Genomic DNA, 57,671 nt, shown 5'->3' with positions numbered 1-57,671 from the left:
AAAGAAGGCCAACGCGTTCAAAAAGGTCAACAACTGCTGTTAATCGATGATACACGATTCCGTTCTGATTTCCGCGAACGTGAACAACAAGTCGCGAACTTGACCGCCAACGTGTTAATGCTTTCCGCTTCCCTGACCAGTGTTGTCATCAATGAAGAATTCTCTGAAAAAGAATGGAAGAAAAGTGTCACTCTCGATTATGGCAAGCTTGCGTTCCCACCTAAATTCTATGAACTTCAACCTCAACTGGTTAATCGTCAAAAAGCAGAATACCGTCAAGATCTCAATAATCTGAGAAACCAGCTTTCCGTTTTTGATCAACAAGTTGAACAGAAACAGCAAGACCTAGTTGAGATTAAAGCGCGTGTTCGAAACCTAAAACAGAGCTACCAGTTTGCTCGCCAAGAACTGGATATCACCAAACCTCTCGCCGATGAAGGGGTGGTACCACGAATTGAATTACTTAAACTGCAAAGACAAGTGAACGACACTCGCCGAGAAATGACTTCGAGCGAGCTAAAAATTCCTCTTTTACGCTCAGCAATCAAAGAATCCATGCTCAGCCGTATTGACGCCGCACTGAACTTCCGCTCCGAACAACAAGAAAAACTCAATCAAGCCCAAGACAAGCTCTCTGCAATGACCGAATCTGCCGTTGGCCTAGAAGACAGAGTAAACCGTACCGTGGTGGTTTCTCCTGTAACAGGCACAGTTAAAACATTGGGTATTAATACTGTCGGCGGGGTTATCCAACCGGGTATGGACATCGTTGAGATTGTACCAACAGAAGACTCTCTATTGGTTGAAGCGAAAATCGCCCCGCAAGATATCGCGTTCCTACGCCCAGAATTGACTGCCATCGTTAAATTCAGTGCTTATGACTTCACTAAGTACGGTGGTCTAGAAGGCGTGTTAGAGCACATCAGTGCCGATACCACTCAAGATGAAGAAGGCAATAGCTTCTATATCGTGCGCGTGCGCACCGAAAAACACAATTTTGGACAGAACGAAGAGTTGCCAATCATTCCAGGTATGACCGCCTCTGTCGATATCATCACGGGTAAAAGAACCGTGCTTGAGTACATGTTGAAGCCACTATTAAGCGCTCAAAACAATGCACTAAAAGAGTAATGACGTTTGATGTTTGATAACGCCTTTCAATACACAGCAAATAGACAAGAGCAGAGGCTATGAAGTCTCGGATTTCGCTATTGCTGCTGGTCCTCACCTCTTTCACCTCTGTGGCGCTCAACAAGAGCGACCAACGGTGGATAGATGCAGTGACCAAAACCTACGGCGATAGAGCCGGAAAGCGAGTGGCAACATGGCGCTCAAATATGACGTCATACGACGGATTAAGTGAAAAAGAGAAGCTCAGGTCGGTGAACCAGTTCTTCAACCAGATGTACTTTGTCGATGACAACATACTGTGGGGAAAGAATGATTACTGGGCAACACCACTGGAATTTTTAGGCAGCAACGCCGGTGATTGTGAAGACTTCACAATCGCAAAATACTTCTCTTTGCTTGAACTGGGCGTCCCAGATAAGAAATTACGATTAGTGTACGTAAAAGCACTGGAACTAAACCAGTTCCACATGGTGTTAGCTTACTACTCAACACCGAGTGCAGAGCCATTAATTTTGGACAACTTAAACCCTGAAATTAAACGCGGTTCCAAACGCCCAGATCTAAGACCAATTTACAGTTTTAACGGTAAAAACCTTTGGTTGATCAAGTCGGCAGCAGGCAGCGGCAAGTTGGCAGGGAAATCTTCAAGATTGAGCTTATGGAACGACTTACGTTCACGTGAGCGCTCTCTAAAATTAAACAAACCCATTATCAATTACGATGAGTAGGTACAATGACTTTATATAAACAGCTTGTGGTCGGGATGGTTGCAGTGTTCATACTGCTGATGACGTCAGTTTTTATGATCGAATTCAATACCACCCGTGGATACTTAGAGGAGCAGCAACGCTCTGAGGTAAGTAATACCATTAATACTGTTGGACTGGCTCTCGCCCCTTACCTAGAAGAAAAGGACAAGGTGGCAGTGGAGTCTGTTATCAACGCCCTGTTTGATGGCAGTTCTTACTCAGTCGTTCGATTGATCTTTCTCGATAGCGGTGAAGACATTCTCCGCTCATACCCTGTAAAGCCAACTGGCGTACCAGAGTGGTTTACCAACCTAAACCTGTTCGAGCCTGTTCATGACCGCCGCGTGATCACCAGTGGCTGGATGCAATTGGCCGAGGTCGAGATCGTAAGTCACCCAGGCCCTGCCTACGATCAACTTTGGCAAGCATTCATCCGCTTACTGAGCATATTTGGCACGATCTTCTTGCTCGGTTTGGTGTCTATCTCTTGGATCCTTAAGCGCGCTTTACGCCCGCTCTCGTTGATCATTACCAAGATGGATCAGATCGCCAAGAATCAGTTTGGCGAACCTCTGGCTCGTCCAAAGACAAAAGATCTCACCTTGGTTGTCGATGGTATCAACCACATGTCGACTCAAGTTGAACTGGCATTTAAAAACCAAGCGAAAGAAGCTCAGAAGTTACGTGAAAGAGCATATATCGACCCTGTATCTCAGCTAGGTAACCGTGCTTACTACATGTCTCAGTTAACTCAATGGTTAGAGGAGTCGAGCTTAGGTGGTTTAGCGGTACTTAAAGCGGAGTTTATCAGTGAAGAGTACGATGAAAAGGGCTATCAAGAAGGTGATGCCTTGGTTCATCAACTGGCTGAACAGCTGCAAGCTTCAATTTCATCTCCAGATATCACCATCGCTCGTATTTCTAGTGACGAGTTCGGTTTCATCATGCCAAACATTGATGAGAGCGAACTGAAACTTGTCGCGAGCAGCATCGTAAACTGTATCCAGAGCCTAGGTTCAGACCCAACAGGCACTGCGAATCCACATATTGCTCTTGGTGTGACCTACAGCAACAAGCGTAAAACCAGTACTGAAATCATGTCGCTGGTGGATAACGCACTCTCAAGTGCCAAGGCGAATCGAGAACTTGCTTACGGCTACGTAACCGCAGACGATCACGGCGCAGTGATGGGCAAACAACAATGGCGTATGTTGGTTGAAGAAGCGATCATCAACGACCTCATTACCTTCCGTTTGCAGGCTGCAAACAATGCCTTTGGTAAAACGTATCACCAAGAGGTGTTCTCTGCGATTGAAAAAGATGGCGTGCGTTACGGTGCTAACCAGTATCTATACGCGCTAGAACAGCTTGAAATGAGCCACATTCTCGACCAATACGTTATTGAGAAGATGGTTGAAAAGCTCAATGCAAAAGAAGTAACCAGCCCAGTCGCTATTAATCTCTCGCCAAGCAGTATATCTCAACCAAGCTTCATCCGTTGGATCGGTAAGACGCTTGAACAGAATGCTTCAATCGCTCACCTGTTGCACTTTGAGATTCCAGAAAACTGCTTCATCAACGTTCCGCACTACACGGCACTATTGTGTAACACCATTCGCAACGCTGAAGCGGTGTTTGGTGTCGATAACTACGGACGTAACTTCCAATCACTGGATTACATCAACGAATACCGTCCAAGTTATGTGAAACTAGATTACCTGTTCACACATAACCTTGATGACGAAAAACAGAAGTTCACCTTAACATCGATCTCTAGAACCGCTCACAACCTAGGCGTCACCACCATCGCGTCTCGAATAGAAACTCAGACTCAGCTAGATATCCTGTCTGATAACTACGTAGAAGTGTTCCAAGGCTTCATTGTTGATAAATAGTTGTAAGGGTTATATCACATGCAAGATCCACTATTGAACTCACTGATCTACGTTAGCCGGTATTACGGGTTAGCTAACTCGCCCGAAGCGTTGATCAATGGGCTACCACTATCAGACGGAAAGCTAACCCCTTTCCTATTCCCTCGTTCTGCTGAACGAGCAGGATTGGTGGCAAAAGAAAACCGTTCCGACTTAGAAAAGATTCCTCACCTGATACTGCCTGCTGTCTTACTGCTTAAACAAGGCGAGGCGTGCGTTCTCAACAGCATTGATTTAGAGAAGCAAGAAGCGGAAATCATTACTGCAGAAAGCGGAATGGTGCCAATCATCATTCCTGTCGAAGAGCTGAAAGAACAATTCATCGGCCGCTACTTCTTGGTAAAGAAACAGTTCCGCTATGATGAACGTTCACCAGAGGTTCTAAAAACACGTAAAGGGCATTGGTTTTGGAGCACGATTTGGGAATCTAAAAACATCTACCGAGATGTGTTGATCGCCTCGATTCTGATCAACATCTTCGCAATTGCCGCGCCGATGTTCACTCGCTTGGTGTACGACAAAGTAGTCCCTAACCTCGCCTTTGAAACTTTGTGGGTGCTAGCGAGTGGTATCTTTGTCGTGTTCCTATTCGATTTGCTGCTCAAATTGATGCGAAGCTACTTCATTGATGTTGCCGGTAAGAAATCCGATATTCTCATTTCCTCCAAGCTGTTCAGTAAAGTACTGGGGATTCGTATGGAAGCGAAGCCTGCTTCCGTCGGTGCTTTCGCTAAAAACTTGCAAGAGTTCGAATCCATTCGTGAATTCTTTACCTCTGCAACCATTGGCTCGTTAATCGACTTACCGTTCGCACTGATGTTCTTAGCGCTAATTTGGCTAATGGCTGGAAACCTTGTATTCGTTCCCGTTGCTGGCGTGGTCATTTTGATCGTCTATGCATTGCTAATCCAAGGCCCACTGCGCCGCACCATTGAAGAAGGCTCTCGTCTTGCTTCGCAGAAGTACGCAAACTTGATTGAGAGTTTGGCAGGGTTAGAGACGGTTAAGCTGTTCAGCGCGCAAAGTCAATTCCAATTCCGTTGGGAAGAAGCCGTTGCTCACATGGCGAATTGGAATATCAAAAGCCGACGCATCACTGACAGCATCCAAAACACCGCCGGCTTTGTTCAGCAAAGTACTAACGTTGGTATGATCATCTTTGGCGTGTATCTAATTGCAGAAGGTGAACTTACGATGGGTGGCTTGATCGCAGCAACCATGTTGAGCGGCCGAGCGATTGGCCCGCTTGTTCAGCTGTCTTTGCTTTCGACTCGTTACAACCAAGCAAAGTCATCAATGACTCTGATTGAGCAAGTGATGTCGATGCCTGATGAACAAGAAGAAGGTAAACGCTACATTCACCGTCCGATTATTCAGGGCCATATCGCGCTAGATAAAGTGACGTTCCACTACCCAGATTCACCAGTGGCTTCAATTAGAGACTTAACCCTCAATATTAGTCCTGGTGAGAAAGTAGCAATCATTGGTCGTATTGGTTCAGGTAAAACCACACTAGAACGTCTGATTATGGGCCTGTACAAGCCCACAGAAGGCCATGTACGTATTGATGAAACGGATATGGAGCAACTGCATCATGTCGACGTACGACGCAATATAGGTTGTGTTCCGCAAGACAGTAACCTGTTCTACGGTTCAGTAAGAGACAACATTACTTTAGGTCGTCCTTTGGTGGATGACCGTGACGTGATGGATGCAGCAAACCGTGCAGGGGTAACCGCGTTTACTCAACAAGATCCTGCAGGTTTGGAACGCCAAGTGGGTGAAGGTGGTGCCTTGCTGTCTGGTGGTCAACGTCAGTCAATTGCCATTGCTAGAGCCTTCCTTGGCCGTCCGCCAGTGTTGTTGATGGATGAGCCGACCAGTGCTATGGATAACCGTTCAGAGATGCACATCAAACACCAACTTAACCAATTGCTACCAAGCGAGACGTTAATTCTGATTACACACAAAACGTCGATGTTGGACATTGTCGATCGAGTGATCGTAATGGAGAAAGGCTGCATCATTGCAGATGGTCCTAAAGCACAGGTTCTTTCAGACCTTAAACAAGGCCGAGTGAGAGCGGTTAGCTAAAACGCGCAATCCACCTAAATAAATCATTATCAGTAGAAAGCAAAAGGGGAGCATCAACTCCCCTTTTTCTATTTGTCAGTATCGACACCTAGACAATACGTCACTTTGTGTTCAGCACAAAAGTCTACAAAGCAATATCCTCTTGCTCCATCTTAAACGAACATTGGATCTCGTATTGGTTGAATGAGAAAACACTTCCGCCGTGGGTCCGCTTGGTTGTGACTGTCTCATCACCAAATTGAATCGTCACTCGGGTATACACTTTTTCGTGTACCTCTACCGTGCATTCAGCAAGATTGGTTTCAAACTCTGCTTCGAGTGTATCTAACTGCGACTTTGTGTTTTCAATTGCGAGGTTATTCTTCTCACGTTGCTGCTCAATTTCTAGGGCTTGCTCTTCGCTTCTCTCGGCTTTCGGGCGCTTCTTAAATTCTAACTCTTGGCGAATTACACCCATGGTTTGCTCTTGCGTATGTTTATAAGTTTCCTTCAGCTCGGCTATCTTTTGGCGGTAGCCATCGTAGCGCGCAAAACCATGTACCTTGGTGGCGGTATCTCCCTCAACGCCTAAGAAGACACATTCGACCTTTCCGCCGACTTTGGCTTCACCACCGCTGAGCGTGCCGTGTTTTTTCAAACTGTCCATCACGATAAGGTTGTTACCACAGCGAATGTCATTACTCATACTGTGCACACCAAGTCGAAGGTCATTGGCCGTTTGTAGCTCAGCATTCTGTGCGTAACTTGCGGTGATAGAACCTTTGCTAAGTACTTTACAACTTTTTGGCTCACTCTCTTTAGTCGTGTGGCCGATAATGCCTTTGGCGACTTTGATATCCCCCTGGGCTTGAACTTCGGCCGATTCGATAAAGCCACCAACCGTAACACTTCCGGTCGCCTTGACGATCATACCCGGCTCGATGTTGCCAGAGACAAACACATTACCTTTAAATTTAACGTGCCCAGTTGAGACATCGACGTTGCTGACACATAAGGCGTCATCCACTTCGATGGTTCGATCTTTAATGATGGGCAATCCAGGGTGTGAGGCGAGTAGTAAATTGGGATCTTCAGGGGAGATGTAGGTGCCCTTTCCAGGCTTGATTAAACTGTCTTGTCCAGGAAGCGGTGGGATAATTCGGCCTTGAACGGTAAAGCCAGCGATACCTTTGGTAGCGGGGGTACGTTTCATTAAGTGATCATTTTGACCAACGGTAATGGTTTGTCCCAAGTCTCGCATATCAATCTTGCCTTCGTCTTTGCTGCGAGGCTTCAAGACTTGGCGAGTAATGTCTTCAACCAAAGCGGCAAACTTAGCGTCTTTACCTTTTACTGGTTGTGTCCCTTTAGCTACGGGCTGAGTAAACTTTTCACCGGACTTAAGTTTGCTACTCATCATCAGAACCTTTCTGAGCGCTAACTTATTTATTCCTTTTGTTATTTGAGCTTGAGATAAACACTGAATGATGTCGCTGCCACGCAGCGGGTGTCCATTGTAGGGACCAGTGACCACGAGACTCGCCAACATCTCATCATCAGACAGTTCGACCGCAACAGTGGCATTTCGAACTTCGGCAATCAAGATTCCTTCATAAGCTTCACCCTTACCTTCTTTAGCAAGAGTAACGAAACGCAACACCTCTTCTTCGAAAAGAAAATAGTTTGATGCATTCAAAGCTTCCAAGGTTGGTGGCAGCGTCTTGTTATCAAAGCTTGCGTCAACCACAGTCCCGGTTGGCAGACATGCCATTACTTGTTGCTTGTCTTCCGACAATGTAACGATGTTATCCCACATTCGAATTGAGTATCCCTAATGACTCAGTTGTTATTCAGTCTATATAATTCATTCTGCGCTGAGTATCACATTATTAGAATAATCAGCGTCACATCACTTACTTTCGATTCTGCAAACATGACTCATAAATAAGACTTACACATTTTATGATCTGCTTCGCCTTTACAAATACATAGGAAAATTTTTTCAGAATATTTCGTGCGATTGAATGTTGATTCGATGTAGGGCTAGATAGTAAAGGCGAATAGCTTTAGAAGATTAAAGGCTGTAGTGGAGAGATGAAACAGAAGTGATGTAACAGATAATCAGGGTAAAAACGGATTTGAATATGGAGCTTCAGTTTACAGTGTAAATCCAAGATTCTAATTTACACTGTAAATCTAATTTGTAGCGGTCAGTCTATTTAAATGATGGCTAGCCTATTTACACTGTAAATTTGCTAGCAAAACATCGACATCTTTACGAAACTGAATCTCTGCTTGTTTACGACCAACAAGATTAAACTGTTCAACACAAGTCCCCCACTCTTTCTGCTGAACAACCTTTGCGATGAGTAAGTCAGAAATACCTATGTTTCGATCGTTACTGAGTAGAATCAAGTTCAGTACGCTGAAGCTGATCGCATCATAACTGTTGCCACCGTTCACGTAATTTCTAACTAACTGAGTTTCAAACTCACTAACGGTGTGAACACTCTTTGGCAGCAGAGCTCGCACCATATCGGTTTCAAGTGAAACCAAAGAACCTGAAACAAGAAAACAGTAGCTACGCTCGAAGTGATTTTGAACTTGGTTTATCCAGCCTTGAGAGTTTGAGTTAAGCGCCTTAACCATCAGAACCGAGTGACAGCCACTGGCCTGATCTCGCTGGTGGCCGATGTGCACAGCTTCAAATTCACTACCACGCCAAAAAGAAATCAATTCGCTGGTCGCGCCAAAGCTTGTCGCCAGATAATCTGCTTGGCTGGTTTGCTGTGATAACTGAGCCAACATCCAACGGCCAATACCCAAACCTTGATGACGTGCTGAAACAGCAATGCGCATAACTCGAAGGCACCGACTGGTCGCCGCCTGAGTACAGCCAAATTGGTTTGCCAGTAATACAGAGGCAAGGTGACCTTGAGGCCTGCGTTTTCCGAGTTGAACTTGAGCAATCAACTCGCTGTCCAAACCACCCTCTTCCGTCACTAACATACAACCTAAACATTTATCTTGCTGCCAAGCGGCGTATAAACGGATTGCTGGATTGTTGAGAAATTGCATTAAGTCATTTGGCGAGGTCTGATAGTGCGCATCCACGAGAAGAGAAAAACATTGTTGTAGCTGCTCAGGATTAGCCAAGCATTCTGATTTTGATAACTCGCCCAAGTTTAATTGGTTGATTGCGTCAGCAGAAAAGCCTTCGATTTCATCAACCGCCGATTCAGTGACTGATGCGTCATTACCAAGTAGGAAGCAATCAAACAACCAAGCTTCTAGCGGATCGTTGCTATTCCAACGAATCGGTTGTTCGAGCTTAAAGCCTTTCCACCCCGGACGATGCTCAGAAAGCCAAGACTCAAACTTAATACCGAACCCTCGCCCACTGCCTTCGTAACCGTGTACCGTGGTCGAAAAAACCATACGGTGATAGATGTCGACCATGGATTTAAGCATCGGAATTGGAATTGTAGCCGCTTCGTCAACAAATAGAAGGTCACAATCGGGCTTGGATTTAAGTAATTCATCTGGCGCGACGAATCTCAAACTTCCCCCTTGATGGCGAATGTGAGTAGCGTTGACCACTTCGCAAGATTCTAACCCTTGGCCAGCATGAGAAAATACCGGCTCTACCGCTTTCACTGAAGGTGCAGTAACAATAATATTAAAACCGTGACGCTCAACTAACAGCTGCGCTGCGGCAATACCCAATGTCGAGCTTTTACCACGCCCTCTATCCGCAGTGAGAATCAAAGGACGTTTACGATGTCCAGACACCACTTTTTTGACTAATTCAACAGCCGTGTTTTGCTGTTCAAATTTATCCAATCCGTTTTGGGCGCTTTGCATCTGAGGAAGAGCGTGAGTTGCTTGAACTACATCGCCGGCTTCATTGTGTTGTGAAACAGAAATCAGTTTATCGAAATGACGTTTTAACCAACGTCGGCCAAAGCTTTCACTATCTTCAGAGGCATTAACTTTTGGCGGCAACACCAACAACAACCCACCACCAACTAACGAACCCAACGCGGCACTAAAACCATTCGCATCAAACTGCTCTCTAAAGTCACAAACAAGAACTTGGCACTCACGACCAAGCAGTTGTTGGCCTTTTTTTACTGGAGCATGAATCACACCTTCAAATGGCGTACCGCCAATCTGGAAGATGCTCGGAGTGAGTGAGTCTTGAAGGAAGGTAAAAACAGCTGAGTTTTGCCAATCAAAATCGCCATCAAAGACCACGCCGTAACGGTGATCGTTATGTTGAGCGATATTAGAAAGTGTATGCAGAAAAGTGTTGGTTGGGTTTGTCATAGTTAGCGTCCAGATTCATCTAAACACAGTTTATCACAGCCAAATAAAAAGCCGCATTAAGCGGCTTTAGAGGAGTAATAAAAAGTCGTCGACTTAGTCGAGCTTCGATTGAACGAAGGCGAGGATTTCTTCCATTGTTGCATCATCAACTTTCTTAAGGTTCAACGCCAAGTTTGAACCCTTGCGGCTGTATGATGCGCGGCCCTTAATAAGCTCAACTTTTGGAGAAGCTTTCTTCGCTGGCGCTGGCGCCAATTCAAGAATCCAACCTTCCAAAGTTTCTGTCACGTCTTTGGTTAGACGAGTTACGCCTTGAGCTTCGCTACGCTGCCATACAAAACCTTCAGAAGCATCACACTTAGTCAGCAGTGTTTGCTGCTGTTCACTCGTCAATCCACCAAACTGCTTGTGTAGTTTAACAATGGTTGGACGACCAAGGTCGCTCACATTTGGGTAAGCTTGTAGCAATTCAAGTGGTAAAGCGGCTGCTTTCAATGCACCACTCACCAAAGCTTCACTGCACTGGAACATTTTCGCCAGTGCTTTCTGGTCTTCAGCTTCGCCTTTATCTAGCTTCGCTTGCATCTCTTTGCCCTTCTCATAAAGAGAAAGCGGTTTATGAGCGTTAGCTACGTCTGATAGGAATTTAGCGTGTTCGCCGTTAATGTTTTCAGCAACATAGATTAGGAACTCTTTGTCAGCCAAAATACATGACATACGACGACGGCTACCATCAAGAACTTCAATCTTACCGTCTTTGTTCTTACGACCAACTGCTGGGTATTGCTGACCACGTTCTTTCAATGTTGTAAGAACATCAGAAAGCGCATGCTCGTTTAAGAAAGATTGCTCACGAGCATTCTCTTCAAAAACAACCGTTCGAGTTGCCACTTCAGCCGCAGGAATTCGAACCAATTCAAATGAAACCAAATCTTCGCCAGCAACAGAAAGCTCAATCACTTGAGCCTGTTCTTTTGCCGCTGTTTGCGCTTCTTGTGGTGTTGCTACGCGACGTTTGTTTGCTTTACCAAATAGCTTTGCATTTAAGTCAGATGTTTTAATTGCCATTGTTGTTATCCCTGATTAAGTGAAGGCCAGTTGCTATGTAATACGCGCTCTAATTCTAGAGCACTTTTTTGTACTGCGTCTTGAGCAACAGCTAGAGTTTTCTTACCGCCCTCAAAGTCGCTTACCGTTAGATCGAAAACCGTGCTGTAAGTGTCAGCACAGGTTTCAAAAGCACGGCTTCTTGGAATGGTTGCCATCATTACTTGATCATTCAACAGGTAGTTCATTTCCGTCAGAACTGACACCTGTTTCTTGTTGTCGTCTTCAAACATGGTTGGCATTAGACGAACAAACTCGAGACCTTTCCAATCATCCGGGAACATTTCGTAAACCGTTGGTAAGTGCTGGAAGAAGTTAACCGTTGAAGCCCAATCCAAACGCTTAGCTGCACATGGAATCAGAAGTGCGTTCGACGCGTACATTGCATTCCATACTAGAGGGTCAACGTGCGGGCCGGTATCAATCATAATCACATCGAAGTCATCGGCGATTTTGTCGATAAGCTTCTCTTTTAACAGACGAACAATATCAAGTGACTGATCTTGTGAAAGGCTTTGCCACGCTTCAGCGTTAAACATCGCATCTTCTGGGAAAGCAGAAATTGTCTTCAGGTTTGGATACTGAGTTGGCAATAGTACGTTCTTACGAAGAAACTCTAGATCGACATCTTGGCCTTCAGGCACGTTGTCCAACATGATATCGACGGCAGAATAGATGCTGTCGTGCTCTGCCCCACTAATTTGTGGATTTAGGAACAGACGCAAAGAGCCCTGTGGGTCCAAGTCAATCAGACAGATACGGTAGCGCTTATCCAAATTCAGAGACAAACAAGCGGCTAAGTGAACTGCTGTCATTGATTTACCCGTACCACCCTTCTGGTTTTGTACGTTGATAATCCATGGCTTATTGTCAGCGTGCTGCTTACGTTCATGGAACTTCGGCACTTCTGCCGCGTCCATCAACATGTGAGCTTCTGTCAATGAAATCGAGTAATGATTAGCGTTGTTCTTTGTGAACTGATGGCCATCAGCTTCAAGTTTAGTGATCGCTTCATCGAGCTTACGACGCGTTAAACCAGAACGAGTCTCCATCATAGCTTTAGACATTGGAGGGAAATGTTCATCACTTCGCTCTTCCAAAATAATCTCAATTCGGTCAGCCTGAACTTGTTGAGTTTGTTCGGCTAGCTGATAGAGCTTATCAATCGTTTGTTCTCTTTTCATTGCCAGTTTCCGTAATGATTAACTAAGTACAAATTGTACAGCGATTAACAACAAACACAACAAAAACATGAACATACATTTATGAGTAAAATCACATAAAATAGACCGCGTTTTTACAATTTGATGAAACATCGCCTTAGACAAACACAAAAATGACTATTTCTATCATGTATAACCATGCTATTTCTAGTCTACATTTTAAATGTTACAGCATCACTTATTTACAATGTAAATGGAATTTCAACGAAAAACCTTCGGAACGATTGAAATACAACCGTAGATTACGGTTGGTGTGATTTGCATTCGAATTTATAGATTTTCAATCCAATAAAAATTAAAAAACACTCAATGACCAAAAAATTCAAAACAGAAGAGAAGATGGGGTGTCAAAAAACAACAGAGGATTGGAACCTAACCGGAAGAATGATCATGGAGCACATCCAGTGTAAGATAATTGATAACGCCAAATTATGAAGCATGATCAAGGCGTAAACTGAGCAATATTGATCCGAGCAACTGCACATTGAAAATGATCAACCTCCGGAAAAATGATCAAGTAAACATAGTTCCGGAAGCATGTAATTTATGAACTAAGTTACGGACAAATGCTTTTGGAATGGGGATTCAACGCCTATAAGGGCTCAATGATTGAAAATTCAATCGACACAGACCAAGAATACACAAACATGACAATTTCATGATCATGCTTCCTAGTTAAGACCCACCCGCTCTAAATACATCAAAGCAATCCATTTCCAGCGGATACAGACTAAATTTTGCACTCAATAGGGTAGGAACGATAAAAAAGTATGCTCTCTTGATCATTGTTCCGATAGATTGGCCACCACAAGTGTCCACTTAGACAAGTCAAAAGCGACTTAGAAACCGATGTTGAATTCCGATCTGTGGATAAGCTGTATAAGTATAATGATCATGCTTTCGAACCAATAATGATCATGCTTACAATGACTTAATGATCATCGTTCTGATGTTCTGTGATCATGCTTTCTTAAGTTTAATGATCATAGTTTCGGAACCTTTATGATCATGCTTTCCAAGGCGGTTTATTTTAATGCTTTAAATTCAGCTACTTATAAGCAAAGTTACGTCCAGATCATTAGATCACTTAATCATTTAAGATCATATTAATCAAAAAGATCAGTTATTTAAAAGCCAATAAATTATCTTTATTTATGATCATTCTTTCTTTATCATTCAGGAACTATAGTGAAATTACGGTTAGTGTGATACGGATCAAAAATGAAACCAGAAGAGAAATTGTTAATTAAGGCACGAAGCCACAAAGATGGTCATTTATTTGAGGTATCTGAAACAGCCGTTGAATGGATAGAACAATATCAACACTTCAAAGGTGTCACCAAAAGCATAGTTGAGCTTCTTAACCTAATTTCACTTCGTGGGTTTAGCAGTAAAGACGGGTACGTTTCCACCACTGAGATTATTGAATCAACCGATGGTCAAGTCACTCGCGCAGCCTTACAGCAAAGGCTGAGAGCTGCAGTTAATATCGGATTGTTCAAACAAATCCCCGTTCGCTTTGAAGAAGGCCTTGCTGGTAAAACCATGTTGCATCGCTTTGTGAACCCAAACCAATTGATATCGGTGCTGGGTGCCACCAGCTTAGTGACAGAAAGCGTGAAGCAAAATGAAAAGCAAAAGCGCTCTAAAGCCCTAGCTCAAACCAAAGTAAACAAGCGCTTACTGAATGAACATGGGTTGAATACCCCACCAACGATGAAAGATGAAGCGGATCAATTCATTGTTTCGCCAACCAATTGGGCGGGGATTATTGATCAAGCGTTAGCGCCACCTAGAACTCGTAAGAGCTACCAGAAATCCATGGTTTCGATCTCTGGTACTCGAGCTGTGATCGAGACAAGATCTTCTAAAAATATCATGACCGTTGACGATCTGATGACGCTATTCGCGTTATTCACTCTCACCGTTCAATATCATGATCATCACCAAGATGATTACCATCTAGACGCGAAACACACGCCAAACAAAACACCACTCTACATCACTGATATTTTGTCTTTACGTGGCAAGAAAGACAGCGGCCCTGCACGTGATTCTATCCGCGACAGTATTGATCGTATCGAATTCACGGATTTCCAACTGCACGAGCTTACAGGTCGTTGGCTTAGTGAGAACATGCCAGAAGGCTTTAAGAGTGATCGTTTCCGATTCTTAGCTAGAACCATTACCGCATCGGAAGAAGCGCCTACAGAAGGCTCTGACGGCGAAATTCGCATTAAACCGAACCTATACATCCTGGTTTGGGAACCTTCGTTCTACGAAGAGCTGCTGACGCGTGACTATTTCTTCCTATTTCCGCCAGAAATCCTGAAGCAACATACCTTGGTTTTCCAAGTGTATTCGTACTTTAGAAGCCGCATGGCACGTCGCCATTCAGATAGCATGTTGCTCAGTGAGCTCAACCAGAAATTGGCGCGTAACATCGATTGGCGTCGTTTCTCGATGGATCTGATCCGCGAGCTCAGAAAATTGGGTGAAGCCGGGGATCAAGAAGATACCTTCCTGGTTAATCTTTGGGGTTATCACTTGACGATCACCGCGTTGATCGAAAAAGGGAAAACGACCGATTATCAGGTAGATATCAAATGTAATGTGGAAGAAGTATTACGTTACTCAAGAGCGCGTACCACTAACGCAGGTAAGCGTAATATGGCACCAACGCTGCCGAACCCACTTCGTAACGAGATGGTGTCTAAGCAGAAGCTGGAAGAGCTGTCTGAGATTATCGACGGTGAGTTTGAGCCAATTCAGCGTAAAGCACCGTCGCCAAGAGGCAAATTGGGACGTCGAGTTAAGCAGCGTAAACACTCTGTTGAGATCAACGCTGATGAGATCATGATTACTCTCTCTAAATATACCTCTGCAGAGGCTCTAGAACGCAGCATAACGGCTTTATCTGCTATGACAGGGCACTCACATGCCTCAATCAAAGAAGAGTGCTCAGAGCTCATTGAGAAGCTTGATTGGTTGAGAGTAGGGGAGGACGTTATCCCATACGAAACACTGAGTCGCTTAATTGAGCTTTACAACGACCGTGACAGCACCAGCAATCGACATCTGTCCATTGAACGTTTGATCTCTGGCTTAGCGGTGCGTCGTAAAGTGTGTAAACAAGTTCATGAAGGCCATTTAGATGAAAACGTGTTCCTTGCGCTCGATGAAATGGCGATTGGGCACTAGTGATTATCCTATCGCAATAAGCCTGTTTTACCGTGGCTGAATGGATAGTTTTGAACACATTAGGTGCTGATTAAAATCGCACCTAACGCTGACAAAGTGATGACAAAGTAACGCATCTAGTTGATTATTATTTATCCCGAATAGACAACCTTTGTCCTTTCTTATGATTAATAGATTGGCTCATATTTTGTTACATCATACTGAATAGATTTTTGCGAGTTCCTAAGGGACTCGCTTTTTTTTGCCTAAAATTCAGTCAATCATTAAAATTCAATAGCTTACAGAGTTAAATGCCGAAGCATGATCAAGGCCAGATCATGCTTTCTACGGATCTAACTCTGATGAGATTCTGATTTGATGTTTGATCGAGAAGAGCTTGATCAGTGGAGATGGCGTTGAATAATGCCTTGATCATCGTTTCGGGGATGGGTTGCCATAAAGCGTACATGCGACTCGATCAATTTTTCAGACTCTGCTTTCCAACGTGGTTCTTGCTGTTGGTTCGTAAACTCCAAAGCCAATACACACAAGTGTTGTAGCCGCTGTGTACACCACTCTTGCAATCCTGCTTCTGATTTTGGGTCACATGACACCGCTTGCAGCTTACTGTAGGCAAACATTAGGTATTGGTAGGCTTTATCTTGATGGCTTGAGCTGCTGGCCTCCTGCGAAGCCAACTCCGGATTCGATGAATCCGCGAGGTGGCGATAGAAAGTAAAGATTCTCAGGCATCCGTCTAGCCAACATGCGATACCTTTGCTCTGCTCATCTGTGATCAATGGCCCCCAGAGCGCATCTGGAGGCGTTAAGATCAAAGGTTCTAACCGGTCCACTTGATCATGCTTTCGGTCTTTGTACCAATCTCCGATCCGCTCTAACCAAGTGTCTAGTTCATTCATGCAACGTTATCCCACTGTTTTAAAAAGTGATTATCAGAAACTTGTTTGATTTCATGCTGTATTTCACTGCTCTGCTCTCGAATACGATCAGCGTCTATTGAATAGTTTGGCTCATTTTTGACGAGTTCGCCAAATGGCAGATCGGGATCTGGTACGGCAGAGATCAACAACTTAGTGTACGGGTGTCGTGGATTGGTTAAGATCGACTGGGTTGATCCCCATTCGACGATCTGTCCTTTGTACATAACCGCTGTCTCTTCTGCGATGTAATGTGCTGTGGCAAGATCGTGGGTTATGTACAAAAAGCCAATCCCCAACTCTTGCTTCATTTTTTGCATCAGGTTCAACACGCCAAGTCGAATCGAAACGTCCAACATCGAGGTGGGTTCGTCAGCAAGAATAACCTCAGCGCCAACGGCCAGTGCTCTCGCTAGGTTAACCCTCTGTCTTTGGCCTCCACTGAGCTCGTGCGGGTATTTGGCGAGCGTTTCGATGGGTAACTCCACCAGCGTTAATAACTCTTTGAGGCGTTCTGTGAGAGCCTGTTTAGTGGCTACCTGTTTATGGATCTTAAGTGGGCGCGTTAAATGGTGCTCAATGGTGTGAGTGGGATTAAGTGAACCAAAGGGGTCTTGAAACACCATTTGCACACGGCTGCGATAATCCAAGACATCTTTACGGCTTTTCAGCGTAGAGATGTCTCTGCCTTTGAACAGTATCTCTCCCTCTGTCGCAGGGTAAACCTTGGTCATCAATCGTGCGCAGGTGCTTTTCCCGCAGCCTGATTCTCCGGCTAAGCCGAAAATCTCGCCTTAGCCTATGTGAAAGCTAACGGATTTGATTGCATTGAAAGAGGGGAAAATGAGAGTTGGATCAAACCACATTTCTTATGGGGAATTTTTTAAATATAATTGCAGAAAATGGCTTTGGCAAAGTTTAAATGAGGCATTTATTAATTAGCTTTGTGAAGCGTCGGAATCATCACACTTCAGTACAGAATTTCTTAACAAGCGAAAAAGCATTTGCTACAGATTACCTGTCCATTACATGGTGCTTTTCGGAGGAAAACATGTCCATTAATTCTATCAACCATGATGAAATGACAAATATTGCAAACAAGTGGGATGCTGAAGAAGAAGTATCTTTCAAACCAGAAAAGAAAATGAAGTCTGCTGAAGCTCGTCGTCGTATCGAGACTCTAAGAGAAATTAGAGAAAGCGGTTTGAGTCTGGAAGAAGCGAGGGAGCTAGGTCTTATTCACTAATAATCCCCATTGCATTTAGAAGGGTGGCACAACGCCACCCTTTGATTGATAATTGTTTTTTCATGTTTCCTATCCAGATTTAATCAACTCCTTGATTCTTTGGCTCACTGTTCTGTTTAGCCTAACCCTTTTGATATTACGCTTTTCAGATGAAAAACACGCACATGGCATACTCTTGAGCTAAGTTGTTTGACAGTCATATTCAACGCCACTAATTTTAAAGTTAAAGCAAAAATATGCGATGTCGTTGGTAAGGAGAAGGCTATGTCTAATTCTGTGGCTCAAGCTAAAGAAGTGCTGTTTTACGAACCCGAAGATCCGAACGGATACCTGTCAAATTTTGCCGCTTGTCCTATCAAGGTAGGTGATCAAGTTTGGGCAACCAGCGAACATTATTATCAAGCGATGAAGTTTGCCTCCGAAGCGCTACGTAATACCATTTTGGAAGCCAGTACACCTGCTGAAGCGTTCTCTTTAAGTCGTGACTACGAAGACCAAGTTCGCGAAGATTGGTATGACATTCGTGTTGAAGTGATGCAGTTTATTGTGACGGAGAAGTTCAGACAGAATCCACAGTTTGCGCTGTTTCTTACCAAGACCGGAGATTCGGTGATCAAAGAACATTCGCACAAAGACCACTTCTGGGGCGATGGCGGCGATGGAACCGGCGAGAACCATTTGGGTAAGATTCTGATGGCAGTGCGTCACCAGCTTCGCACTCAGCAACTGCATTTAATTGCTTCGCACTGATTCGTCGATTCAGATAGCGGCATGCTTATGATTACCCCTTAGACGCATTTAAAAGGCCGCCCTGCTATCTAGTATGAAGCAGGGCGGCCTTTTCGGTTTTAGAGAGTCAGGCATCAACGAGAGTTAACGTACGTGACTAAGCTATCCGTTGCTAAGTTCTAAGTTACGCTGGTGCTATAAGTAACTCTGTACGATGTCGTCAAGCTGTCCATCGTCTTTCATTTGGTCTAGGCGTTGGTTGATGAAGCTTTGCAGTTTAGGATCCATCTCAGGGTCAAACGCCAAATGGATAGGGTAGTTATTGATGACAGAACCAAACTCTTGCATCTGGTAATCATCAATACTCAGTTTTTGTTCGTTTAGGTTGTATTTGATTCGTGATTCCATTTCCACAAACACGGTGTCGCCAGGTGCTCGGTTCAGGACACGAAACGCAGCAGTGTAATCTTTTACTCGAATCTCGTTGAGCTTGCCCTGTTGGATATAAGGTTCCAAGTTCGGATACTCAAATCCTTTCAGCAATACGACGGCTTTCCCATCGAGATCATCGATTGTATTGAACTCAAATGGCTTTTTACCGCTGCTGAGTAATACGTGTTTTACATTGTAAATCGGGTCTTCAGATAGGTTCGAAGATTGAATATTCCCCCAACTAGGGCTGCCATAGGTAACCCAGTTTGGATTCTCTCTCGCATCGAGCTTGTCGATCATTCGATTAAAAGGGTAGGTGTGGTAGTTGATCTCATATTGGCTGTCATCAAACACGGCTTCCACAATATCTGAAACAATTCCTCTGTGAGATGACCCCTCAGTTTCGATTTGAAAAGGTTGCGCTTGGCTCGCAATAATGTAGTAGTGAAGAGGTTCGTTTGCAGAAGCATAACTGCTTGAAAACAAACTGACTATGGATGCAACGATAAGATTTTTTTTCATAACCTTCCCTAGTTATTTGATGAATGACTACTATTATACTAGTTGAGTAATTGTAGTTTGCTAGGATAACAATAATGGTAATTTGTGTATGGTGACAAAAGGAAAACGCTACGTTGGACTCTCCCGACAGTTGATCGGGATGATAATAGCGATCAGTACCTTATTCACAGTTATAGTGACAGGTCTCGGGTTGTATGTAGAGTACCAAAGTCGAGTTTCTTTTATCAGCTCTCAGATCGAGCAGGTCAAGGCTGGCTACCTTTCTGGTTTAACGGCAAGTTTGTGGGTTGAAGATCGAGAGCAATTGTTTGTGCAAGCCGAAGGCATCTCTCGCCTCCCTTCGGTCAGTTACCTTCTTATCGAAAGTCCCGATGAAAAAATTCTAGAGTTAGGTCAAAAGACCGAAGGCCAATCTTATTCTCAGTCTTGGGAAATGGTGCACCAGATGGGCGGCACAGACTTCCCGTTGGCGACGCTCACGGTGCAATCAGACTTGAGCATGATCCTAGATGACTTTGAAGAACGAGTGTTATTGTTGCTCGCCTTCGAAGCCGTTAAAATCTTCTTGTTGTCTCTCGTATGTTTAACCATCGTCTATCGTCTTGTCGTAAAACGTTTGATGACTATGTCTTCCCAAATCAACCAACAACAGGTCGAAGACAACAAACCGCGCTTTATAACGCCAACTCACTCTACTTACAAAGATGAGATATCGACTCTAGAGAGTAGCTATAACCGATCGGTAGAACGTATTCGTCAACAATATCAAGAGCTGGAAAAAGCTAAAGATGTTGCTGAGGTGGCCAACCGTAATAAAAGTGAATTCCTTGCCAATATGAGTCACGAAATCCGTACACCAATGAATGGGATTATCGGGTTGTCGTCTTTGCTCTCTGAAATGGATATGCCGAAAGAGCAAAAAGAGTACATCAACATGCTCAACACCTCTTCGCTTACGTTGCTCGACTTAATCAACGACATTCTCGATTACTCGAAGATCGAAGCGGGGCGACTAGAGCTTCAGCAAGAGCCGATGAAAATGATGGGCATTGCGGCCGACGTTGAATCAACCTTTCGAGTGAAAGCCGAACAGAAAGGGCTTCGATTCCAATTAGCGATCGACCCTAAGATCCCAACCATGGTGATTGGCGACGGTACTCAACTAAGACAAGTCCTAAATAACTTAGTAGGCAACGCGATTAAATTTACCGAGCATGGCCACGTCACGCTCTCGCTTCGTTTGGAAGAGGTGGTTGAGCCTGAGCAAAAACTCAGAGTGAGGTTCGAGGTTGTCGACAGCGGTATCGGTATTGCAGAAGACAAACAGAAATCGGTGTTCGATAAGTTTCAACAAGCCGACGGCAGTACTACACGTATTTATGGAGGCACAGGGCTTGGTCTAACAATATGCGAGAAGATAGTGACATTGATGGGCAGCAAGCTTGAACTCACCAGTGTTGAAGGTAAAGGCAGTACCTTCTATTTTACGGCTGACTTTGACCCGTGTTTAGAAGCCGATGAAAGCAATATCGATTTCAATAAGGTTTCGGTTCTGCTTGTGGATGATAGCCAGCTGAACATGCGTATAACGTCTACACAGCTTCAATCCTTTGGCGTTAAGTCTGAGTGCTGTGAAACGGCAAACCAAGCGTTAGAGTTGGTTTCAGAGTCTGTGGCTAAGTCATCACCTTATGATCTCGTTCTGATAGACAAAGCAATGCCGTCCGTTGATGGCTTTCAACTGGCGAGAAGCTTAGTTGAACGCTTTGGTAGCGAGTGTCCCAAGTTAGTGATGATCTCTGCTGACCCTAGAAAGCAAGATGAAGCTCGTGCTAAACAAGTCGGTTTTGTTGCCTACATTGCGCGTCCTTACCAAGATAATCAGCTTAAATGGACCATCAGTGAGGTACTCGCGAGAGCGGCTGATACTTCAGTCTTTACCTATCCGAACAGAGGAGAGGTTGCGTTTAAAGATAATGAACCTGTGCCGTTAAGTAAACCTGCAGCGGTTGTTAAAGATGCTCCCATTGTCTCTGTAAACGCCACACCAGCCGATAAACAAGCTCCAATTCAAGCAGAGTCAAAACCTGTCGCAGTTGCCGGAGAATTTAGTGGTACAGTTTTAGTTGTTGAAGACTCGCGAGTAAACCAACAAGTCGCCAAGATGATGCTCAAGAAGCTTGGCTTTGAGGTTGATATTGCCGACAACGGTGAAATTGGTGTCGAGAAATTCAAAGCCAACGAATACGAGATGATTTTTATGGATTGTCAGATGCCGGTTCTCGATGGCTTCGAAGCGACCAAGCAGATCCGAGCGCTCGAAGAAGGGGCTGCAAAGCATATTCCAATCATTGCGCTGACGGCCAACGTCGTGCAGCGAGACAAGCATTTGTGCTTCGATGTAGGCATGGATGAGTTTTTACCTAAACCGGTTAACCAAGGCAAACTGAGAGAGATCGTAGCGAGTTTCTTGTCGAAAGAGACGGAATCAAACAAAGAACATGAGCAGCAAATTGTTTAGTTGAGTATCTCTAATCTTACTTTCATTAAAAGAGTAATGAGGCGAATTAGACATAGTCTTTTATGCCGTTGGTTTTATTTGAAGTATCGTGTGAAAGAAATGATAAAGGTGGCCTGAAAAGACCACCTTTTTTGTATGTGTCGGTTTGAACTTAATCTCTATCGATTGCGAACGCAGACCATGCTTGACGTGTCGGCATCACTTCGACTCGGTTAATGTTGATGTGATCTGGCAAGGTTGCGATATAAAACATCTGCTCGGCAATATCCTCTGCTGACAACGGTGTAGTGCCTTGGTAAAGGTTGTCTGAAGCCGTCTGGTTACCTTTAGTTCTTACAAGAGTAAATTCCGTTTCTGCAATACCAGGGGAGAGGTCAGTCACTCGTACCCCTGTGCCTTGTAAGTCACAACGTAGGTTGTAACTGAACTGCTTTACGAACGCTTTGCTGGCACCATACACATGGCTTCCTGGGTAAGGCCACTGTCCGGCGATTGACCCAACATTGATGATTGAGCTTCCTGCGCCTTTTTTAATTAACGTAGGCAACAGCGCATGAGTAACATTAACCAAGCCTGTGACATTGGTATCGATCATAGTGTGCCAGTCTTTCAAGTCCACATCAGGCGCGCCTTCTGGTGCCAAAGCTAACCCAGCATTATTGACCAATGCGGTAATCGATGAAAATTCAGCGGGTAATGAATCAATGGCTTGTTTTACGGCGTCTGCGTCTCGAACGTCGAGTTGAATTACATGCACAGGCACCGTTAATTCTTCCTTTAGGTCGAGTAGCCTTTCGATTCGACGACCAGACAGCACTAACGACCAGTTATCTTCTGCGAAACGTTTTGCTGCCGCTTTGCCGAAACCAGAGGTTGCCCCTGTAATGAACGCTATCTTATCCATAAATACATCCTTCTAATTTGAAATTAACATAAGTAGTGCCATGCCGATCAAAATCGGCGCGGTCGTTGTTTTTGCAGACAAGTTCGGTACTGATAGATACAGTTTTTGCCCCAGTACATTGCCAATCAAAGCTGCCGGTAATAGCCATAAACCTGTGATGAACGATTCTTGGTTAAATGCGCCAATCCATATGAAGCCGATCAGTGAAATCGCTGAACTCAGCAGAAAAAACACAATCGCGGTGGCTCTCTGTTCACTGGTTTTAATGGTCAGGTTCATCAAATACGTCACTAATGGCGGACCTCCTGAAGAAGCGGTGGTCATGCTAAACCCCGAAATGGCTCCCGCCCAAAACGCGTGTCGTTGGTGCAACCAAGTGAGGCGTAAGTCCAAAATAATCAGCGTGCCAGCGACCAAAGACATCATCGCGATAAAGGCCTTCAAGCCTGATTCCGATATCGTGCTAATGAAATACAGCGAGAAAGGCACCGCAACCAACATGCCAATACACAGCGGCGCAATAAGCCGGATATTGATGGTGGTTTTACTTCGCTTGAGCAGAGGAAAGGCACTTAAAAAGTCCAACAAGATAGCGATGGTTACCGCTTGCAATGGTGGAACAATAAAGCTGAGGGAAAGCGCTACGATAATCGCAAACCCAAATCCTGAATAGCCTCGAACTACTCCTGCAAACAGAATCAATGTCATCGCTAATCCTAATTCCACTCTTGCTCACCTCTTTGCTTTTGATATTGCTGCTGCGTTAATTAGCGTTCGATGAGACCTGTCTCGTCTGCCTTTCAATCTATTCACACCTAAGAGTTTTGAATAGAGCCAGATCGACGATTGGATTGGGTCAGGCAGTTTGTTGGATCGGGGATGAGACTTGGGCTGATGTACTGGCCCAATGTTTTGTTGAAACTGACACTATGACCTCCGCCCTGTTTGGGATGAAGATTATTCCATCCGATAGCGCAGCCTTTTCAATGTCGTGTTTTGTGTCTTTCATTCTCGAAGACGAGCCAAGCACGAGCGGCTGTGAATCTAGTGTTGTTAATGGAGACGATGAAATGGAAGTATCAACAGAACAGCTTGTGAACCAAGATATTATCGACCTCGACAAGAGCGTATTTCATTCTTGGTCGATTCAAGAAGCAGCGGAGCCTATCGCCATTGCGGGTGGGCAAGGATGCAAAATGTGGGACTACGAAGGTAAAGAATACCTTGATTTTAGTAGCCAACTGGTTAACACCAACATTGGTCATCAGCATCCACAAGTGATCAAAGCGATTAAAGATCAGGCTGATTCATTAGTGACCGTTGCCCCTGCGACCGCCAACCTCACTCGTGGTTTGGCGGCTAAGCGTATCTTGTCGAAAGCGCCAAGCTCGTTTAAGAAGGTGTTCTTTACCAATGCAGGGGCAGATGCCAACGAAAATGCGATTCGCATGGCGCGACAATTCACAGGGCGCGACAAGGTGCTATCTGCTTACCGTTCTTACCATGGCAATACAGGTACTGCTATTGCTGCGACGGGGGATTTTCGTCGAATTCCAAACGAGTATAGCCGTGGACACGTTCACTTCTTCAATCCATTTCTCTATCGAAGCGAATTCAACGCGGCGACTGAGGCAGAAGAGAGTGAGCGTGCCCTGCAGCATTTAGAGCGAGTGATTGAATGCGAAGGACCAACGGCGATTGCGGCGATTATCCTAGAGACGATTCCGGGAACGGCTGGTTTTCTCATTCCGCCCAAAGATTACCTTATCGGCGTGCGTGAGCTGGCAACCAAACATGGCATTCAGTTGATATTCGATGAAGTCATGGTCGGCTTTGGCCGCACGGGTAAGTGGTTTGCGTTTGAGCACTTTAATGTAGTGCCGGATCTGATTACTTTCGCGAAAGGGGTGAACTCGGGTTATGTGCCGGCTGGTGGCGTGGTGGTCAGCGAACCGATCGTTGAGTACTTTAAGTCAAACTTCTTTATGGGCGGCTTAACGTACTCTGGTCACCCTTTGGCGATGGCTTCTATCGTTGCAACGCTCGATGTGATGGAGCAAGAGGGCATTGTCACACACGCTGATAACGTCGGTAACAGCGTTTTAGGGCCGCTTCTACTGAGCCTTCAAGAGTTGCACCCTATGATTGGTGATGTGCGCGGCAAAGGGATGTTCTGGGCTGTAGAGCTGGTGGAAGATCGTGAAAGTAAAACACCTTTGAGCAATGAAAAAATGGGGCAATTGAAAGCGCAATTGACCAAGCGAGGCCTGTTGACCTTCATTGTGAATAACCGCATTCACGTTGCGCCACCTTTGGTTATTCAGCCAAGCGAGATAAAGAAAGGCGTTAAGATCATTGATGAAGTGTTGTTTGAACTTGCTTCTTAATTCTTCAATAAGATAGCTAGCACAGCAACCAAGGCACTTTGGCAAAGGATTCCCCGTTCTTTTCAAAGTGCTTATTTTTCCTGAGTGCTTGGCTTTTGAGTGTCTAGCTTCCAATTGGTTAGGTATAGTCGAAAAAGAGCATCGATTGATGCTCTTTTTACGTTCTTTCACTAAATCAGTCTGGTCAAACTGCTCTTAAGTGATGCTAGATCTTCATCACCTCTGACAGCTCTTTGATACCGGGTGCGATCAGATCTTTGTCGATGGCGTGAAAGCCCAATCGAAAATAGGAATTGGGGTCATATTCTGACAATGCTTCACAACCCGATTCCGTTTCGGTATTCGTCATAAAGTGTGAATAGCCTGTCTCAATCAATATGCCCTTTTGGGCGGCTCGTGAAGCTAAACGCTGGCTATTGATGTGGCTGGGCGTTTGTAGCCACAGAGAGTTGGCCTGCTCGCTTTGAGCCAGTCGCTTGCAGTCAGGTAGGTACTTCAAGACCGCATCGTTGATCAGCTTCCAGCGCTGGCGTGTGTTTTCCCTAAAGCGCCTCACAAAGCTGTCGTAGTAGCCTTGTTCAATAAAGTGCGCCACTTCCATCTGAACGCGGCTTGGTGCGTGTCGATACATCAAGCGACGCAGTATTCTAAGATCGTAGATCAACTCTTCAGGTGCCACGATGTAGCCTAATCTCAAGCCGGGTGCTAATAGCTTAGAGAAGCTGCTGACGTAGATGACACGTCCTTCTTTGTCACTGGCTTTTAGCGCGGGTTTAGGGTTCCACTCCACGTTACACTCGGCGTCATAGTCATCTTCGATAATTACCGCATCATTGGTTTTGGCCATTTCCAGTAACTGAGTTCGACGCTCGTCACTCATGGTGACGCCGGTTGGAGCTTGATGGCTAGGCGTGACATAGAAGTGATCACACAGTGAAGAGTGCTCATTGAATCTCAATCCTTGTTCATCCACTTGATGCGGGTGTAACTGCGCGCCAGAGAGATTGAAGATGTGATTCGCTTCTTTGTAGCCGGGGTTCTCGACTCCGACTCGACTCTGATGGTTCATGAGCAAAGTCGAAATCAAATACAGCGCATTCTGCGAACCTAAGGTTATGAGGATCTCATCACTTTGGGCATGAATACCGCGCTGTGGGAGCACCCTTGTGCGTATCTGTTCGACCAGCATGTCGACGTCTTTATCGACCTTGTCGCAAAGCCAGCGGTGATCATGTGGGTCTGAGGTGACCTTTCTTGTCGCTTCTCGCCATTGAGCTAATGGGAAGTCATTGATAGAGGGTTGGCCAAAAATAAATGGGTATTGGTAACAACTCCAATGCGAGGGTTTGACGATGCGTGGGTATTGGCCCAATTGCAGCTTAACGCGTTTGCTCCAATCCGGTGCATTGTCGCTGTCGGCTGATTCAAAATGATCCAAACTCGCGTCGATAGTATCACTCGGGTTTTCATACTTTTCTGAAAGGTAATAACCACTGCGAGGCTTACTGATGAGGTAGCCATCGTCGAGCAAACTGTCGTACACCAAGGAGACAGTATTGCGTGAAACACCCAATTGGCTAGACAGCTTACGACAAGAAGGAAGCGCTTGTTCAGCCGGAAAAATACCATTCAATATCGCCGTCACCAAATAGCTACGTACTTGTTCTTGCAGGCTTCTTTTGGAATCAAACTCGATGAAACAATTGTGATTTATCGCCATGAGATACAGTCCTTATTCTCAGTGAACCTCAGTCCAATTTGTATAAAAGAGCAAGAAATGCGCCAGAGTTCATATTGATGTTTTAAGAGTGTGTTTTGCTCTCTCTCAACCCCGAAAATTACGTTGTCCCAAACTAGAAAATCGTTCTGTCCCAACCTGAAAATTAAATTGGCTCTACGTCTCCGATGCATTCCGTTCATAAAGTAAAGGCAGGCAAATAATCTCGATAAGGAAAGCGTATGAAACAGGGAATGACGATGAAGGCATGGGTTTCAACAGCGGCAGCGACAGTTGTACTGGGTTGTTTTGGAGTCGCACAAGCATCGGAGCTTGCAGCCATCGAAAAGCAAGGCTTCATGAAAGTGGCGACAGAAGACAACTACTCTCCATTCAACTATATCGACCGCGGTAAGCCTGCGGGGATTAACAAAGATTTGCTTGATGAGTTACGTGAATATTCGAAGTTCGATATCGAACAAGAGATCTTACCTTGGACAGGACTACTCGCTTCGGTATCTGCGGGTCAATATGATGTGGCGTTAACTGGCGCGATCATTACCGATGCTCGCTTGAAGGCCTTTGATTTCACTCCACCTATCGCTTCAGCGCAGCATTACTTCTTAACCAGAGCTGACGCGGAAGATATTAATACGGTAGCCGATTTAGATGGAAAAACAGTGGGCTTACAAGCGGGCAGTGCTTTGCTAGAAAGGCTTCCAGAGCTCGAAGTGATGCTCGAAGCACAAGGCAAGTCTTTGGGTAAAGTGGTGCAGTATCAATCCTACCCAGAAGCGTATTCCGACTTGGCAATCGGCCGAATAGACTACGTGATCAACAGCGTCGTTTCCGTTAACGAGGTGGTGAAATCCAAGTCGAAGGTGTTCAAAAAAGGCGAGGCGGTGTCTGGTCCTGGTTTCGTGAGCTGGCCTGTTCCTAAAGAGAACCCTGAGCTTTTGGCATACCTAACGGAGTTTTTCCTGCACCTAGAGCAAACAGGAAAAATGGCGGAGTTGCAGAAGAAGTGGTTCGGTGAGTCGTTCGACCAACTGCCTTCAGAGGCCATCACTTCCATTGAGCAGTATCACAAGCTAACAGCAGTCCAATAGATGGATAAGCATGCGCTGACACAAACAGTTAACGGCTGTTTGTGTCCATGCCAATGGGTTCAAAGCGGTTTAACCCATGAGTCATTTGCGCAAAACCTATCGAAAGAAGTCGCTTATCAAAGAGGTCGTTTATGGATTATTACGCTTGGGAACAGTTGCTACAGGGCGCGTGGGCTACGGCATGGATATCGGCAGTCTCGATTGTATTAGGTGTCGTCATCGGGCTAGTCATTGCTTTAATTCGAATGATGAAAATCCCGTTTGTGGATCAAATGCTGGGTATCTATGTCAGCTGGGCACGAGCAACGCCTTTGGTGACACTGGCTCTGTTTATTTTCCTTTCTTTTCCGTCATTTGGCATCAATTTAAATAAACACGTTTCTGCCATTTTAGCTCTCACACTCAATACATCGGCATTCAATGCAGAGATTTGGCGCAATGCCTTTCTTAACTTTTCAAAAGGACAAATGGAAGCGGCAGAAGCCATTGGTATGAGACGTATCACTTATTTTCGCCGCATCATGTTCCCACAGATGGTGATCATGAGCTTACCTGCGCTAGTCAATGAGATGTCGTTCTTAATCAAAGGCAGCCCAGCGATTGCGGTGATCGGCATCGTCGACCTAACTCGTGTCACCAATCGAATCTCTGCGGTTACCTATGAACCACTTGGGCCGATTCTATGTGCCGGTGCCATTTACATGTTGATTATTGGCGTGTTGGTGAAGTTGCAAGCGGTGGCTGAAAACCGAGCTACTTATCTGCAGTAGTAAGTGTGGCTATCAGTAATCTACCTCAGTCACAGCTATCAACAACAACCACAGTTTAGCCGTCATGGCTACTTGGTCAGAAACACCATTTACCTGCTTGTGATGCGTTATTGAGCGGGTAAGTTTAAGGAGTAAATATGGAAGAATGGAATATTATCTGGCAACAAAAAGAGCTGTTTGCTTCAGGATTTGTGACCACATTTTATCTTTTTGTTTCGTCTTCAATCTTGAGTTTCATCATTGGCATCGGTTTGTTGTACTGTCTCGAAAACTCGAGACTCGGTGTTAAGTACACCATCAACAGTTTGATAGGCATGATGCGCACCTTACCGTTTCTGATTTTAGCCTATCTGCTCTATTACGGTTTGCCTCAGGTTGGCATTCGACTAGATGCAGTGACTGCGGGAATCATCGCACTCAGCCTATATCATGGTACGTATTTCTGTGAGATTTTCCGAGGTGTTCGTAAGGGGTTAGAGCCTGGTTACATCGAAGCGGCGCACGCTTATGGCTTTTCTAAACTCAAAACCTTCACACGAGTCATCACACCCAACGTGTTGTGTAAGTCGGTTCCTCTGATCACTAACCAACTCATCATCTGCTTAAAAGACACTGCGTTTCTTAGCATCATCACCGTCGCAGAAATTACCGCGGCCGCCAACAGCATTCAATCGACCTACTTCATCCCATTGAATGCGTTCATCATTGCTATCGCGCTCTACTGGGTTGTGAGTATTGCACTTGAAAGCATCACCAAACGAATCCAAACCAAAGTTGAACTTAGAGGACTTAGCCATGCTTAAACAATCAGAGATTATTGAAACGGAAGCACCGATTAACCCTTCTTTGGGCGTGAATTTGGAAGTGATTGAGTGCGAGCCACTATTGGAAGAACGAGAGACGATCATCAAGGTTGAAAACCTGTCGAAACAGTTTGATGGCATCGAAGTACTGCGAGACATCAACCTCAACATCAACAAAGGCGATGTGGTGAGTATTCTCGGCTCGTCAGGTTCGGGGAAATCGACGCTACTGCGTTGCATGAACTGGTTAGAGCAGCCAGAGCGCGGCACGATTTTTATGGGTGATGAGCGTATTGGTATCAACTCTGAAACGGGTAAGCCACTCAAATACAAAGAGTTGGCGAAACTTCGAGAGCGTCTTGGAATGGTTTTCCAAAGCTTCAACTTATGGCCGCATCTCACCGTGTTGCAAAACGTCATGGAAGCGCTGGTTCATGTTAAGAAGATAGCGAAATCAGACGCCGAGGAGATGGCTCGTAAGCAACTCGACAAGGTTGGGATGTCACACAAACTAGAGAGTTACCCAAGCATGTTATCGGGTGGGCAAAAGCAACGTGTCGCGATTGCCAGAGCTCTCGCGATGGAACCGGATGTATTGCTGTTTGATGAGCCAACCTCCGCGCTCGACCCTGAATTGGTCGAAGAGGTGTTACTGGTAATGAAGAAGCTATCGCAAGAGGGTTACACCATGGTGGTGGTGACTCATGAGATGGAATTCGCGCGTCAGGTGTCGGATCAGGTGGTATTCCTTGAGAAGGGCATCTTGATTGAGAAATCCAACCCTGAGAAGTTCTTCACTAACCCAGATTCAACAAGGGTAAGGAAGTTCCTCAAGCTTGATTCATGAGCTAGATGATTCGCGCACCTTAATGTTTGATTGTTAAAAAACTCCGACTGAATCAGTCGGAGTTTTTGTATTTGTGTTGCTACCGCATTAAGAGGATGTGGTACTAGCCAATGCTATCAATGTGGATCACTACTGAGTCTGGTCGCCAGTATTCCAGTTCGCAGTCCATCAACTCGCCATCTTGCTTGTAGTTCACACGGCAGATCTTCAGCACCGGTTGACCCTCAGCCAAATTTAATGCCTTGGCGACATGCGCAGGGGCAGAGGTGGGTATCACATCAAAGCGCGATCGTTTGGTCTCGTAGCCGTATTTTTCTCGGTAGATGCCTGTCAGCGACATGGTGAGGTTTTCTGACAACACCTTCTCAAACAACGGCGCTTTTAAGACGTTTTCAACAAACAGCACCGCTCTGCCATCAATAAAGCGTAATCGCTCAATCACGTGTATCGGGGTTATCTGTTCTATTTCTAATGCTTTGGCGTAATCGCCTGCGGCCATTTCTGTGCGGGTGCTGAGCAACTTGGTTGCTGCAATACGATGTTGTTCGCGAATCATTTGATGAAAGTGAGAACGTGACAATGGGTTATAGCGAACACGTTCGGGTGACACATACCAGCCACGGCGCTCTTCTCGGTATATCAAACCTTCGGTTTCCAGAGACACCAACGCATCTTTGAGCGTGATTCGTGTGGTGGAAAACAGTTCGCTAAGGTTTCTTTCTGATGGCAGTTTTTGCCCTTCAATGAAGATACCTGATTGAAGCTGCTCTCGAATACTCGCCTTAATTCTTCCTAACTGTGTCCCTGATTGCCCGGTGCCCAATGTTCTCATTACTGATCTAGTCCATAAGTTCGTGTGCTTAATAAGGTAAACCATGGAGTTAACAGGAATGTGACAGTAAACAATGGCTTATTGTCATATGAGTGAAATATAACTGCCACGTAAATGCACTCGAACTGTCAAATAACTTACGGCAAACCGTCACATTCCGGCTATAGCATACAAAACGAACTTACTGACCTAGTCCAGAGGGATAGAGACAATGAAAACTTTGCTTAGCCGTTCAACTGTATCGCCAGCCAAACTGATTGGTTCACCTGCAAAATTAATCGGCGCAACGCTAATAACGGCAACACTTTCAATGCCAGCGATGGCGAAGGATGCTGATCTTGAGTCACTGATTGAAGCCGCTCAAAAAGAGGGTGCGGTTTACAGTGTAGGTATGCCAGACAGTTGGGCAAACTGGAAAGGCACATGGACTGATCTGAAAGCAAACTACGGTTTGAAGCATCAGGATACAGACATGAGCTCGGCTCAAGAGATCTCGAAATTTGAAGCAGAGAAAAGAAACGCAACTGCAGATATCGGTGATGTGGGGTTTGCATTCGCACGTGTGGCAGTGAAGAAAAACGTCACTCAGCCATACAAACCAACCACTTGGCATGACATTCCAGACTGGGCAAAAGACAAAGATGGTCATTGGGCTCTGGCTTACACTGGCACCATCTCTTTCATTTCCAACAACAACCTTGTTGAAGATGCGCCGAAAACTTGGAGTGACCTACTAGAAGGCGACTACAAAGTAACAGTCGGTGACGTAGGTGTAGCCGCGCAAGCAAACAACGCGATTCTAGCGGCAGCATTTGCTAATGGCGGTGACGAGTCGAACCTAAAACCAGCGATTAAATTCTTTGGTGAATTAGCGAAGCAAGGCCGTCTGTCTTACACCGACCCAAGCATCGCGAATCTTGAAAAAGGCGAAGTGGAAGTGGCAATCATGTGGGACTTCAACGCACTGAACTACCGCGACAAGATCGACCGTGAGCGCTTTACCGTCAGCATTCCACAAGATGGCTCAGTGATTTCTGGTTACACCACCATCATTAATAAATACGCACAAAACCCGAACGCGGCGAAGTTGGCTCGTGAATACATCTTCAGCGACCAAGGCCAAATCAACCTAGCAGAAGGTTACGCACGTCCAATCCGTAGCAACATTACGCTACCTCAATCAGTTCAAGACAAGCTGATCTCAAACGAGCAATACAGCAATGTTCACCCAGTGACTGACTTCTCAGCATGGGAAAAATCAGCACGTCGCCTGCCACGTCAATGGCAAGAAAGCGTATTGATTCACCAGCAATAACCCCGCTTAACACGCCACCTTCAGTAGGTGGCTTTTAGAAACAAGCAATAGAGAATAGACCATGAGCAATAAGGTTATCCTTGTTGTTCTAGATGGACTGAACTATCAGGTAGCCCGTGATTGCATGGGCTACCTGAACGGTCTTCTAGAACTAAGCGATTTGCAGACAAAACAGGGCGATATGCACAGCAACCAAGGCGATTCGTACAATAAACAGAGCACTTCGCAGAGCACGCAAAAAAACAAGCTGCGCGCCACGCTTTACCCTGTGCAGTGTGAGCTGCCATCTATGTCACGTCCACTGTATGAGTGCATCCTGACCGGTGTTCGCCCTGTTGAGAGTGGCATCGTCAACAACCAAATCGTGCGTTTGTCGAATCACGAGTCGGTATTTAGCTTGGCGAAGTCGCAGAACAAAGTGACGGCAGCTGCGGCTTACCATTGGGTGAGCGAGTTATATAACCGAGCGCCATTTGATGCAGTACGCGACCGTTTCACCAACGATGAGACCATGAACATTCAACACGGTTGTTTCTACCACTGGGATCACTACCCAGATGAAGCCTTGTTCTTGGATGCAGAGCACTTGCGCGTGACTCATCAGCCTGATTTCTTGCTGATTCACCCAATGAACATTGACGACATGGGACACAAGCATGGGCTGGATTCTCGCCAGTACCGCAATAGTGCACGTGGCGCGGATATCTACCTATCAAACTATCTTGAGAAATGGGTAGACGATGGTTATCAGGTGATCATCACCAGTGACCACGGTATGAACAATGACTTGTCTCATGGTGGCATTCTGCCTGAAGAGCGTGAAGTGCCTTTCTTTGTGATTGGCGATAAGTTTACACACCAAGAATGTTCAGTGAAACAGACCGACATCTGCGGCAGCGTGTGTCAGTTACTCAATCTAGAACACGATAAATCTTACACTCAGGAATTGTTGGCCTTATGAGCAGTTCTGTAATCACGCAGAGCGATGGCTCTGCGCTTCAACCCAAAACCAAATCTTTGTTTCAACGCTTCAAGCCCGCCTTGTGGCTTGCGCCTTTCGCACTGTTTTTCTATCTGTTCCAACTGGCACCTATGGTTTGGGTGCTGATCAACAGCTTCTTCTATGACGACGAACTCTCTCTCGAAAACTATTCTGAAATATTCGATTCTGCTTTCATGATGCAGGCTTTTGGCAACAGTTTATGGTTGTCGATTTGGTCGAGCATTGTTGGCTTGGCGATTGCAACTCTGTTGGTCTCTTCATTGCGCCGTGTTGATTCTAAAATCCGCGATGCGGTGATCGCGTTTACCAATATGAGCAGCAACTTCTCTGGTGTGCCTCTGTCGTTCGCATTCATCATCATCTTGGGCACCAATGGTGCGATTACCTTATTGCTCAAGCAGTATGGATTGCTGGGTGATTTCGACCTTTACGGCAAGTGGGGCTTGCTGGCGATTTACATCTACTTCCAGATCCCATTGGCGGTGTTGTTGCTGTATCCAGCGTTTGATGCTCTGAGTGACGACTGGCAAGCCGCTTCGGCACTGCTTGGCGCGAAAACTTGGCAATACTGGACCAAAATAGCACTGCCTGTGTTGTCGCCTGCCTTGTTCGGCACCTTCATCATCTTGATTGCTAATGCGATTGGCGCCTATGCGAGTGTGTATGCGTTGACCTCGGGCAACTACAACGTGATTACGATTCGTATCGCGAGCTTGGTATCGGGCGACTTGTTCTTAGAACCAAACCTAGCTGCGGCAATTTCAGTGATTCTGATGGCGATGCTGGCCTTCATCACCGTGATTAACCAATGGCTGATCAGCAAAAGCTACGCAGGGAAGAGAAAGTAATGAACACCGTCAATACTCGTTTTCATAAAACGGTTGTCTATTCGATTGTCGGCATCATGATGATCCCGATCTTAGCGACCTTTATTTACTCGATCTCTTCTCGTTGGGGCGCAACGATCCTGCCGGATGGCTTCACGTTAGATTGGTACATCAACCTGCTGACGGATCCTCGCTTCTTGCAAGCCTTTGGTCGTTCACTGTTTATCTGCGTGGCGGCACTGTCATTGAGTGTGGTATTGGTCTTGCCTGCGATTTTCGTGGTGTTTTACTATTTCCCGAAACTCGACAAGGTAATGAATATCCTGATCTTATTGCCATTCGCTGTACCACCAGTAGTGTCATCGGTTGGTTTACTTCAATTGTATGCAGACAGTGAAATATCACTGATAGGCACGCCGTGGATTTTGATTGGCACCTACTTCACCATCGCGCTGCCATTCATGTACCGCGCGATTGCCAACAGCTTTGAAGCAATCAACTTGCATGACTTGATGGACGCTGCTCACCTGCTCGGTGCAAGCACCACCAAGGCGTTCTTGTTGATTATTCTGCCAAACCTTAAGAAAGGCTTAATGGCGTCGCTGTTCTTGTCGTTCTCGTTCCTATTGGGCGAGTTCGTGTTCGCTAACATCTTGGTGGGTACACGTTACGAGACACTGCAAATCTACCTATACAACATGCGTCAAACCAGCGGCCACTTCACGTCAGCCCTAGTGATGACGTACTTCCTGTTTATTTTCTTACTGACTTGGTTGGCAAGTCGTTTCAGCCAGGGAACAAAATAATGAGCTATGTAAATGCGAAAAACCTTACCAAAAGCTTTGGTGACAACACGGTGTTTGAAGATATTGAATTTTCCATCGAGAAGGGCGAATTCATTACTCTGCTTGGCCCAAGTGGCTGTGGTAAATCGACTCTACTGCGCAGCTTGGCTGGCCTGAATCCTGTTGATGGTGGCGAGATCTGGGTCAACGGTGAAGAGATTACTCACCAAGTGCCACAACAGCGTGGCATCGGCATGGTGTTTCAATCTTATGCGCTGTTCCCGAACATGACGGTTGAAGGCAACATTGCGTTTGGCCTCAAGATGAAAAAGCTTGCTGCTGACGAGATTAAGCACGAAGTCGCGAAAGTGATTGGGCTGGTGGATTTAACGGGCAAAGAGAAATTCTACCCGCATCAGCTATCAGGCGGTCAGCGTCAGCGTGTGGCTTTGGCAAGAGCCTTGGTGGTGAAACCGCGTATTTTGTTGTTGGATGAGCCGCTTTCGGCGTTGGATGCGAAGATCCGAAAGCACTTGCGCCAACAGATCCGAGATATTCAAAAAGAGATGAATCTGACCACGATCTTCGTGACTCATGATCAGGAAGAAGCGATGATCATGTCTGACCGTATCTTCTTGATGAATAAAGGTGAGATCGTACAAGCGGGGACACCCGAAGAGATATACACTCAACCTGCCAATGAGTTCGTTGCTGGGTTCATGGGGCACTACAATCTGGTGCAAGCGAACAAAGCCAAGCAACTTTTCAATATTGAAACAGAATGGAAAGTGGCGATTCGACCTGAATCTATCTACGTGAAAGAGCAAGGCCGACAATATGGCGAACATATCTCTGCGCCGAAAACTGGCACCATTCGTAACCACCAGCTCTTGGGCAACGTGATTCGCTACCAGGTAGATGTCGATGAATGTGAATTAACGGTCGACTTATTAAACCGTTCCTCTGAACGACTATTGGCAAACGGCAGCCAACTTGAACTCCTGTTTAACCTAAACGAAATTCAACCTGTGAGAGCCTAAGATGTTCAAACCTTTGTATGTATTTGATATGGACGAAACGCTGATCAATGCTGATGCAGCAATGCTTTGGAATGAATTCTTGGTTGAAAAGGGCATTGCCACTGCGCCCAACTTTATTGATGAAGATAAACGCTTAATGGGCCTGTATTCGGAAGGTAAGCTGAACATGGAAGATTACCTCACGTTCGCTATGCAGCCACTCGCGGAAATGCCAACAGAGCAAGTCACCGCCTTGGTGGAAGAGTGTGTTGAACAGCATATTTTGCCTAAACAGTTCAAGCAGTCGAAACCTTTGATTGAGCAGCTTGAGAATGATGATATTGATATGCTGATCATCTCTGCCAGCGTGACTTTCTTAGTGGAAGCGGTGGGTCGTAAGATTGGTATCGAGAATGCACTTGGTATTGATTTGATTGAAAACCAAGGTCGTTTCACGTCTCAGATCTCTGGTGTGCCAAGCTACCGTGAAGGCAAAGTGACGCGTTTAAAAGAATGGTTAGACAATCAAGAAACCAACTATTCAGATATACACTTTTATACGGATTCAATCAACGACTTACCTTTGTGTGAACACGCTGATTTTGCTTACCTGGTGAATCCATGCCCGCGTTTGAAAGCGTTAGCCGATCAACCGAACTGGTCGATCCTCAACTGGGATTAACGCTGATCCTTTATTCTAATTAGATTCGTTTTAGAACTTATTAAGCCGCTGACTACAGCGGCTTTTTTGCATCATCAGTCTAATGTTCGATTTATCACCTTAACTGATAAAAGTGTGTCTGTAACAATTTAATAACATCTCTTGCTTGGTTGTAAATTAAACCACCGTCTTTCAATCCCTTGATAGCACTCACTTTCTTGTCGTTGTTATTTATCTGTAACAGATATTTTACAAATTGACGGGTTTTTAGCGTTATTGCCCATTTCCTTCGATGCATTCCAATCTTTCCGCTTGTGGGCCAAATTTAATTAAGGACAAAAAACACGTAATACAAAACCAATAGGTACAAGGAGAAAGTTCATGGTGGATACATACAACCCGCTTGGCACGGATGGATTCGAGTTTGTTGAATACACGGCCGTTGACCACAAGGGAATTGAGCAACTTAAAGCACTGTTTGTGTCACTTGGTTTTGCTGAGGTCGCCAAGCATCGCTCAAAAGAGGCTTGGCTGTATCGACAAGGTGACATCAACTTCATCGTTAATGAACAACCGCACAGCCAAGCGGAAGCGTTCGCTAAAGTGCATGGGCCATCGGTGTGTGGCATGGCTTTTCGTGTCAACGAAGCGACAGCTGCAATGGAACAAGCGTTTAAGGGCGGCGGTGAAGAGTACAAAACAGAAATAGGGCCGATGGAGCTGAGTATTCCTGCCATTTACGGCATCGGTGAAAGCCTGCTCTATTTTGTGGATCGTTATGGCAAGCAGAGCATCTATGACGTCGATTTCCGATTCTATGACGATGCGGAACAGCGCATGGCCGAAGCCAATGTTGGCTTGTATGAAATCGACCACCTCACGCACAACGTGAAACAAGGCAATATGGATCTGTGGTCTGGTTTTTATGAGCGTATCGGTAACTTTCGTGAGATTCGCTACTTCGACATTGAAGGTAAGCTGACAGGCCTTGTGAGCCGCGCCATGACCTCACCATGTGGCAAAATCCGCATCCCTATCAATGAGTCTTCAGACGACAAATCACAAATTGAAGAGTTCATTCGTGAATACAACGGCGAAGGTATCCAACACATCGCACTTGCTACGGATGATATCTACAAAACGGTGAAAACCTTGCGTGATCGCGGCATGGACTTTATGCCAACCCCAGACACCTATTATGAGAAAGTTGACGATCGTGTGAAAGGCCATGGTGAAGACACCGATCTGCTACGTGACCTACGTGTGCTGATTGATGGTGCGCCGACTAAAGACGGCATCTTGCTGCAAATTTTCACGCAGACAGTAATCGGGCCTGTGTTCTTTGAAATCATTCAGCGTAAAGGCAACGAAGGTTTTGGCGAAGGCAACTTCAAGGCGCTGTTTGAATCGATTGAAGAGGACCAGATTCGTCGAGGAGTATTAGACGATGCATAAATGGATCTCGTTTCCTCATCGGGAGGGGGTGTGTTCTAAACAAGCGCATGCCGACTTCCCTGAAGAGGCAATCTATGAGCGAGAGGCGGGTCGAAGTGGTTTCTTCGGCCCTGCCGCTCACTTCCATCACCAACATGCCCCAACAGGTTGGTCGGAGTGGGAAGGTGATTTACGCCCTCGCGCTTTTGATTTTACGCTGGTGGAAAAAGCCAGCCAGATAACCCCTTGGGCGGTGCCTCATCTTTTGCACAATGCGGACTGCAAAATCCGAGTGTGGCGCATGGACGAGAAGATGGATTTCTTGGTGCGTAATTCCGATGGTGATGAGCTGTTGTTTATTCACCAAGGCAGTGCAAATCTCTATTGCGACTATGGTCATTTAGAAGTGAGTGAAGGGGATTACGTGATGATCCCGCGCTCAACCAACTGGCGCTTGGAGCCAAGCGAGCCGATGTTTATCTTGATGATTGAGAACACAGACGCCGCTTACTCATTGCCAGAGAAAGGCATGGTCGGCAATCACGCGGTGTTTGATCCGGCGGTTCTTGAAATTCCATCGATAAACGATCAATTCCGCGCTCAGTATTCAGAAGATCAAACCCAAGTTCAGGTGAAACGCCACGACAAAGTCAGTGTGATCACTTATCCATTCAATCCTTTAGACGCGATTGGCTGGCATGGCGACTTGGCTGTGGTGAAAGTGAATTGGCGCGACATCAGGCCGCTGATGTCACATCGCTATCACTTGCCACCTTCTGCCCACACCACCTTTGTGGGGGCTGGTTTTGTGGTGTGCACCTTTGTACCACGTCCGATTGAGAGCGATCCAGGTGCGTTGAAAGTGCCGTTCTATCACAACAATGACGACTACGATGAAGTGCTGTTCTATCACGCTGGTGACTTCTTCAGTCGCGACAATATTGAAGCGGGCATGGTGACCTTCCATCCGGCGGGCTTCACGCATGGACCTCACCCAAAGGCTTTTAAAACGGGTCAGGCGCATAAGAAGAAATTCACCGACGAAGTGGCGGTGATGATTGATACTCGCCACGCGCTGCAGTTCTCTGACGAACTCGATAACGTTGAGAACAAAGAATATGTCTACAGTTGGCAAGACACGGGTTTGCAAGAGACAGGTTCTCAAACCATGGCTGACGATAAGAAGTAAGGGGCAAGGATGAAATTAGCAACCAAGAAAAATGGTACTCGTGATGGTCTGTTGATGGTCGTGAGTAAAGATCTCAAACAGTGCGTGCCTGCCACCGAAATCTTCCACGCGATGCATCTGGCACCTACCATGCAGGTAGCTTTGGATAACTGGGACAGCGTGGCTTCTCAGTTAGAAGAGTTATACACCTCGTTAAACAACGGGCATGTGACTGGCAGTGAAGTGTTTGCATCTCAGTATTGTGAATCACCTCTGCCACGCGCATATCAATGGGCTGATGGCAGTGCTTATGTAAACCATGTTGAACTGGTGCGTAAGGCGCGTGGTGCTGAAATGCCAGAAAGCTTCTGGGTTGATCCATTAATGTATCAAGGCGGCTCAGACGCGTTTGTCGGCCCTCGTGACAACATCGAATTTGCCAGCGACGAGTGGGGTATCGATTTCGAGGGCGAGGTCGCGATTGTGACCGGTGACGTGCCAATGGGTGCGAGTGCAAAACAGGCGCACGAGTCGATTCGATTACTGATGTTGGTGAACGATGTGTCGCTGCGCGGCTTGATTCCGGCTGAGCTCGCCAAGGGCTTTGGCTTCTTCCAGTCTAAACCGTCTTCGGCGTTCTCTCCGGTCGCAGTTACACCTGATGAGCTTGGCGAGCAATGGAAAGGCAGTAAGGTACATTTACCGTTGATATCGACCTACAACGACCAGCCTTTTGGTTGTCCGAATGCTGGCGTCGATATGACTTTCAACTTTGCTGAACTAGTAGTCCATGCTGCGAAAACTCGCCCATTGTCGGCTGGTGCCATCATAGGTTCAGGCACGGTATCGAATAAGCAGGGTACTGACCACGGCACCTCAATTGCCGAAGGCGGTGTGGGTTATTCATGTATTGCCGAAGTGCGAATGATTGAGACGATTCGTGATGGTAAACCGTCGACTCAATTCATGTCGTTTGGCGATTCGATCAAGCTTGAGATGTTTGATGCAGCGGGTGACTCCATTTTTGGTGCGATTGACCAAAAAGTGAGCCAGTATCGAGCGCTATAATCCACATAATAGGGTTTCAGTATGAGCGAGAGCATCTTGAACAATAACATTATACTTTACGGTTACTGGCGCTCGTCCGCAGCCTATCGAGTGCGTATTGGATTAAACCTGAAGCAACTCAACTACGAGTCTAAATCGGTGCACTTGGTGCGTAATGGCGGCGAGCAGCATGACCCACAATATCGTGAGCTCAACGCCAGTGAATTAGTGCCCGTGCTGGTGGATGGTGAAGTTCAACTCAATCAGTCACTGGCTATTCTTCAATATCTCGATGAACACTATTTGTGTGAGAGCAGCCCTGACTCCTCGCTCATTCCAGAGCAAACACCGCTGCGTTATCAAGCGTTGGCTATGGCTCAGGATATTGCGATAGAAATTCACCCTCTGAACAACCTGCGCGTGTTGCAGTATTTGGAGCGAGAATTGTCGTGCGAGCAAGAGGCGAAAATGGATTGGCTTCACTATTGGATGAACCAAGGTTTCAGCGCTCTAGAAGAGAAGTTGGCAAAGCACAGAAAAGCACATGGCGACTCGGTGTATAGCCTCACCGATTCACCATGCATTGTCGATATCTGCTTGGTGCCGCAGGTGTATAACGCGCTGCGCTTTGGCGTTGATGTGTCGCCTTATCCGCTAATTAATTCGATTGTCGAAGCGTGTAATCAGTTACCCGCTTTTATTGAGGCGATGCCAGAGAATCAAGCGGATGCGAATGATTCCATGTAGATTCAATGATGTAAACGCAAATACTTTTCCCTTACGCTACCAAAACCGTTTTTGGACTATTCTGTTCTAGCCTGATTGCTCATTTAGCAATATACGAATATCTTCACGTATTGGAAAGTCGCTTGATTGAGTGTGCAGTTTTATTGGTGCAGATTAGTATCAATGAAACGGGAGAAGTCATGATCATTAGTATACCAACCGGAGAACGCGCCTCCAGTTGGTATGTTGTTACATCGAAAATATAATCAAGCTGTTACCACTTATACTTCCAACCCGCTTGAGCTAGATAGAATTTCTGGCTGTTGTCTGAACCACTGGTTAGGCCCGCAGACTTAGACTCATCCCACTTGGTTTCTTCGTAAGCCATACCTACCCACAACGTTGATTTAGGGCTCAGTTTATAGTCGATATTCAAACCTAAACGCAGCCCGTCGTCTGTCTCATTGACGACGTTGTAGTTGTTTGACGCATCATAGATTTTCTCGTTGATGAAGTAGCGGAAATAAGGCATCACGCTCCATTTGTCATTAATTTTAGTTGGGAAGTACCCACGAATCTGGTTTTGTTCCCAGTTCTTGTTTTGGTCGTTATCCCAAGTCCAATCGGTGTATAGGTAGACTTTTGCTGTGAAACTATCACTGTGTTTATACGCAAAACCATGCTCCGCTTCCCACTCGTAATCGTTCTCTCCTACGAAGCGATCATAGTAGTAAAACGCATCCCAGTAAGAGAATGAGAGTTTATCGGTGATCTTAAACTCACCACTAGGCATTATCCAGTACAGGTTGTTGCTGCCACGAGCATCTGTTCCCGGTGCAGAGTCGTTAGATTCTTTTCGGTATGTAGCGTTCAGATTAAAGACCACATCATCGTTGCGAACTAAGTTACGAGTCGCACCAATCTGAGTACGGTTTCGTTGAAACGAGTTATCTGTGTTATTTAGATCCTCAGTGATCGAACGGCGCGCCACTTTATGTTCAAGAAAATAGCTCCATTTGGAGTTAGGGCTATTAATGAATAGCTGTGCGACTGGGGTGAGTTTGTCTATCACTGCATTGCCATCAGGGTCTCTGTGCCCTTCAAACTTTTCCATTTCCATGTAAATGTTCGACGCAACGTTCCACTCAGAGGTAAAGTTTTGGGTTAGCTCTTCCGTTTCAACTTTTACGGCGTTGTCTTCAGTCGCAAGCGCGAGACTAGGTAGAAGCAGTGCTAGTAGGGTAGCTCCAGACTTTTTATTTATCATTTTTATTATTCCTAGGACGAATTATTGGTAGTTCATTGAATGGCCGAATGGGTAAATAACGTCACCGTTGTCATTTTTTACATCTACTGGAAGAGTTCCTGTTGGTGCGTTCAGAGGCAGTCCCGTTTGAGGGTTTAAAAACAAGGTGCGAATACCAGAGCTAATGTTTGCTTCAAGTGAATTGCGGTCATTGTTGGTCACGTCGAACCCTGTGATACCGTAAATAGCGATGTTCGCTTGTACACCGTCTACATGGGCAATGTCGTAAGGATTACGCGTTGAAATCATCACCAGTTTTTTGCCTTCAGCGTTCGCGATATCTACGATTTTCTGAGCATTTGCCGCGTGGCCCATTAGGTTGTATGTCGACATGATAATCAGATCGGATTTTACAATGGTGCTACGAAGCTCATTTTCATTTAAGTTATCTTCCATTAATGCCGCTTTCTGCTCGCTAATGAACATTGGGTGATTACCTGTCTCTTGTTTCACAACGTTCAGGTACTTGGTTACAAGTGCATTGCGGCTATCTTCATCAGAAATAACTAGGATATTGCTGGCTTCACTTGGATCGACAGGCAATACATTATTTTGGTTTTCAATAAGCGTGATTGATGCATCAGCGACCTTTTTCTCTTCAAGTTTGTTCGCTTCAGAGCCTACTGAGTCGATGGCAAACTGTTTGTCTGTGGTTTGGTAAACCAGACCCATTTGAAGCTTTTTCTTTATAACGCGAGTTGCGGCTTCTTTCATACGCTCAAGGAACTCTGGATTGGTTTCCATTTTGTCTTCTAGGTAGACAAATAGGCTTTCCAACTGTTTGATTTCATCTCGGTTGGTAATTTGAAGCGGCATCAAAGCAATATCAGCACCGGCGTAAAGTGAAGCGTGAACTGCGTAGTTGCGATCAAAGTTGTCAGCGATGGCCCCCATATCGAGCGCATCGGTCACAATTAGCCCATCAAAGCCAATTTTGTCACGTAAAACCCCAGTCAAAATAGGTTTGGAGAACGTTGCAGGGATTAGCATTTCTTTGTCACTTAAGGTCGCTTGGATCATAGTGTCATCCACGCTTGGTAGCGTCACGTGCGCTGACATTATGGAATCGGTACCGTGCTCAATCGCGTACTTAAATGGAGCGAGGTCGATCGCTTCCCACTCTTCTCGTGAGTAGCTGACTTCTGGTAAATCGTAGTGTGAATCGACGCTCACGTTGCCATGCCCAGGAAAGTGCTTCAGTGCACTGATCACGCCAGCTTCATGAATACCATCCATGTAGGCGGTAGACATTTCATTGATCACATCAACATTGCTGCTGTACGAGCGCACACCAATTATCGGGTTGTTCTGGTTCACATTGACATCAACCACAGGGCCGAAGTTGTAGTTAATGCCTAAAGCGGACAGCTCTGAGCCGTGAATCTTGCCAGCAACGTAAGCATTGTTCGCGTCACCAGAGGCAGCTAGCGCCATGTTTCCTGGCATCTCTGTGCCATTCTGCAATCGAGTGACGTAACCGCCTTCTTGGTCAGTCGCGATGAGAAGAGGTAGGTTACTGCTCGCCTCTTGCAAGGCATCAGTGAACTCGACGATTTGATTCGAATTCACTAGATTTTGGCGAAATAGAATTACACCGCCGATATGGTAGTCGGTGATCATCGAGCTTATGTCATGGTTAATTCGAGTTACAGGGATCTCTTCATCGGTGTATGGTTCTTTGCCCCACGAGCGAAAATCCATCATCAATGTTTGACCGATTAACTCTCTGTTATTCATCGTACTTACGACGCTTTCAGCGTATTTTTCTGGTTGTTGCTGGTACTGCTCTAGGTCTTGATTACTGAATTTATTCATGCCACTCGAACAACCCACAACAGACAATACTACTGTACTCAAAATGATCTTATTCAATTTCATCACTGCTTTTACCTAAGTTAAATCAACGTTTTTGGAACCAAACATGTACGTAGCAAAGAAACCCACGACATACGAAATAAGAAGACCAATAACAAACACCGCCATCCCTGCAAAAATACCGCTGTTAGAAGTCATTAATGGCACAGCGACGATACCCGATGGGCCAAACACTGTATTTAAACCGACTGGCATCCCTAAGTAAGAGACCAATCCAATAAAGAACCCGCCTGCTGCACCGCCAATACAAGCGGTAACAAACGGTTTTACTCGTGGAAGTGTGACGCCGTAAATCAGCGGCTCACCTATACCCAACAAACCAGGCACAATAGCCCCTTTGACTTGAGTGCGAAGAAGAGAGTCTTTTTGGGCTTTGAAGTACAACGCCATTGACGCGCCGACCTGACCGCCACCCGCCATCGCCAAGATTGGGAACAGAGAGTTAAAGCCTTGCGCTTCCATAAGTGCAAAATAGACAGGAACAAACCCTTGGTGAATACCAAACACGACAGAGATAAGAAATAGGCCAGCCAGTAAAGCGGCACCAAATGGGTTGTCGTTTAAGTTAAGGAATAACCAAGACATGCCTTTGAACAACTCGCCACCAATCGGCATGATCAACAAGTAGGTGACCGCGCCCATAATGAGAAGCGTGACGACAGACGTTAGGATCATATCGAGGTCATCGGGCATGTATTTTCGAACCAGTTTCTCTACGTAAGCACCGGTGATTGCCGCGAGTAATACCCCAATGATGTTGCCACGCGGGTCGATAGAGAATCCGAAAAACTCATTCATCCCTGAGTAGACGCCGGACGTGGCGGTTGGGTCATATCCCAAGACGAACAGTGAAGCCAGAATCGCCCCGTTAACGCCAGAGCCGCCAAAGGCTTGCTGGGCGTTATAGCCAATCAGAATGCTCAAAAAGGCAAAAAGGCCGGTACCAAATACTTTCATGTAGGCAACAAGGTCTAACAGCGACTTGCTTGGTTCTTGATCGATAATGTAGGTCTGCTCAAGTAAGGTTGCAAAACCAAGCAACAGACCCGCCGCGATAAAGCCAGGGATTAAGGGGGTAAAGATGGTAGCGAACTTACTAAGAAATCGCTGTACTCCACTGGTTTGCTTGCTCTTCATTTGCTTTTTTTGTTCAGCCGCAACCGTAGACAAATCTTCCTCTGCATTAGTTTGTTTTACGGTCGCTTCAGGCTGCTCAAGCATCAAGCTGTTCATCAGCTCAGAAGCTTGTTGCGCTTTACCTGGCCCAAGAATGATCTGAAGTTGTTCGTCACTCTCTACCACACCCAGAACGCCTGGGGTTTTCTTGATGGTATCCAGAGACGCTTGATTGATGTCTACGAGGGCTAAACGTAAGCGGGTCATGCAGTTCCCACATTTACGAATGTTGCCACTGCCGCCAACGGCCAACAGTAAAGCTTCAATCATGGTAGGCGTTATTTTTGCCATTTGAATTACCTTTTATAACTGAATTTAATTATTCGTCGGCGAGTGCAGTTCGGATGAAACCACCGCTTTTATTGAGTCGTGCACAGGCTTCTTCGGCGCTGATGCCAGCCAAAATCATGAGAATTGCGGTTTTGCAGTTGTTATTACAAGCGTTAAGCGCATATTCAGCGTGTTTGCTGTCAACTCCGGTTGCTTCAATAACAATGTTGATTTGACGTTGGACGAGTTTGGCGTTGGTCGCCTCTACATCAACCATCAAATTTCCAAACACTTTCCCACTGCGGATCATGGCGCCGCTGGTCAACATATTGAGAACCAATTTCTGAGCGGTACCGGCCTTCATTCTTGATGACCCAGTCACCACTTCAGGGCCGACAACTGGAGTAATCGCAATGTCTTCGGAATTTGCCATTGGAGATCCGGGGTTACACGAAATTGACACAGTGGTCGCTCCGATGAATCGAGCATAGGTGAGGCCACCCAACACATATGGAGTTCGACCGCTCGCGGCTATTCCGACGACTACGTCTGACTCTGTTAGCGCCAACGATTTTAAATCTGCTTGTGCGAGCGCAGGATCATCTTCCGCGTTCTCTACAGCTTTTAAGATGGCTTGGTGCCCGCCAGCAATAACGCCAATGACTTGTTCAGGGCTCGTGCCATAAGTCGGTGGGCATTCGCTTGCATCTAAAATGCCTAAGCGCCCAGAAGTGCCAGCGCCGATGTAGATTAATCGGCCACCTTTTGCAAAAGCACTTGTGATCGCGTCAACAGCTTTTGCAATGTGAGGAAGGACTTCTTCTACGGCTAACGCAACACGTTGGTCTTCTTTGTTGATGACGGCTAGCATGTCAATTGTTGATAGCTTATCAATGTCTGCGCTTGCAGGATTGCGGCTCTCTGTAACCAAACGGTTCAAATCGATCTTCATTACTTGTTCTCTTACCCAATACAAACTGAGGGCGATACTAAAGAATAAAATATTCCGTTTGAGTGATAAATATCACAGTTAGAGTTATTCTGAAGTGGTGATTTAGGTGGAATAATTGTGATAAATTTATACTAAATCCCAGACATTCCGACTTAAGTGGCGGTTTGAACTGAATATTCATTATTCTTCATTAGGAATATTTTATTCTAAAATAATCGAGGTGAAATGTGTCAGTCGTGAATAAAATTGTCAGCCGTCGTACTCAGCTCTCTGCCAATGCGAGAAAAATTGCGGATTGGATAACATCAAATGTGGAACAGGCAGCCTCATTGACAAGCCAAGAACTGGCGCAAGCGACCAACGTGAGTCAATCAAGTATCGTGAAATTTACGCAGCGAATTGGTTTTAAAGGCTACAGTGAATTCAAGTTAGCGCTGACGGAGGATATAGGTCGAAAGCACGCCATTCAAACCACCCCACTGCACAGTAATATTCTGGCCGATGACCCATTCAGCGTTATTTCTCAAAAGCTTGTGCAAGAAAAAACCGATGCGATGATCCAGACAACCAATGCGCTGTCACTTGATACCTGCACGGAAGCTATTCGACTGTTAGATGGTGCCAATAGAGTGCAAGTCGTGGGTATTGGAGGCTCAGCACTCACGGCAAAAGAGTTTAGCTTTAAATTGCTGAAATTAGGCATTACCGCTTTAGCAGAACAAGACAGTCACGTTCAGATAGCGATAGCCCGTACGCTTACCCCGCAAGATGTCCAAGTTGTTATTTCGTTTTCAGGGGAAAGAAAAGATGTGTTAATCGCCGCAGAAACAGCAAAGGAGCAAGGTGTTAAGGTCATCGCTCTTACCTCCGCTCGTAAAAGTAAACTTCGAAGCATCGCGGATTTATCCTTTGATACGATTGCTGATGAAAGCCAATACCGAAGTTCATCGATAGCATCCCGAACAGCTCAAAACATTATTACTGATTTGCTGTTCATTGCATTAGTGAAGCAAAGAGATGAATCAGCAAGACAGCTTATTGATGACATCAACTCAGATATTCGTCAGGTTTCGCATAGATAACTGGTTACTTTACTTTCTTCTAGCTTGGATTTTTTGAGATAGGAACACTAAAGCGAAACAACACTCTTTATCTCTTCCAAAACCTCGGCGTTAGCGATAGCCCCGAGGTTTTCTACATTTTTGCCATTGATCACCTGTTTCACAGCCAACTCCACCAGTTTGCCAGAGCGTGTTTTTGGCACGTCGCTGATCGCAAATATCTGGCTTGGCACGTGTCTTGGCGAACAAGAGGATTTGAGTTTGCTTTTGATGGCTGTCAGTAACTTTTCATCTAAACTCACACCTTGCTGCAGCTGAACAAACAGCCATACCTGTTCATTGCGGTCGATGTTTTTACCGACTGCTATCGAATCGATGATGCCGTCAATGGTGTTCACTTGCTGATAGATTTCGGCCGTACCAATTCGCACGCCACCGGGGTTGAGTGTGGTGTCGCCTCGCCCGTAGAACAGGTAGCCGCCATGTTCGCTCTGTGCGACTTCATCACCGTGATGCCACACATTGTCGAATCTATCCCAATAGGTGCTGTGATAGCGCTCTCCGGTGTCATTCCAAAAGCCAGCGGGGAAGTTGGGTAGGGAGTTGGTGCATACTAATTCGCCACGTTCGTGATCGACCTTTTGACCAGACGAATTGAACACCTTGATGTCGACGCCGAGCCCTGCCTGTTGGCACTCGCCGCGATACACTGGTGAGATAGGATTACCCAACACAAAGCAGCCACAAATATCCGTGCCGCCAGAAATCGACGCTAAATGCAGGTCTTGCTTGATGTGCTTGTAAACGTAATCGAACTGCTCTGGGTAAAGCACAGAACCCGTCGAGCACAGTGTTCTTAATTGAGGCAGAGAGTGGCTGTCGATTGGTGAGAGTTCGGCTTTCTCAATCGCTTCTATGTACTTGGCTGAGGTGCCAAATGTCGATACGTCAGCACGCTGCGCTAAATCCCATAGAACGTTAGGTTGCGGGTAAACCGGGCTACCATCAAAGATAACCAAACAAGCACCGCTGGCGAGCGCAGATACGTGCCAGTTCCACATCATCCAACCACAAGTGGTGTAGTAGAACACGCGATCTCTTGGTTTAATATCGCAATGAAGCTGATGCTCTTTTAGGTGGTTGATGGTAGTGCCACCGACAGAATGCACTATACATTTGGGTTTGCCTGTGGTGCCGGAAGAGTAGAGTACAAACAACGGTTCATTGAAGCCGACACGAGTAAATCGAAGAGGTTTTGTCTGATAGCGATTAATGATGCTGTGCCAGCTTTGGGGTGACACATCATGTTTAACTTTGTTTTTCTTTAATTCGTTCTTCTCTAAATCGCTCTTCTCTAAGTCATTACTCGGTTTCAAATAACCGATCTCACACACCTGTTTTAATTCGTTTAAGTGTTCGATGATTTCACGGTTCTTGCCCGCCATATCGAACGTTTTGCCATTGAAGGTGTAACCGTCACAGGTGAACAGCACCTTAGGTTTCACCTGTCCGAATCGCTCAATCACACTCTCTACTCCAAAATCAGGCGAGGTCGATGTCCAAATCGCGCCTAAGCTGGTGGCGGCTAGCATGGCTATCACGGTTTGTGGCAGATAGGGAGTATACGCAGCAACTATATCACCTTGTTTCACTCCGCTATCGACAAGCCATTGCTGAACACTAGAGACAGCTTCACACAGGGTTTCCCATGTATAACTCTGTTGTTCGCCACGTTCATTCTCAAACCAAATCGCAAGCTCATCAGGCATGGTGTGTGCCAAACGCAGCAAGTTCTCGGCGTAGTTTACTTGTGCATTGGGAAACCAAACCGCATCACGGTTCGATTTAGGCTGCTGCCAGCGGCTCCCACCTTGAGCTTTGATGGTCTCGCTTTCTGCCTTGTTAATAGAGTCTTGTGAGCCGACTACTCCACAAAACTGCCACACGTTTTGCCAAAACGATTCCGGCTGAACTACAGACCATTGGTGGAGTTCGGCATAGTTTTTTACGTCCCTATCTAGGTTTAACCAAGACTGTTCAAGGCTATCGATGAATCGGGTTAAGTTGGCATTGGCGATACGCTGCTCGCTTGGCTGCCAAATGGGCTTATTGCTTTCGTGCATTCCTTTACCTTTAACAAAAAGTTAACGTTTTCAGTCTGGTATTTAGGTTTTACAAAGTCAAAAGTTCAGCAAAATAAGCGCTTGGTGGAATTGTGTAAATAAAATGTTACACGATCGCTTATTTCGAAAAATCGCGCAAATTGGCGCTTATAAGGAGTGGAGATAGGCTTAAAGTGAGACATTCGAAAGGAGGAGTGTAATGACTCAATATCATTCTAAGCCCGTGAGCCAAGAGGGATGGGTTGAGTGGAGCCTCGAAGAAGACGCTATTTGGCACGACTTAGTGAAAAGGCAACTGGACGTGATTAATGACCGCGCATGCGATGCTTATTTGCACGGTTTGACCTTGCTGGATCTACCATTAGACAGAGTTCCCCAGCTGCCAGAGATAAATAAAGTGCTAATGGAAACAACCGGTTGGCAAGTTCAGCCTGTGCCTGCATTGATCGATTTCGACCGATTCTTTGATTTGCTCGCCAATAAGAAATTCCCAGTTGCGACATTTCTGAGAACGCGAGACGAGTTCGATTACTTACAAGAACCTGATTTCTTTCATGAAATTTTCGGCCATTGTGCCATGCTCACTAATGCCGATTTCGCGGCTTTCACTGAGCATTATGGAAAACTAGGCCAAGCCGCCACATCTAAACAGCGCGCTTATCTTGCCCGTTTGTATTGGTTTACGGTTGAGTTCGGTTTAGTAAAAGAAGGCCAACAACTGAAAATCTATGGCGGTGGCATTCTTTCGTCTCCAGCGGAAACTATGTATGCGTTGGGAGGGGATTTGGCCGTTCGCGAGCGGTTCGATCTGCAAACGGTTTTAAGAACGCCTTATCGTATCGACATCATGCAGCCGAAATATTACGTGATCGACGAGCTATCTGAGCTCTTTAAAATCAGTCAGGAAAACCTATTACAGCAAGCTGATCTCGCCATCGATGCGGGGTTACTACCACCACTTTTTGAACCCAAGGAACCAACACATGTTGAATGAACAAAAATGCGAAGCCTGCAGTATCGACGCGATTGCCCTAAGTGAAGATGAACAACAATCTTTACTGTTGGAGTTGTCAGACTGGCAGATCATCGAAAGAGACGGCATCCCGCAGCTTGAGAAGGTGTTCAAGTTTAAGAACTACAAGCAAGCATGGGCATTCAGCAACATAGTGTCAGAACTGGCAGAAGAAGAGTTCCACCATCCTTCGATCTTATTGGAGTGGGGCAAAGTCACCGTCACTTGGTGGAGCCACTCAATCAAAGGCCTGCACAAAAATGACTTCATCTGCGCCTCACGCTGCGATGTGTTCGCGGTGAGTGAATAGTTTTGTAGGTTAGGAGTTACTCTTGCAACCTCTGTGATGCGATTAACTCATTATTCGGCTCATAATGTGAGTTGAATAATTGCCTTAAACAGCTCATAGTATGAGTTGAATAAGTGATACTTTCGCATTATGGGGTGTAATATGTGGATTTGGCAGCAAGATAATTGGCCAAACTTTGTTTGGGATAATCAGAAAATAGGCGTGAGGTTAAGAGAAGTACGGCTTAATCAGGGCATTCTATTGGGCAAGATTACCTCACAGTCGGCAGATCAATCCCAAACCATGCTCGACACCTTATTAGCGAACATAGTCCATTCCAGTGCGATTGAGGGAGAAAAGCTTAATGCTTTCTCGGTCCGGTCTTCTTTAGCCAATAAACTCGGTGTCAGTGAAGATCGACCTTTTCCAACGACAGAACAAACCGATGGCCTAGCTGAAATTATGTTGGATGCGGTGCAGAACCTAACAGAGCCACTAGCGCTTGATAGGATCTTACATTGGCACGATAGACTGTTTCCTCAAGGCTACACCATGTTTAACCCTGTAGTTGGAGGTCAGCTACGAGGTGACGCTCCGATGCAAGTGGTATCAGGAAGAATTGACCGCCCAACCGTGCACTTTGAAGCGCCTAGCCGAGACATTCTTGATGCTGAGCTAGATACATTTATCAAATGGTTTAATGATTCACTTACTGACGCCACACTCGATCCTCTATTGCGAGCCGCAATCACTCACCTTTGGTTTATCACCTTACACCCGTTAGATGATGGTAATGGTCGTATTACTCGATTGTTGACCGACTTGGCGTTAGCACAGGCCGAGCAGCAGTCGGTACGCTTCTATGCGATGTCGGTGGGAATTCTCGCTAACCGCAAGCATTACTACGAGATATTGGAGCGAACCCAGAAAGGGGGACTCGATATTAGCGAATGGTTGATGTGGTTCTTAGATACGTTAGACGAGACGTTTACAGGGGTTTTCGCTGAGGTAGACCAAACTGTATATAAGACTAACTATTGGCGCAGCATCGATCAAACCAAGCTTACGGCAGAACAAGTAAAAGTGCTGAATAGGATGCTCGATGGTGATTTTTCAGAAGGTATCAATGCCAGCCAATATCAGAAAGTAGCAAAGGTGAGCAGTGCTACAGCAACACGTCATTTGAATGCTTTGATTGAGCATGGCTGCTTAGTTAAATCTGGTTCTGGTGGCAGAAGCACGCGCTATCTGTTGCCGGAGTAGGGCTCACTTCAATTTATATACTTAAAGGTGCTGAGAATGTTGGCAGTTCTTTAGCCACAGAAGGTTGTTAAACGAGCCAACTTATAGGTTAAATCTCGCTCCTTCTTTTTACTACTATTAAAATGTGCAAATACAATGACAAATGAAGAAATACAATTATATAACGATATAGTTAAGTCTGGGTTTCCTGTATTAGGGACATTATGTGGTGGTTTAGTTGGTGCAGCATCAACTTATCTTTTAACAAAGTTGAATAACGACAATGACGAAAAGAAAGACGCTCAAAAGCTGCGGAATGATCTGTTAATGAAAACGGCGTTGTTGCCCAAATTAGTTGAACCTTTTCCAAGTCCTGTGATCTGATCATTTGAAACGATTGAAACGATTGGAATGGTGGTGATATGGGTAAAGCAAACAAGAAGATAACTAACTGGACGGAGTACAATAAGGCTCTTTGTAAACGTGGTTCGGTTACATTCTGGATAGATGATTCAGCCGTAGATGCATGGCGATGCAAAACTCATCATGGTAAGCGTGGGAGAGGCTTTCAGTACTCTGATACAGCGATTGAAACCGCCTTGATGATTAAGGGCATCTTCTCTCTTCCTTTACGTGCTCTTCAAGGCTTTATCGACTCTATCTTTGAGCTATTAGATGTTCCACTAACGTCCCCTGACTACACCTGTATCAGTAAACGCTCGAAGACAGTTCAGGTCAAATATCGCAATAAATCGAGAGGGGCTATTCGCCATATAGCCATTGATTCTACTGGCCTCAAAGTCTTTGGTGAGGGGGAGTGGAAAGTGAAAAAGCATGGTACAGAAAAACGTAGGACATGGCGCAAACTGCACTTAGCTGTGGATGTGGATACTCACGAAGCGATTAGTGCGGAAGTCAGTCTTGTAAATGTAGGCGATAGTGAAGTGTTACCGACGTTACTCAACCCACTACGTAGAAAGGTCGCTGCCGTATCCGCCGATGGAGCATATGACACAAAAAATTGCCACGAGACTCTGAAAAATAAAGGCTGTACTCCGTTAATACCGCCTCGAAAGAATGCAGCTCTTTGGGAAGACGGTCATCCCAGAAACAAAGCGGTAATGGCTCTGAGAGATGGAACAATATCGGAATGGAAAACAGAGTCTGGTTATCACTATCGTTCAATATCTGAGACTGCTATGTCCCGATATAAAGGACTAACAAGCGATAAATTGAGCTTGAGATGTTACAACGCTCAAGTGGGCGAAATCATGGCGAATGTCAAAGCGATTAACAAAGTCATAGGACTAGGTATGCCCGTTAGAAGCTAACGGCTAGCTACATATGGTGTCGTTGATCTTCAAGCTGATTTGATCATATATGGACACTTCCTATTGGCAAGTAGTAAATCTGAAAGTTTTAGGTAAAAGATTGCAGACATATATCCGAGTTCAAGGACTCTTAATGATTTCCGCTGAGCATGCTCTTATCAACAACACGAACTTGAAAGTCCTAAGATCAAATCAGAGTTCCATACTCACGGTCTTACCTGTTTTCTCATTTCCACTTCATGCGCAATTTTAGATAGATAGTAATTCAGGATTATAGTGTTGCTGATTAGCCAATAAAGCCCATGCAATTCGAGCATTCCGATTAGCTAGTGCGACTATTGCAACATTCTTGTGTTTTCGTTTCAGTAAGTCATTCAACCAGCGGTGAGTATAAGTGGTTGGCTGTTGCTTTAAGTGCCCAAGAACAGCTCTTGCACCATGCACTAGTAGTCTTCGTAAATAGCCATCCCCCCGCTTGCTTATACCAAGCAATACTTGTTTGCCACCCGTTGAAAACTGCTTAGGTACAAGTCCAATCCATGCAGATACCTGCCGTCCATTATTAAAAGATGCGGGGTCACCTATACTTGCAACAAGTGCGGTGGCAGTTATAGGGCCAATTCCAGGGATCTCTGCGATTCTTTTAGAATCAACATTCGTACTGTGCCATTGTTCAATTTCTTTTGTTAACGCACTAATTCGTGAAGAAAGCTCATCAATTAGTTCTTTTAAATGAGTAACCACGCAGCGAATCGGTGGCGTCAAATTATTTTCAGCATCCTCTAAAACCAGAGGGAGCTGCTTGTTAAGTGATGCACTTCCTTTAGGAAAGACAAGACCAAACTCAGCCAGCAACCCACGTAATTGATTAGTTTGGCCAGTTTTCATTGAAACTAACCTTTCTCTAGCTTTGTGAACAGAAAGGATTGATTGCTGTTCAATCGATTTTATAGGTACGAAACGCATGTTAGGGCGAGTTACCGCTTCACAGATTGCTTCAGCATCAGCGGTATCGTTCTTATTTGATTTCACATAGGGCTTAACAAACTGCGGAGGCATAAGTTTAACGTCATGACCAAATTGCTTGAATACTCTTGCCCAATAATGAGCACTGGAGCAAGCTTCCATACCAACAAGACAAGGGGGCATATTGGTCAACGTTTCGGACAACTTCTTTCTGCTGATATTTTTCTTCAAAAGAACTTTGCCTGATGAATCTACTCCGTGAAGAGCAAAAGAAGATTTAGCTAAGTCGATACCTAAAGTTGCAATGGTCATGGTCTCTTCCTCATTTATGTTACCGACTATAAGTTTAGACGGTGGGTGGAAGTGTCCATATCATTAACAACGCCAATGAAAACTGCAAATGATGTAGCAGAATTTGAGCATTTAATGGCGATTTATACGACTACATTAGCGAATTATCTAAGAGATCAAGTCGATGACGGCTCTTTGAAAACAGCTTACCTAAATTCATTCAATAGTAATCTAACTTTGCGTAAGGCTAGAATGAATCTCTATATTCTCGGAATGGAAGCATCGTTAGAGTTATTAGAAGGGTATGTTGAGGCTACAAGAGAAGTGCTAGCTTATGGAAAGCGGTTAGATATAAAAAGAGCTATTGAACTAAATCAGAAGATATCTAAGGGTCCAATTTTATTCTATCAATCATTATCGATCGATCCTTAACGCCTTTTTGTTGTTTAGTAAGCTAACTTTCAAAACTCTGCTTTTCACTTTTTAGTTGCTCTTCACCAAACGCACTTTCCCAAACTAGCTTGACCTACATCAGCACTTGCTTGGTTTCTTGTCTCATAAATCCTTTCTACTACTCATAGTATTGGTTTTATGAGGCTGCTCTATGATATATTTCTCGGCCAAGTGTATTACAGACGAAGGCTAGCAATGTCTATCAACCTTTCACTCCTTCCACCCAGCGAGAAAAATAAAATCGAACTGGATAAGCAAGCATCGTTTCTTGTATGGAAACTGAAGCAAGCGAAATGTGGCCCTGAAGCCATTGTTGAAGAAGCAATGAAGCTAGGTGACCCAGATGAAAAGGTGTGGTTTGAACAGTCTGTAGAAAAATACAAACGGGTAATGGGTGTCGCATAAACGCAGACAAACCTTGCCCAGCAGTGCTGTAGAATTGAAATGACACAGTAATTTGCTAGAATTTGCACCGTTAATTGAATCAGAGAGAAGATCCCGATGGGAAGAAGTTTTGAAGTGCGCAAGGCCTCAATGGCGAAAACTGCAGGCGCAAAAATTAAAGTTTATTCTAAATACGGTAAAGAGATTTACGTACTGGCTAAGAACGGCAGCTCTGACCCAGACATGAACCTACCTCTTAAGCACCTGATTGCTAAAGCGAAGAAAGACCAAGTACCAGCACACGTTATCGAAAAAGCGATCGATAAAGCGAACGGCGGCGGCGGTGAAGACTTCCAACCAGCTCGCTACGAAGGTTTTGGCCCAGGTGGCACAAGCGTAATCGTTGACTGTCTAACTGATAACGGCAACCGTACTTTCCAAGACGTTCGTCAATGTTTCGTTAAAACTGGCGCGAAAATCGGTGTTGAAGGTACTGTTTCTCACATGTTCGCTCACCAAGCTGTATTCCAGTTCAAAGGCGAAGATGACGAGATCATCCTAGAAACGCTTATGATGGAAGACGTAGACGTGACTGACGTTGAGCTAGAAGACGGTGTAATCACTGTATTCGCTCCAACGACTGAGTTCTTCAAAACGAAGACTGCACTAAACACTGCGTTCCCAGAGCTAACGCTAGACGTTGAGGAAATCACTTTCGTTCCTCAAACAACTACGCCAGTAGCTGAAGAAGATTCTGAGAAATTCCAGAAGTTCTTAGACATGCTTGACGACTGTGATGACGTTCAGCAGGTTTACCACAACGCTGAGCTGTAATCTTTACAGTAACAAAAGTTATTAAAAAACCGAGCCTAGTGCTCGGTTTTTTTATGAACGTTATACCTGATTTTCCTTGATCATCGTTCCATAATGTACGGCTGACAAAGCGTTCTCTGGTCGCGATTTATCGCTGAACTTCATTATATTGTTCGTCTTATCCCGACATGAATCTGATTTAAGTACTCCCTGAGTATCATCGGGGTGATCGCCAAGCGTATTTAGTGTACAAAGAAAGAAAATATCAGCCAAAGGCTTTGACCCTGCTTATTGATGCATTGATTGAGAGTGTTCGATCTTTTCATAGCGATGGTTTGGTCAAATAAAAGGAGAAAGAAATGAAAGTAAGTTTTATCGGGCTAGGCGTTATGGGTTTCCCAATGGCAGGCCATCTAGTCAAAGCCGGTTTTGAAGTAACGGTATTTAACCGCACTCACAGTAAAGCGCTAGACTGGGCTGATAAACACCAAGGTAAAGCGGCAGAATCTGTGGCTGAATGTGTAGCGGAAGCTGACGTGGTATTGGTTTGTGTGGGCAACGATGACGACGTACGCAGCATGACAACCAGCGAAACAGGCGCATTGGCAGCGATGAAGCCAAACGCGATTCTTGTCGATCACACTACAACGTCTGCAGTT

General features: G+C 45.4%; 50 protein-coding genes and 2 pseudogenes (1 of these 52 running past the window's edge). 34 read left to right on the top strand and 18 right to left on the bottom strand.

Features of this window, described 5'->3' with window-relative positions; all coding sequences use genetic code 11:
- The 4 genes in view from A136_RS07785 to A136_RS07770 are tightly spaced (at most 59 nt apart) and all read left to right on the top strand, a layout consistent with a single transcriptional unit that may run on beyond the window.
- Nucleotides 1–1,131, top strand: partial view of an HlyD family type I secretion periplasmic adaptor subunit gene (locus tag A136_RS07785; RefSeq protein ID WP_017061206.1) — the 3' portion only. It extends 261 nt beyond the left edge of the window; the window shows 1,131 of its 1,392 coding nt (coding positions 262–1,392); its start codon lies beyond the left edge, outside the window; the stop codon is at nucleotides 1,129–1,131.
- A gap of 59 nt (nucleotides 1,132–1,190) precedes the next feature.
- Nucleotides 1,191–1,859 carry a transglutaminase-like cysteine peptidase gene (locus tag A136_RS07780; RefSeq protein WP_019823329.1) on the top strand — a complete coding sequence of 223 codons (669 nt, stop codon included), beginning with the start codon at nucleotides 1,191–1,193 and terminating at the stop codon, nucleotides 1,857–1,859.
- A gap of 5 nt (nucleotides 1,860–1,864) precedes the next feature.
- Nucleotides 1,865–3,775 carry a bifunctional diguanylate cyclase/phosphodiesterase gene (locus A136_RS07775; RefSeq protein WP_017061208.1) on the top strand — a complete coding sequence of 637 codons (1,911 nt, stop codon included), beginning with the start codon at nucleotides 1,865–1,867 and terminating at the stop codon, nucleotides 3,773–3,775.
- Nucleotides 3,776–3,793: 18 nt separating this feature from the next.
- The gene (locus A136_RS07770; protein ID WP_017065144.1) at nucleotides 3,794–5,908 is read left to right on the top strand and encodes a type I secretion system permease/ATPase; all 2,115 of its coding nucleotides are present in this window, start codon (nucleotides 3,794–3,796) and stop codon (nucleotides 5,906–5,908) included.
- A gap of 124 nt (nucleotides 5,909–6,032) precedes the next feature.
- Here the strand turns inward: A136_RS07770 and A136_RS07765 are convergent, their stop codons facing one another.
- The 4 genes from A136_RS07765 to A136_RS07750 all read right to left on the bottom strand — a co-directional run bounded on the left by A136_RS07765 (nucleotide 6,033) and on the right by A136_RS07750 (nucleotide 12,507).
- A complete protein-coding gene (locus A136_RS07765) occupies nucleotides 6,033–7,703 on the bottom strand; it encodes a DUF342 domain-containing protein (RefSeq protein WP_017065143.1) in 1,671 nt (556 codons plus the stop codon).
- A 419-nt stretch (nucleotides 7,704–8,122) separates the two neighbouring features.
- Complete coding sequence (locus A136_RS07760) at nucleotides 8,123–10,216, bottom strand: GNAT family N-acetyltransferase (protein ID WP_017065142.1); 2,094 nt, start codon at nucleotides 10,214–10,216, stop codon at nucleotides 8,123–8,125.
- 93 nt (nucleotides 10,217–10,309) lie between these two features.
- Complete coding sequence (locus tag A136_RS07755; RefSeq protein ID WP_017065141.1) at nucleotides 10,310–11,284, bottom strand: ParB/RepB/Spo0J family partition protein; 975 nt, start codon at nucleotides 11,282–11,284, stop codon at nucleotides 10,310–10,312.
- Between the two features lie 5 nt (nucleotides 11,285–11,289).
- A complete protein-coding gene (locus A136_RS07750; protein ID WP_017061213.1) occupies nucleotides 11,290–12,507 on the bottom strand; it encodes a ParA family protein in 1,218 nt (405 codons plus the stop codon).
- A 1,260-nt stretch (nucleotides 12,508–13,767) separates the two neighbouring features.
- Here A136_RS07750 and A136_RS07745 point away from each other — a divergent pair.
- Nucleotides 13,768–15,747, top strand: a complete 1,980-nt coding sequence (locus A136_RS07745) for a replication initiator protein RctB domain-containing protein (RefSeq protein ID WP_017065140.1) — start codon at nucleotides 13,768–13,770, stop codon at nucleotides 15,745–15,747.
- Between the two features lie 380 nt (nucleotides 15,748–16,127).
- Here the strand turns inward: A136_RS07745 and A136_RS07740 are convergent, their stop codons facing one another.
- Both A136_RS07740 and A136_RS07735 read right to left on the bottom strand, forming a co-directional pair.
- Complete coding sequence (locus tag A136_RS07740) at nucleotides 16,128–16,646, bottom strand: hypothetical protein (RefSeq protein WP_017061216.1); 519 nt, start codon at nucleotides 16,644–16,646, stop codon at nucleotides 16,128–16,130.
- Nucleotides 16,643–17,530: pseudogene (locus A136_RS07735) on the bottom strand (ABC transporter ATP-binding protein). The gene A136_RS07740 and the pseudogene A136_RS07735 overlap by 4 nt, the downstream one beginning before the upstream one ends.
- 185 nt (nucleotides 17,531–17,715) lie before the next feature.
- Here A136_RS07735 and A136_RS07730 point away from each other — a divergent pair.
- Nucleotides 17,716–17,910 (top strand): hypothetical protein, encoded by a 195-nt coding sequence (locus tag A136_RS07730; protein ID WP_017061218.1) that lies wholly within the window; start codon nucleotides 17,716–17,718, stop codon nucleotides 17,908–17,910.
- A 189-nt stretch (nucleotides 17,911–18,099) separates the two neighbouring features.
- Nucleotides 18,100–18,660, top strand: a complete 561-nt coding sequence (locus tag A136_RS07725; RefSeq protein ID WP_032546895.1) for an NADAR family protein — start codon at nucleotides 18,100–18,102, stop codon at nucleotides 18,658–18,660.
- Nucleotides 18,661–18,834: 174 nt separating this feature from the next.
- On the opposite strand, the gene A136_RS07720 is transcribed toward A136_RS07725, so the two are convergent.
- A complete protein-coding gene (locus A136_RS07720) occupies nucleotides 18,835–19,593 on the bottom strand; it encodes a substrate-binding periplasmic protein (RefSeq protein WP_017065137.1) in 759 nt (252 codons plus the stop codon).
- Nucleotides 19,594–19,681: 88 nt separating this feature from the next.
- Here A136_RS07720 and A136_RS07715 point away from each other — a divergent pair, with 88 nt between their 5' ends.
- On the top strand, nucleotides 19,682–22,114 hold the full coding sequence (locus tag A136_RS07715; protein WP_017065136.1) for a response regulator: 2,433 nt from the start codon (nucleotides 19,682–19,684) through the stop codon (nucleotides 22,112–22,114).
- 151 nt (nucleotides 22,115–22,265) lie between these two features.
- On the opposite strand, the gene A136_RS07710 is transcribed toward A136_RS07715, so the two are convergent.
- Both A136_RS07710 and A136_RS07705 read right to left on the bottom strand, forming a co-directional pair.
- Nucleotides 22,266–23,018, bottom strand: coding sequence for an SDR family NAD(P)-dependent oxidoreductase (locus A136_RS07710; protein ID WP_017061222.1), 753 nt, complete (start codon nucleotides 23,016–23,018; stop codon nucleotides 22,266–22,268).
- A gap of 12 nt (nucleotides 23,019–23,030) precedes the next feature.
- Nucleotides 23,031–23,726, bottom strand: coding sequence for a sulfite exporter TauE/SafE family protein (locus tag A136_RS07705; RefSeq protein ID WP_017061223.1), 696 nt, complete (start codon nucleotides 23,724–23,726; stop codon nucleotides 23,031–23,033).
- Nucleotides 23,727–24,088: 362 nt separating this feature from the next.
- Here A136_RS07705 and A136_RS07700 point away from each other — a divergent pair, with 362 nt between their 5' ends.
- The gene (locus A136_RS07700; RefSeq protein ID WP_017065135.1) at nucleotides 24,089–25,405 is read left to right on the top strand and encodes an aspartate aminotransferase family protein; all 1,317 of its coding nucleotides are present in this window, start codon (nucleotides 24,089–24,091) and stop codon (nucleotides 25,403–25,405) included.
- 205 nt (nucleotides 25,406–25,610) lie between these two features.
- Here A136_RS07700 and A136_RS07695 read toward each other — a convergent pair whose 3' ends face one another.
- Entirely contained in the window at nucleotides 25,611–27,125 is a 1,515-nt protein-coding gene (locus tag A136_RS07695; protein ID WP_017065134.1) for a PLP-dependent aminotransferase family protein, read from the bottom strand.
- Between the two features lie 239 nt (nucleotides 27,126–27,364).
- On the opposite strand from A136_RS07695, the gene A136_RS07690 reads away from it, so the two are divergent.
- The 4 genes from A136_RS07690 (at nucleotide 27,365) to A136_RS07675 (ending at nucleotide 30,651) form a co-directional block, all read left to right on the top strand.
- Nucleotides 27,365–28,231 carry a transporter substrate-binding domain-containing protein gene (locus A136_RS07690; protein WP_017065133.1) on the top strand — a complete coding sequence of 289 codons (867 nt, stop codon included), beginning with the start codon at nucleotides 27,365–27,367 and terminating at the stop codon, nucleotides 28,229–28,231.
- 131 nt (nucleotides 28,232–28,362) lie between these two features.
- The gene (locus A136_RS07685) at nucleotides 28,363–29,001 is read left to right on the top strand and encodes an amino acid ABC transporter permease (RefSeq protein ID WP_017065132.1); all 639 of its coding nucleotides are present in this window, start codon (nucleotides 28,363–28,365) and stop codon (nucleotides 28,999–29,001) included.
- A gap of 137 nt (nucleotides 29,002–29,138) precedes the next feature.
- Nucleotides 29,139–29,804 (top strand): amino acid ABC transporter permease, encoded by a 666-nt coding sequence (locus A136_RS07680; RefSeq protein WP_017065131.1) that lies wholly within the window; start codon nucleotides 29,139–29,141, stop codon nucleotides 29,802–29,804.
- A complete protein-coding gene (locus A136_RS07675) occupies nucleotides 29,797–30,651 on the top strand; it encodes an amino acid ABC transporter ATP-binding protein (RefSeq protein ID WP_017065130.1) in 855 nt (284 codons plus the stop codon). The genes A136_RS07680 and A136_RS07675 overlap by 8 nt, the downstream gene beginning before the upstream one ends.
- 103 nt (nucleotides 30,652–30,754) lie before the next feature.
- Here the strand turns inward: A136_RS07675 and A136_RS07670 are convergent, their stop codons facing one another.
- Nucleotides 30,755–31,483: a UTRA domain-containing protein gene (locus A136_RS07670; protein WP_017065129.1), complete on the bottom strand. Its 729-nt coding sequence runs from the start codon at nucleotides 31,481–31,483 to the stop codon at nucleotides 30,755–30,757.
- Between the two features lie 211 nt (nucleotides 31,484–31,694).
- On the opposite strand from A136_RS07670, the gene A136_RS07665 reads away from it, so the two are divergent.
- The 6 genes from A136_RS07665 to A136_RS07640 all read left to right on the top strand — a co-directional run bounded on the left by A136_RS07665 (nucleotide 31,695) and on the right by A136_RS07640 (nucleotide 37,114).
- Nucleotides 31,695–32,798 (top strand): ABC transporter substrate-binding protein, encoded by a 1,104-nt coding sequence (locus A136_RS07665; protein WP_017065128.1) that lies wholly within the window; start codon nucleotides 31,695–31,697, stop codon nucleotides 32,796–32,798.
- A gap of 61 nt (nucleotides 32,799–32,859) precedes the next feature.
- Nucleotides 32,860–33,759 carry an alkaline phosphatase family protein gene (locus tag A136_RS07660; RefSeq protein ID WP_017065127.1) on the top strand — a complete coding sequence of 300 codons (900 nt, stop codon included), beginning with the start codon at nucleotides 32,860–32,862 and terminating at the stop codon, nucleotides 33,757–33,759.
- The gene (locus A136_RS07655; protein WP_017061233.1) at nucleotides 33,756–34,649 is read left to right on the top strand and encodes an ABC transporter permease; all 894 of its coding nucleotides are present in this window, start codon (nucleotides 33,756–33,758) and stop codon (nucleotides 34,647–34,649) included. Before A136_RS07660 ends, A136_RS07655 begins: the two co-directional genes overlap by 4 nt.
- On the top strand, nucleotides 34,649–35,434 hold the full coding sequence (locus A136_RS07650; RefSeq protein WP_004732591.1) for an ABC transporter permease: 786 nt from the start codon (nucleotides 34,649–34,651) through the stop codon (nucleotides 35,432–35,434). The genes A136_RS07655 and A136_RS07650 overlap by 1 nt, the downstream gene beginning before the upstream one ends.
- Nucleotides 35,434–36,453 carry an ABC transporter ATP-binding protein gene (locus A136_RS07645; RefSeq protein WP_017065126.1) on the top strand — a complete coding sequence of 340 codons (1,020 nt, stop codon included), beginning with the start codon at nucleotides 35,434–35,436 and terminating at the stop codon, nucleotides 36,451–36,453. Before A136_RS07650 ends, A136_RS07645 begins: the two co-directional genes overlap by 1 nt.
- 1 nt (nucleotide 36,454) lies before the next feature.
- Nucleotides 36,455–37,114: an HAD family hydrolase gene (locus tag A136_RS07640; RefSeq protein ID WP_017065125.1), complete on the top strand. Its 660-nt coding sequence runs from the start codon at nucleotides 36,455–36,457 to the stop codon at nucleotides 37,112–37,114.
- A gap of 94 nt (nucleotides 37,115–37,208) precedes the next feature.
- On the opposite strand, the gene A136_RS23005 is transcribed toward A136_RS07640, so the two are convergent.
- A complete protein-coding gene (locus A136_RS23005; protein WP_017065124.1) occupies nucleotides 37,209–37,391 on the bottom strand; it encodes a hypothetical protein in 183 nt (60 codons plus the stop codon).
- 83 nt (nucleotides 37,392–37,474) lie between these two features.
- Here A136_RS23005 and hppD point away from each other — a divergent pair, with 83 nt between their 5' ends.
- From hppD to maiA, 4 genes are read left to right on the top strand one after another with little or no spacing between them, the layout of a single operon-like run.
- Complete coding sequence (gene hppD, locus A136_RS07630) at nucleotides 37,475–38,548, top strand: 4-hydroxyphenylpyruvate dioxygenase (protein ID WP_017065123.1); 1,074 nt, start codon at nucleotides 37,475–37,477, stop codon at nucleotides 38,546–38,548.
- A complete protein-coding gene (locus A136_RS07625; protein ID WP_029235282.1) occupies nucleotides 38,541–39,716 on the top strand; it encodes a homogentisate 1,2-dioxygenase in 1,176 nt (391 codons plus the stop codon). The genes hppD and A136_RS07625 overlap by 8 nt, the downstream gene beginning before the upstream one ends.
- 9 nt (nucleotides 39,717–39,725) lie before the next feature.
- Nucleotides 39,726–40,763 (top strand): fumarylacetoacetate hydrolase family protein, encoded by a 1,038-nt coding sequence (locus tag A136_RS07620; protein WP_017065121.1) that lies wholly within the window; start codon nucleotides 39,726–39,728, stop codon nucleotides 40,761–40,763.
- Nucleotides 40,764–40,784: 21 nt separating this feature from the next.
- Nucleotides 40,785–41,489: a maleylacetoacetate isomerase gene (gene maiA / locus A136_RS07615; RefSeq protein WP_017065120.1), complete on the top strand. Its 705-nt coding sequence runs from the start codon at nucleotides 40,785–40,787 to the stop codon at nucleotides 41,487–41,489.
- A 253-nt stretch (nucleotides 41,490–41,742) separates the two neighbouring features.
- On the opposite strand, the gene A136_RS07610 is transcribed toward maiA, so the two are convergent.
- From A136_RS07610 to murQ, 4 genes are read right to left on the bottom strand one after another with little or no spacing between them, the layout of a single operon-like run.
- Nucleotides 41,743–42,735, bottom strand: coding sequence for an OmpG family monomeric porin (locus A136_RS07610; protein WP_017065119.1), 993 nt, complete (start codon nucleotides 42,733–42,735; stop codon nucleotides 41,743–41,745).
- A 21-nt stretch (nucleotides 42,736–42,756) separates the two neighbouring features.
- Nucleotides 42,757–44,652 carry a glycoside hydrolase family 3 protein gene (locus tag A136_RS07605; RefSeq protein WP_017065118.1) on the bottom strand — a complete coding sequence of 632 codons (1,896 nt, stop codon included), beginning with the start codon at nucleotides 44,650–44,652 and terminating at the stop codon, nucleotides 42,757–42,759.
- A gap of 12 nt (nucleotides 44,653–44,664) precedes the next feature.
- The gene (gene murP, locus A136_RS07600) at nucleotides 44,665–46,116 is read right to left on the bottom strand and encodes a PTS N-acetylmuramic acid transporter subunit IIBC (RefSeq protein ID WP_017065117.1); all 1,452 of its coding nucleotides are present in this window, start codon (nucleotides 46,114–46,116) and stop codon (nucleotides 44,665–44,667) included.
- Between the two features lie 28 nt (nucleotides 46,117–46,144).
- On the bottom strand, nucleotides 46,145–47,047 hold the full coding sequence (gene murQ / locus A136_RS07595) for an N-acetylmuramic acid 6-phosphate etherase (RefSeq protein ID WP_017065116.1): 903 nt from the start codon (nucleotides 47,045–47,047) through the stop codon (nucleotides 46,145–46,147).
- A gap of 227 nt (nucleotides 47,048–47,274) precedes the next feature.
- On the opposite strand from murQ, the gene A136_RS07590 reads away from it, so the two are divergent.
- Entirely contained in the window at nucleotides 47,275–48,129 is an 855-nt protein-coding gene (locus A136_RS07590) for an SIS domain-containing protein (protein WP_017065115.1), read from the top strand.
- A 47-nt stretch (nucleotides 48,130–48,176) separates the two neighbouring features.
- Here A136_RS07590 and A136_RS07585 read toward each other — a convergent pair whose 3' ends face one another.
- Nucleotides 48,177–50,231, bottom strand: coding sequence for an acetoacetate--CoA ligase (locus A136_RS07585; RefSeq protein WP_017065114.1), 2,055 nt, complete (start codon nucleotides 50,229–50,231; stop codon nucleotides 48,177–48,179).
- Between the two features lie 199 nt (nucleotides 50,232–50,430).
- Here A136_RS07585 and phhA point away from each other — a divergent pair, with 199 nt between their 5' ends.
- From phhA to A136_RS07560, 5 genes are all read left to right on the top strand, one after another.
- Entirely contained in the window at nucleotides 50,431–51,225 is a 795-nt protein-coding gene (gene phhA / locus A136_RS07580) for a phenylalanine 4-monooxygenase (protein WP_017065113.1), read from the top strand.
- Nucleotides 51,215–51,553, top strand: a complete 339-nt coding sequence (locus tag A136_RS07575; protein WP_017065112.1) for a 4a-hydroxytetrahydrobiopterin dehydratase — start codon at nucleotides 51,215–51,217, stop codon at nucleotides 51,551–51,553. The genes phhA and A136_RS07575 overlap by 11 nt, the downstream gene beginning before the upstream one ends.
- Before the next feature lie 141 nt (nucleotides 51,554–51,694).
- On the top strand, nucleotides 51,695–52,795 hold the full coding sequence (locus tag A136_RS07570; protein ID WP_017065111.1) for a Fic family protein: 1,101 nt from the start codon (nucleotides 51,695–51,697) through the stop codon (nucleotides 52,793–52,795).
- A 135-nt stretch (nucleotides 52,796–52,930) separates the two neighbouring features.
- Nucleotides 52,931–53,158 carry a hypothetical protein gene (locus tag A136_RS07565; protein ID WP_017065110.1) on the top strand — a complete coding sequence of 76 codons (228 nt, stop codon included), beginning with the start codon at nucleotides 52,931–52,933 and terminating at the stop codon, nucleotides 53,156–53,158.
- Between the two features lie 38 nt (nucleotides 53,159–53,196).
- A complete protein-coding gene (locus A136_RS07560) occupies nucleotides 53,197–54,105 on the top strand; it encodes an IS5 family transposase (protein WP_017065109.1) in 909 nt (302 codons plus the stop codon).
- Between the two features lie 249 nt (nucleotides 54,106–54,354).
- Here the strand turns inward: A136_RS07560 and A136_RS07555 are convergent, their stop codons facing one another.
- Nucleotides 54,355–55,383 (bottom strand): IS110 family transposase, encoded by a 1,029-nt coding sequence (locus A136_RS07555; RefSeq protein WP_017065108.1) that lies wholly within the window; start codon nucleotides 55,381–55,383, stop codon nucleotides 54,355–54,357.
- A gap of 75 nt (nucleotides 55,384–55,458) precedes the next feature.
- Between A136_RS07555 and A136_RS07550 the strand changes: the two genes are divergently transcribed.
- The 5 genes and pseudogenes from A136_RS07550 to A136_RS07535 all read left to right on the top strand — a co-directional run.
- Nucleotides 55,459–55,794 carry a hypothetical protein gene (locus A136_RS07550; RefSeq protein ID WP_017065107.1) on the top strand — a complete coding sequence of 112 codons (336 nt, stop codon included), beginning with the start codon at nucleotides 55,459–55,461 and terminating at the stop codon, nucleotides 55,792–55,794.
- A 216-nt stretch (nucleotides 55,795–56,010) separates the two neighbouring features.
- On the top strand, nucleotides 56,011–56,220 hold the full coding sequence (locus A136_RS07545) for a DUF3283 family protein (protein WP_008216860.1): 210 nt from the start codon (nucleotides 56,011–56,013) through the stop codon (nucleotides 56,218–56,220).
- 96 nt (nucleotides 56,221–56,316) lie between these two features.
- Nucleotides 56,317–57,033, top strand: coding sequence for a YebC/PmpR family DNA-binding transcriptional regulator (locus tag A136_RS07540; protein WP_010432326.1), 717 nt, complete (start codon nucleotides 56,317–56,319; stop codon nucleotides 57,031–57,033).
- A 161-nt stretch (nucleotides 57,034–57,194) separates the two neighbouring features.
- Nucleotides 57,195–57,359: pseudogene (locus A136_RS22205) on the top strand (LysR family transcriptional regulator); the annotation flags it as partial.
- Between the two features lie 12 nt (nucleotides 57,360–57,371).
- The coding region (locus A136_RS07535; protein WP_017065106.1) for an NAD(P)-dependent oxidoreductase at nucleotides 57,372–57,671 on the top strand (300 nt) is incomplete at its 3' end.

It is taken from the genome of Vibrio crassostreae 9ZC13 (assembly GCF_000272045.2).
In the GTDB taxonomy this organism is placed as follows: domain Bacteria; phylum Pseudomonadota; class Gammaproteobacteria; order Enterobacterales; family Vibrionaceae; genus Vibrio; species Vibrio crassostreae_C.
This window is presented reverse-complemented; position numbering and strand designations above follow the sequence as displayed.

What these genes read in the sequence shown, in the direction of transcription:
- A136_RS07745 (WP_017065140.1), top strand. Translation starts at nt 13,768, where the DNA reads ATGAAACCAGAAGAGAAATTGTTAATTAAGGCACGAAGCCACAAAGAT.
- A136_RS07780 (WP_019823329.1), top strand. Translation starts at nt 1,191, where the DNA reads ATGAAGTCTCGGATTTCGCTATTGCTGCTGGTCCTCACCTCTTTCACC.
- phhA (WP_017065113.1), top strand. Translation starts at nt 50,431, where the DNA reads ATGACTCAATATCATTCTAAGCCCGTGAGCCAAGAGGGATGGGTTGAG.
- A136_RS07665 (WP_017065128.1), top strand. Translation starts at nt 31,695, where the DNA reads ATGAAAACTTTGCTTAGCCGTTCAACTGTATCGCCAGCCAAACTGATT.
- A136_RS07660 (WP_017065127.1), top strand. Translation starts at nt 32,860, where the DNA reads ATGAGCAATAAGGTTATCCTTGTTGTTCTAGATGGACTGAACTATCAG.
- A136_RS07700 (WP_017065135.1), top strand. Translation starts at nt 24,089, where the DNA reads ATGGAAGTATCAACAGAACAGCTTGTGAACCAAGATATTATCGACCTC.
- A136_RS07675 (WP_017065130.1), top strand. Translation starts at nt 29,797, where the DNA reads ATGCTTAAACAATCAGAGATTATTGAAACGGAAGCACCGATTAACCCT.
- A136_RS07625 (WP_029235282.1), top strand. Translation starts at nt 38,541, where the DNA reads ATGCATAAATGGATCTCGTTTCCTCATCGGGAGGGGGTGTGTTCTAAA.
- A136_RS23005 (WP_017065124.1), bottom strand. Translation starts at nt 37,391, where the DNA reads ATGCATCGAAGGAAATGGGCAATAACGCTAAAAACCCGTCAATTTGTA.
- A136_RS07555 (WP_017065108.1), bottom strand. Translation starts at nt 55,383, where the DNA reads ATGACCATTGCAACTTTAGGTATCGACTTAGCTAAATCTTCTTTTGCT.
- A136_RS07645 (WP_017065126.1), top strand. Translation starts at nt 35,434, where the DNA reads ATGAGCTATGTAAATGCGAAAAACCTTACCAAAAGCTTTGGTGACAAC.
- murP (WP_017065117.1), bottom strand. Translation starts at nt 46,116, where the DNA reads ATGGCAAAAATAACGCCTACCATGATTGAAGCTTTACTGTTGGCCGTT.
- A136_RS07640 (WP_017065125.1), top strand. Translation starts at nt 36,455, where the DNA reads ATGTTCAAACCTTTGTATGTATTTGATATGGACGAAACGCTGATCAAT.
- A136_RS07705 (WP_017061223.1), bottom strand. Translation starts at nt 23,726, where the DNA reads ATGACATTGATTCTGTTTGCAGGAGTAGTTCGAGGCTATTCAGGATTT.
- A136_RS07560 (WP_017065109.1), top strand. Translation starts at nt 53,197, where the DNA reads ATGGGTAAAGCAAACAAGAAGATAACTAACTGGACGGAGTACAATAAG.
- hppD (WP_017065123.1), top strand. Translation starts at nt 37,475, where the DNA reads ATGGTGGATACATACAACCCGCTTGGCACGGATGGATTCGAGTTTGTT.
- A136_RS07605 (WP_017065118.1), bottom strand. Translation starts at nt 44,652, where the DNA reads ATGAAATTGAATAAGATCATTTTGAGTACAGTAGTATTGTCTGTTGTG.
- A136_RS07690 (WP_017065133.1), top strand. Translation starts at nt 27,365, where the DNA reads ATGAAACAGGGAATGACGATGAAGGCATGGGTTTCAACAGCGGCAGCG.
- A136_RS07765 (WP_017065143.1), bottom strand. Translation starts at nt 7,703, where the DNA reads ATGTGGGATAACATCGTTACATTGTCGGAAGACAAGCAACAAGTAATG.
- A136_RS07575 (WP_017065112.1), top strand. Translation starts at nt 51,215, where the DNA reads ATGTTGAATGAACAAAAATGCGAAGCCTGCAGTATCGACGCGATTGCC.
- A136_RS07540 (WP_010432326.1), top strand. Translation starts at nt 56,317, where the DNA reads ATGGGAAGAAGTTTTGAAGTGCGCAAGGCCTCAATGGCGAAAACTGCA.
- A136_RS07685 (WP_017065132.1), top strand. Translation starts at nt 28,363, where the DNA reads ATGGATTATTACGCTTGGGAACAGTTGCTACAGGGCGCGTGGGCTACG.
- A136_RS07585 (WP_017065114.1), bottom strand. Translation starts at nt 50,231, where the DNA reads ATGCACGAAAGCAATAAGCCCATTTGGCAGCCAAGCGAGCAGCGTATC.
- A136_RS07710 (WP_017061222.1), bottom strand. Translation starts at nt 23,018, where the DNA reads ATGGATAAGATAGCGTTCATTACAGGGGCAACCTCTGGTTTCGGCAAA.
- A136_RS07570 (WP_017065111.1), top strand. Translation starts at nt 51,695, where the DNA reads ATGTGGATTTGGCAGCAAGATAATTGGCCAAACTTTGTTTGGGATAAT.
- A136_RS07670 (WP_017065129.1), bottom strand. Translation starts at nt 31,483, where the DNA reads ATGAGAACATTGGGCACCGGGCAATCAGGGACACAGTTAGGAAGAATT.
- maiA (WP_017065120.1), top strand. Translation starts at nt 40,785, where the DNA reads ATGAGCGAGAGCATCTTGAACAATAACATTATACTTTACGGTTACTGG.
- A136_RS07750 (WP_017061213.1), bottom strand. Translation starts at nt 12,507, where the DNA reads ATGAAAAGAGAACAAACGATTGATAAGCTCTATCAGCTAGCCGAACAA.
- A136_RS07550 (WP_017065107.1), top strand. Translation starts at nt 55,459, where the DNA reads ATGAAAACTGCAAATGATGTAGCAGAATTTGAGCATTTAATGGCGATT.
- A136_RS07755 (WP_017065141.1), bottom strand. Translation starts at nt 11,284, where the DNA reads ATGGCAATTAAAACATCTGACTTAAATGCAAAGCTATTTGGTAAAGCA.
- A136_RS07545 (WP_008216860.1), top strand. Translation starts at nt 56,011, where the DNA reads ATGTCTATCAACCTTTCACTCCTTCCACCCAGCGAGAAAAATAAAATC.
- A136_RS07775 (WP_017061208.1), top strand. Translation starts at nt 1,865, where the DNA reads ATGACTTTATATAAACAGCTTGTGGTCGGGATGGTTGCAGTGTTCATA.
- A136_RS07650 (WP_004732591.1), top strand. Translation starts at nt 34,649, where the DNA reads ATGAACACCGTCAATACTCGTTTTCATAAAACGGTTGTCTATTCGATT.
- A136_RS07770 (WP_017065144.1), top strand. Translation starts at nt 3,794, where the DNA reads ATGCAAGATCCACTATTGAACTCACTGATCTACGTTAGCCGGTATTAC.
- A136_RS07565 (WP_017065110.1), top strand. Translation starts at nt 52,931, where the DNA reads ATGACAAATGAAGAAATACAATTATATAACGATATAGTTAAGTCTGGG.
- A136_RS07655 (WP_017061233.1), top strand. Translation starts at nt 33,756, where the DNA reads ATGAGCAGTTCTGTAATCACGCAGAGCGATGGCTCTGCGCTTCAACCC.
- A136_RS07720 (WP_017065137.1), bottom strand. Translation starts at nt 19,593, where the DNA reads ATGAAAAAAAATCTTATCGTTGCATCCATAGTCAGTTTGTTTTCAAGC.
- A136_RS07715 (WP_017065136.1), top strand. Translation starts at nt 19,682, where the DNA reads ATGGTGACAAAAGGAAAACGCTACGTTGGACTCTCCCGACAGTTGATC.
- A136_RS07695 (WP_017065134.1), bottom strand. Translation starts at nt 27,125, where the DNA reads ATGGCGATAAATCACAATTGTTTCATCGAGTTTGATTCCAAAAGAAGC.
- A136_RS07760 (WP_017065142.1), bottom strand. Translation starts at nt 10,216, where the DNA reads ATGACAAACCCAACCAACACTTTTCTGCATACACTTTCTAATATCGCT.
- A136_RS07610 (WP_017065119.1), bottom strand. Translation starts at nt 42,735, where the DNA reads ATGATAAATAAAAAGTCTGGAGCTACCCTACTAGCACTGCTTCTACCT.
- murQ (WP_017065116.1), bottom strand. Translation starts at nt 47,047, where the DNA reads ATGAAGATCGATTTGAACCGTTTGGTTACAGAGAGCCGCAATCCTGCA.
- A136_RS07680 (WP_017065131.1), top strand. Translation starts at nt 29,139, where the DNA reads ATGGAAGAATGGAATATTATCTGGCAACAAAAAGAGCTGTTTGCTTCA.
- A136_RS07620 (WP_017065121.1), top strand. Translation starts at nt 39,726, where the DNA reads ATGAAATTAGCAACCAAGAAAAATGGTACTCGTGATGGTCTGTTGATG.
- A136_RS07740 (WP_017061216.1), bottom strand. Translation starts at nt 16,646, where the DNA reads ATGAATGAACTAGACACTTGGTTAGAGCGGATCGGAGATTGGTACAAA.
- A136_RS07730 (WP_017061218.1), top strand. Translation starts at nt 17,716, where the DNA reads ATGTCCATTAATTCTATCAACCATGATGAAATGACAAATATTGCAAAC.